This is a genomic window from Bradyrhizobium nitroreducens (genome assembly GCF_002776695.1).
GTDB classification, from domain to species: Bacteria; Pseudomonadota; Alphaproteobacteria; order Rhizobiales; family Xanthobacteraceae; genus Bradyrhizobium; species Bradyrhizobium nitroreducens.
This window is the reverse complement of the sequence record NZ_LFJC01000003.1, coordinates 3,123,188-3,180,858: the sequence shown is the minus strand read 5'-3', so window position 1 is coordinate 3,180,858 and position 57,671 is coordinate 3,123,188. Positions and strand designations below refer to the sequence as shown.

Below are 57,671 nucleotides of genomic sequence, written 5' to 3'. Positions count from 1 at the left end.
GGGATCGGCAGCCAAAGCCATGGCTATCTCGAGAGCACGTTGTGCTCCATGAGATAAATCGCCTGCTCGCGCTTCGAGGCGCGTTGCCAGACCGACCTGACCCGCCAATTCCGCAGCGCGCTGACGCGATACTTTCGAAGGATCGCGGCTCCGCCAAAACGTCCATGCCTCGCGACCGGCGACCGCCTGGAGCGCCAACAAGATATTCTCGACCACCGGAAGGTCGCGGAAGATATTGGTGAGCTGGAACGATCTCGAAAGTCCCAAATGGACGCGACGATGGGCGGGTACGTTCGTTATCGGACGGTTCCGGAATGTTATCTCGCCCTGTGTGGGAGGGCGCGTCCCGCTCAGGGCATTGAACAGCGTGGTCTTGCCTGCTCCGTTGGGCCCGATTACGGAATGAAGGGAGCCGTGATCTATCGACAAGTCGAGATCGGAAACCGCCTGAAACGAGCCGAACCGTACTCCCAAGCCTTTGGCCGTCAGTAGAGGATCAGCCATTGGGAGCCTCCTTCCGGTGGCGTCCCATCACGCTGCCCAACCCAAGAAGCCCATCGCGCAGGAACAGCACAACCACAATCAGAAGCAATGCAACAATCATGGACCAACGCGGCCACACCGGTGAGAGAAAGTCGGACATTGCGCCGAGGACCGTAGCCCCGACGAGCGCGCCCAGAGGGGATCCAACTCCTCCTATCAGGGAAGCGATCAGCAACCGTTCGCTTGTTTCGACGTCGACGGCGCTCAAAGGCACGAAGCTGAGCATGAGCGTGTTCATTGCGCCTGCCAGCGCTGCGATCCCGCCAGCGATGGTAACCGCCGCGAATTTGAAGCGGCGCACGTCGTACCCCAATGCTTCTGAGCGGTTATCGTTGTGGCGGATCGAATTAAGGACGCTACCGAATGGCGACGCTATTATTCTTTGCACGATGGCAAAGGCTGCGAAGCAAAGCAGCGCCAGAAACGCATAGAGCAGCCCGGGACTCGACAGCGCGAACTTTCCGAAAGCGATGGTCGTTCGCGGTACGTTTCCGAGGCCGTTCTCACCAGCGGTCAGCTTCGGAAAGGCCAGCGCGAGAAAAAAGCCCATCTGCGCGAATGCCAATGTCAACATCACGAAATAAACGCCTTGGCGCCGCACGATCAGCAGCCCGGCAGCAGCCGCTAGAAGGCATCCCGCGACAGATGCTGCCAAGGCGGCAACCGACGCATTCATGCCGAAGTCACGAATGAGAATGGCGGATACGTAGGCCCCCAAGCCGAAATAAAGCCCTTGACCGAATGAAAGCAGACCGACCGATCCAAGAAGCAAAGTGCAGCTCAAGGCGCCCGTTGCGACCACCAGGATTTCGCTCGCCAGTGTCAGCGACGGCAAAACCCAAGGCAACGCGACGAGAATTGCCCCGATTGCGACAGTCGTTCCATTCGGAAAGCGCGGGCTTGCATTGGTCATCACGACCGCCCCATGAGCCCGGTCGGGCGGAACGCCAGAATCATCGTCATGACGCCATAGATCATGAGATGAGCTCCTCCTGGCCAGATCATGCTCATGAGCGATTGGGTGATACCAATGAGCAGCGCAGCCAAAAGTGCTCCGCTGAAGCTTCCAAGCCCACCGAGGATCACGACGACGAAAGCGATCGCGAGGGCCTCACGACCCATGAGCGGCTCGACGCCGCGTAACGGCGCAGCCAGAGCGCCGGCGAGGCCTGCGAGCGCCCCTCCGAAGGCAAATGCGCCCATGAAGATCTTGCGGGAGTCGAATCCGAGCAGCCCGACCATTTCGGCATTTTCCGCTGCGGCGCGCAGCATGGCGCCGAGACGGGTGCGTTCGATTGCCAACCACATCACTACAGCCACCACCACGGCCACTGCCACGACGAACAGCCGATATGACGGATATACGAAACCTCCGAGGATCACGACGCCGTTGAACATCTCCGGCACCGGCACATTCTTTCCCAAGGTGCCGAAGATCATGGTCACCGTCTCCTGCGCCAGGATCGCGAGCGCGAAGGTAATCAGTATCTGCGCCTCATGAGGCAAATTGTACGTCCGCTGCAACAGCACTCGCTCGGAGACAAGTGCGAAAATCGCGGCCAGAAGCGGACTAATCAGCAGGGCCGGAAGAACGCTTCCGGTCCATTGAGCTATCGCGAATGCGGCGTAGGCGGAGACCATGTAAAACGCCCCGTGCGCGAAGTTCACAAATTGCATCAGGCCGAAAATCATGGTCAGACCGATCGACAGGATGAAGTAGATCATTCCAATGCCGACGCCGTTTAGCGCTCCGAAAATGAATACCTGAGTGGACATCGAGGCGGCTATAGCTTGCAGCCCGTCTTGTCGGGCGAGAGGAACGCCTTCTCGGCAGATAAGACCTCGACGTAGTCATCTTTGTCACGCATCTTGGCCTTCGGCTTGCCCAACAGGAGATAATAGTCCTTCAAGACTTGATGATCTTCCGCACGAACCTTCTCGAGTCCCGTCGGGCCTTCAAAGCTGAGCGTCTCGAAGGCCTTGATCACCGCCGGCACATCCGTGCTACCTGCCTTATTCAGAGCTTCTACCGTCGCCTGCGTACAGGCCCAGCCGGCGGTCAGAAGATAGCTGGGCGTCACTTTGAGCTTCTCCTTGATCACTCCCGAGAGCAGCCGATTGCCGGGGGTATCCACGCCATGCCAGTAGTTTGCACCGAAATAGACGCCCTCGCAGATATCCGGGCCCAGAGACTGGAATTGATCGAGGCCCGTAGACCAAACGACGACAATTTTCGTGTTGCGCTTCATCCCGAAGCTGACGGCCTGCCGCAGCACGTCGATCGTCTGGCTGCCGAAATTGCAGATGCAAAGCACGTCGGGCTGCGCTGCGATTGCAGCGGTGATGAAGCCGCTATACTCGCGATCGCTCAGAGAATGATAGCTGTTGCCAATGTGCTGGCCACCGAGCTCGCCCAATACATCCTTCAGGTTCTTCAAGAGACTGTCGCCGAAGACGTATTGACCTGTGATCGTGTACCACTTCTTCGCGTCGGGGAACTGCTTCATGAAGGGGCGCACGGTTGTGTTCACCGCGCTGTAGGTCGCGACCGGCCATCGAAAGGTATTTTTGTTGCAGAGCGAACCGGTCATCTCGTCGGCGCCGGCCTGATTGATGTAGACGCCACCGCTGTTTGCAACTTCCTTCGCGACCGCCAAAGCGATGGCGCTGTTGGTGCAATTCATGAAGAAACGAATGCCGCGATCACGGATGGCATCCTGCGTCAGCCGCACGGCCCGACCCGGGTCGCCCTGGTCGTCCATTTGCACGTACCGAAGAGGCTTGCCCGCAGCGGTCTTGTAGTAGTCGAAGGCGACCTTGCTACCGATATCGACCTGTTCGCCGATATTGGCGAATGTACCGGAAAGAGACACGAGACTACCGATTTCGATCGCATCTTGCTGCGCCCAAGCTCGCCGCAGCAACGCCGGCGCCGCAATTCCTACCGCGGCGGCAGCCAAGATCTCCCTACGATTGCGCATTGATCCCTCCAGTAGAATACGGTCGATGGAATAGCACGCTCGTCGCGCCGATTGAATTGCAATACGATACGAGCGCATCTATTTATATTAGAGCGCAGTGGGCTCTCGCATGCAACACAAAAGCTTCACCTAACGTCGCGGAATGCGCGCTCTCGCCGTTTTGCCGCAGGTGCACGCGATCTCGGCGGGGCGCTCAAGTAATGGACAACGAACGATGGATTGCAGAGCAGTCGCGCTCTGCAACAATTCTTGTGAAGGACTTGCCGGCAGCAAATAGAAACAGGAGAGGACGCGCGCCGAGCGCACGCCCTCTGACTCAAATGGAGCGCGGCGGAATGGTCTCCGCGATCCAACGCGCAATGCCGGCGAGACGGTCGTCCGTGTGCTGCTGGCCGATCACTTGGACGCCTACGGGAAGCCCTTTCACCGCGAGCATCGGTATCGTGATCGTAGGTGCTCCAAGCAGCGATGTAACGGCATTGTAGTTGGGAAGACCGGTGGTATGGACCACGCCCGAGTCCACCCCCTTGTTGTCGAGCCGCGGCGCCGGACCGATCGAAGACGGGGAGATGATTGCGTCGGCGATATGTGCAATCGAGGCATGCGCGGCTCTTGCGGTTTCCCGTCTCGAAATCACGAGCCGATAGTCATCCTGCGTCATTTGCCGCGCGATATCCAGGCGCGACGTGAGGCTATCGCTGAGACCTCCGCCGAATTGCTGCACGAGATTCTCGAGCGACCAACGCATTTCGTACGCACAGATGTCCCGTGTTATTTCCAGGCTCTCGCCGATTGCTCGTTCAAATGCCTCAACGAGAGAATGTTCGCTGCGACGAGTGATCTCCACACCGGCGCGACCGAGATCGGATAGCAGGTCCTCGAAGGCACCTCTCGTATCGTGGTCGAGTTCGGGCCACCCCTGCGCCTCCATGACGATAAGTCGGGTCGGTCGCTCAGCCGCGCGAAGTTCCGAGCCGCCGAAGAGGCCCGGATATCCCGGATCTCCGCCGGAGCGCTTCGCGATCTCGATCGAGACATGCCACATGTCCGCCAGACTTCCGGCATGGACCCCGAGATGGCTTTGACTGAAGCCCTGGCGCTCGCCCCGGTTCAGGGCGCCCATCGTCGGCTTAATGGCGTAATTCGCACAGAAGCTCGCGGGCCGGATGACGGAGCCGACAACTTGGGTCCCGATGGCAGCCGGCACCATACCCGCTCCGATCACCGCCGCGGAGCCGCTTGAGGATCCTCCCGGTGTGTGGATCGGGCTAAAGGGATTCGTCGTGGGCCCGGGATGAGACATACCCAGCTCGGTGGTTACCGTCTTTCCAAGAACGATCGCACCGGCCGCTCTGAGCGCTTGAATGCAAGCGGAGTCTTGCTTCGGAAAGTTATTCTCGTACAGCGGCGAGCCCATACGCGTGGGCATATCCCTGGTCATCAAGAGATCTTTGATGCCAACGGGCATGCCGTCGATCGAAGATAGCGGACGTCCCGATTGATACCTCTTGGTCGATGCATCCGCAGCGGACCTCGCTCCCGGGATGTTCATTTCCACCCAAGCACGTAAGACGGGCTCTCGGGCCTCGATCACCTCCAGACATTTCTCCAGATATTTTCGTGGGTTGCTCCGTCCCTCCTTGAATGCGGGCACCGCATCGTGGAAGGTGAGCGGCCGAAATTCGGCCGGATTATATTGCGCTGACAATGGACAACCCCTTCAGTTCGTTTCAGTCGTATTGCAATACGATACGATCGGATCGATCTATAATGTCTGTTCTGGCGCATGACGTCAACGTCCCGACGTTGCGTTGGAGTTCAAGAAATGAGCAGGGAGACTGGGATAATGGCCAAGCGTGCGACCGGACGGAAGCAGGCGACCCGATCAGATGATCGCGAGGACAAGCTCTACGTAAAATCGGTCGGCAAGGCCTTTCGGATATTGGAGGGGTTTGCGGACTCCGCAAACGGTTTGTCCTTATCCGAGCTGGCGGAAGCGGCCGATCTGGACAAGAGCGCAACTCAGCGGCTCGTCCACACCATGGTCAAATTGGGATATCTTGAGAGGACGAGTCTCGGTCACCGGCCAGGTCGACGCCTCCTGCAGAGATCGTTCGACTATCTGCGCGGACATCCGCTGATCACGCATTCCCTGCCGATCTTGGCCGAGCTCCGGCGCGACGCCCAGGAAAGGATCGATCTCAGCTTGTTTGACGATGTCGCGATGTTGTATCTCGTCCGCCTCCAAAGCAAGCGCGACAGCCTTTACGGATATCTCAGCGGAAGAAGCGTTCCGACCTTCTGCACGTCGGGAGGGCGCGCCGTGTTATCCCAGCTTCCCCTCGAGCAGGTAAAAGACATCCTCAATCGGTCCGACCTCGTCAAAGTGACGCCCAAGACGGCGATTGCCAAGGAGCAGATCCTTGCCCGCGTCCAAGAGGCGCGGGATGCGGGTTACGCAGTGGTGGTCGAGGAAATGATGGTCGGGGAAATCGCGTGCGGCGTCGCAATTCTCGATGATGCGGGAAAGCCCATCGGTGCGGTACACGTCGCTGGCTCCTTGGCCGAATGGTCCCCGTTCGACTTCGAGAAGCGGTTTGCCCCGCTAGCGGTGCAAGCGGCACGAGCTATTTCCGCCGTCTGAATTGTAATGCGATACTATCGCATCACAAATTTGACCAATCCTTCGATCCGTGGAAAGGTCCTCTCTCGCAAACCTATTGTGAGAGAGGAAACATGAAGCGTTCTGCGATCGTTACAGGCGCCGCCGGAGCAATTGGGCGCGCCACTGTCGCAAGACTAGCGGCGTCCGGCTTCGGCATCATGCTTGTCGACCGCGATGAAGAGGCTTTGAAGGAAGTCGTCGGTAGCATCGCAGGAATGTCGGTCTATTCGCACGTTGCGGACGTAACCAATCCCGAAGATGTAAGAAGCGCGACAGAACATGCCATCGCGTCCTTCGGGACGGTCGACACGCTCATCAACATCGCGGGTGGCGGCGGCCCCAAAAAGACTCTCAGTATCGAAGACATCGATTTGGATCTCTGGAATCACGTGATGGCTCTCAACGTGACCAGTACCTTCCTGTTCTCGCAAGCCGTGATGGCCGGCATGAGCAAGAAAGGCTTTGGGCGTATCGTCAACTTTTCTTCCATTTTGGCGTTCGGCGAGAAGGGACCACCCACAACGGTGCCTGGCCGCCTGGCTTATGCGACTGCCAAGGCGGCGCTGATCGGACTAACGGCCCAGCTCGCAAAGGATGTCGGCAAGAACGGCATTACGGTCAACTGCATCGTGCCTGGACTCATTCTCGGTCAGCCGGGGACCCGAGTGAGGGGCAGATTCGATGCGTTGCCGGATAGCGAGCAGGCGCGAATGCTGGAAGGCTATCCATCGGGTCGTGCCGGGACGTCCGAAGACGTAGCCACTGCCGTCGAATTCCTCGTGTCCGAGGGAGCCGGCTACATATCGGGCGTCGCCCTTCCCGTCGATGGAGCCTACCTCTGAATTCGCGGTGCCGCCAAAGAGAGATCGCCGACGCGAATGCGAGCGATGGTTCAAGGCGTTGCCTCGGCCCGAAAGGAAGAGGCGGCCTGACAAGTGCCAATTTCGGCCTGCCGATCAGCAGTATGGTCGGCAGGCGATTTTCACTTCCCTTTATGCCGCGACTTCGCGATCGAGCTTCGGCTTGAATGGAGCCCGCAAACCACGTTGTTCAAGTAGCGGAAGCGCCTGAGAGATGAAGCGGTGAAGTCCGTCGTCGAAGTCGACGAACGAGCAAAGCACTCCGTCCAGGCCCACATCGCACAAGCCCTCCATCTTCTCAGCGATTATGTCCGCGGTTCCCACCAGGATGTTGCCCCCGGCTCCGGCTGCGATTCGCTTTCGGAGCTCCTTCATCTTTTCCGGTGAAGCTATCTGCGACTGCGCACCCACTCCAGCGGACCAGGCATCGACGCTTTCGACATCCTCCATCTCCACCGCGTAATGGTGAAGATACTTCTCGGCCTCCTCCTTGGTGTCCCGCTGGACGACTGGACAATAGGTCCAGACTTGGACCTCACGTCCGAAGGAACGCGCCGTATTCTTATACATGTCGATCTGCCGCTTCCATTCCGAAGGATCATCGGATTGCAGGATTACGAAGCACAAATCGGCGTGTTGACAGGCGAACCTCATGCCCCGTGGCGACCCACCGGCGTTCATGATGGGCGGGTGCGGCTTCTGCACCGGCTTCGGCATCGACGCTCCACCGGACACGCGGTAGAATTTTCCCTCGTAGTCGAACTCCTCCTTCTCCGTCCACATCTTCTTGATGACGGTAAGCCATTCCTCGAGCTGTTCGTATCTCTCGTCATGTTCGCGCATCGGCGCGCCGAACATCTCCAATTCGTGCTTGTTCCAGCCACCTACGACGTTCAGGCCCAGGCGACCGTTCGAAATGATATCGATGGTCGCACATTGCTTAGCGCAAGTTATCGGGTGGATGGTCGGCGCATGCGAGGTCGGCATGACGGCCGAATAATTGGTGGCCTGCGCGATTCCCGCGGACCAGGTAAACGGGTCCAGAACAATGCCGCTCGTATGATCTGGTTTGCCCGGCATGTAGGCCTTCCATCGCGCATACGCCACGATCGCCTCGAAACCCGCGGCATCGGCCGTTTGGGCGGTTCGAACGGAGTTGGGCCAAGTCGGCTGATACAGTTCGGGAACCCTGGTTTGCGCACCACCCTTCCCGTTCGTTCCGAATATGCCGAGCTTGAGTTTGTTGCTGTTTCTGAGAGGATTTGTCATCTGCTTCGACTCCGCTGCCTGCATTTCCATTTCTTATTGCGGCTCTCGATAGGCCGGAACATTGTCCAGCCGGCCGCCGAACGCTTCAATGATCTCCCGCGTCTTGCTGATTTGCGCTGCAGAGAAGCGCATCAGCTTGTTGGCCTCGGCCGCGTGCGCAAGCCGGCCAAGTTTCGCATTTTGCTCCAGACCGAGCACGGTGAGCTGCAACGAACCATCGGAGCCACGACCGATCCACTCCTTGCGCTCCAGCGAGGCGATCCCATCCGTTGCCGCATCCAGATCCAGGAGGGAGATGCGTGCAAGCCCCTCGAGACTGAGCCCCGGACTGAGTTCGAGGTGGTACATCAAGCGGCTCTCGTTCATCGTGAAGCCGACCGAGTGGGCCTCTTCGCGAAATTCCGACGCCCTCTGCAGAAACGCTCTCCTAAACATGGTAAGGAACGTCGGATACGGATCGCCTCGCTGGTCGGCATTGGTTAGGGACGCATCCACATTGTCGATCGCCAAGCTGAACCTTCCTTGAGTGAACACAAGCGGCCGGCGCTCGTAGCGAGCAAAATAGCTTACCTCGCCGACCACGATGAGGTGATCGCCACCCTCGTATTCCACTCTGCGGACGCATTCGAACTGGGCCGTCACTCCGGCCAACAACGGCGCGCCAGTCGCTCCCGGCTTCCAGTCGACGTCTTTGAACTTGTCCGTCCCCGACTTGGCGAATTGGGAAGCCAACTGGGCCTGGTCGGACGCAAGGACGTTGATCGCGAACGACTTCGCCGCAGCAAAGATGGGCCAACTGGTCGACGTCTTCTTGACGGACCAGAGCACCAAGGGTGGATCGAGGGAGACGGAACTGAACGAGTTGGCCGTGATGCCCGCACGCCCCCCATCGGATTCGGCCGTGATGATCGTCACGCCGGTTGAAAAGTGGCCTAATGCGCGACGAAATGCGTCCGAGTTGCCCTGCGGCGCACCGCTCTCCAGAGCGCCAGGCCGATTTGAGTTTGTCACTCCGCCCTCCTTGAGGTTTCGATGAGCCAAGATCTCGCTCTCAGCTCATAAGTTTCGCCAGGCCCACGGATCGCTCAATCGCAAGGACCGCCAGAGCCGATAGAAGAATAAGGATGGTCGATACCGCGCAGATCGTCGGATCGGCGTAGAACTCCGTGTAGTTGAAGAGTTCGATCGGAAGCGTGGTCATGCCCGGGCCGACCACGAAGAACGACACGGCGAATTCATCAAAGGACATGATGAGGCTGAAGATCGCGGCCGCGAGAAGCCCCGGCCGCAGCAACGGGACGAGCACCTCACGCCAAACGAATACTCGGCGAGCTCCCAGCACGGCCGCCGCTTCCTCGAGGTGCGGGTCGATGCTGTGGAAGGTGCCGATCATCGCCCGTACGGCATATGGAAGCGTCACGATCGTATGCGCAACGATCAATCCGGGAACGGTACGAAGAAGGCCAAGTGAACCCAGGACCATCGTCAACGCGATAGCGAGGACGATAGAAGGGAAGATCAGCGGCGACAGCAACACCAACTCCAACAGCACTTTGCCGCGGAACGCGCGTCGCACGATCGCGTAGGCGGCCAGTCCCCCAGCTGCGAGTGAGATGAGAGTCGCGATTACGGAAACTGCGAGACTCAAAAAAAACGACCTGATGAATTCCGCGCGCGAGATCGCATTCGCAAACCACTTTAACGTAAAACCGTGGATCGGAAACGTGACGGTCGGGTCGGTGTTGAATGCGCTTGGAATGACGATGAGGATCGGCAGCAACAGAAAGACAACCACGATCCCTACGATCCAAAGATTGAGGATCCTCCAGACGGACGGAAGCGACCGAGCGGACTCTATCATCAACGCCTCCCCAATCGACGAATTAGGACGCTGTACCCCGCCACAAGAAGCAGCGTGAAGAATGTGAGAAGCATCGCCGAAGCCGCACCCGCCGGCCAATCGCCGGTTTCGAGGATCTGTTGCTGGATCGCCGTGGCCAGAACAGTCACGTTGCCTCTGCCCAACCAGAGCGGTGTGAGATACACGCCCGTCGTCAGGCAAAACACGATGATGCTGCCTGTGGCCATTCCCTGTGCGGAAAGCGGAAGAACGATCTGCAGAAAGGATCGGACGGGACGTGAACCCAGTGTCGCCGCTGCTTCGCTTAGCGACGGGTCTATCCGGCCGAGCGTGGACGTGAGCGACAAGATCATGAACGGAAGAAAAACATGGACCAGGCCGATCGCGACCGTCCAAAAGCTGCGCATCATCTGCACGGGCGCGGCAACCAGTCCAAGCCCGACCATCACTTTGTTGAGCAATCCTTCGTTCCCAAGCAGTATGGTCCAACCGAACATCCGGACCACAATGCTGACGATCAGCGGCGTCAGCACGGCCAGAAATACGAGATGCGCTATCCTCGAACGGCCGAGCACAAGGAACCATGCCACCGGATAGCCGAACAGCAGGCAAATCAAAGTCACCACTGTCGCAAGCGAGATTGTCCTTAACCCGGCCTGCAAAAGAAATCTGTTCTGGAAAAACTCGCGATAGTGCTCAAACGTGATGGCAGTCCAGCCGGGAAAATTATCGAGCACGGAGATGCCAAACATCAACACGGCAGAGAGCACCATGAGGCAGCCAATCACCGATGCCGGGGTCAGCAAGATCGAAAGAGGGGTGTCCCTGGTCGCTGTGGTCATCCGCCGCATGCTCAGTTAATGAAGGCGCCGCCGTCGACGTCGATGATCTCACCGGTCAGATAGTTGGGTTGTACCGTCGCGAGAAATTGCACGATCACCGCGATGTCGTCAGGAGTTCCGATGCGTCCCAACGGGATCCCGCGGGCGATCATCTCTTTCCCCTGCTCACCGATCATCTTGAGGGTCAGCGCGGTTTCGATGAGACCAGGACATACGGCGTTTACGGAGATGTCGGGCGCCAGCTCCTTAGCCAATCCACGCGTCAGGCCCAAAATCCCGGCCTTGGAGGCAGCGTACGCGAATTTACTCACAGCGGACGGCGTACCACCCGTGTGAGCGTTAACCGAAGAAATATTGATTATACGTCCAGCGGCGGCTCCGACCATGTGGGAGGCTATGGCCTTGCACCAATTGAATGTCCCTTTGAGATTTACCGCTATTACAAGGTCCCATTCCTGTTCGGTAATGTTGAGCAGCCCCTTTGGCTGAGACACGCCGGCGCTATTGACCAGGACATCGACTCGGCTCCAGGCATCCATGATCCGCTTTGCGTTCGAATGTACGCCATCGAAGGATCGAACGTCGTCCGTCAGGGGCATCAGTTCGCTCCGTTCGACTCCTAATGAAGCCGTCGCAGTCTTCAGGTCGGGTTCAGAGATATCGGTAATAGCGACACGAAATCCGCTGGCGATCAGCCGCGCGGCGCACGCGAAGCCTATTCCTTTTGCGCCTCCGGTCACTACGGCAACGGGCTTTTCGGACTCGGGCTTGACCATCTATTGCTCTCTTACGGCCTGGCCGCACGCGGTTGGAATGAAAAGGCAGCAGTGATATTCAAAGGACAACAATGTTGCGAGCGTCCCAGTTCACCCAGATGGGCTGGCCGACCCGAGGGCCTTCATCATCGCGGCTCGACCTGTTCGTGATCAGAACCGTGAGGGGCTTTTGCAAACCGACGTCGACGAAACAATGGGTCACGGAACCAGAATAGGACACGTGCACGATCTTTCCGGGAAGCGAGCTTCCTGCAGCACCGGGCACTTCATCGAGCGACAATTTTTCAGGCCTGACGAATATCGAGACGTGCGCCGCAGATATCGCGTCGGGAGGTAGCTCCAAGACCGCCTTCTCTGAAATCGCAATCCGCTTCTTCCCATCAAATTCGACGACCTTACCTTGCATAAGGTTCGACATTCCTATGAAGTCAGCCACGAAAGCGTCGCGGGGGCGCTCGTAGATCTCCTTCGGACTGTCGTCTTGCAGGATTCGCCCATCGCTCATGACGGCGATTCTGTCGGAAAGCGTGAGCGCTTCTTCTTGGTCGTGCGTCACCATCAGCGTAGTGATACCGATTTCCCGCTGAAGCATCTTCAGCTCGACTTGCATCTGCTCGCGTAGCTTACGGTCAAGTGCACCCAGAGGCTCGTCCAGCAGAAGTAGTTTGGGATCGGTTACCAGCGCCCGGGCCAACGCCACACGCTGCTTTTGGCCTCCCGACAACTTTTCGGTAGATCTCGGACCGAAATCGTCGAGCCGGACGAGCTTAAGCGCATCTCGGACCTTCGCCTCGATCGTGGTTCTGGAGACCTTTCGCGTCCGCAAGCCAAAGGCGATGTTCTCGGCGACCGTCATGTGCGGGAACAACGCGTAATTTTGGAAGACGACGCCAATATTGCGTTGCCAGACGGGAACGCCGGTGATGTCCTTGTCTCCCAGCGCGATCGTACCGGAGTCAGGCATTTCTAGACCGGCGATCATGCGGAGCAATGTCGTCTTCCCGCAACCGCTGGGACCGAGCAAGCTGATGAACTCCCCGGGCCTGATCGCAAGAGAGACGTCCTTGACGACCCTCGCGCCACCGAAACTCTTGGCAACCGAGTGGACGCTGAGCGCCGCAATCGCGATTTGTCCGAGCATCATCGTCTTACGACTTTAAGGTTCGTTCGATGAGTGCCTTCGTCGCCGCAAATTTTGTGGCGACCTGCCGTGCGTCCAACCTGATGAGCCTCTTGCCGGCGTCCCCAGCCGAGATCACCGCGGGATTGGTCTGAAGTTCGGATGGAATTGCCAAGGATCCGACCGCAGGTGAAATGAGCGCGTTCTTCAGCCAAGCCGTCTGGCACTCGTCCGACAACCAGACATTGAGATACCTTTGGACAAGCTCTGTAACCTTCGGCGAAAACCCCACGCAGGATTGCAGCTGATTGGACCAGAGGGTCGCTCCCTCCTTTGGAAAGGCGAACGCGACACGTTTTCCTTGAAGACGCGCCTGCTCGCACCAGGCACCCCAATGTGGCGCGAGCCACACTTCTCCGCGATGGACCATATCTTCTTCGGCAATGGGCGACGTCGACCACACTCCGATATTCTTGCGATGGGGCTCCCACGCCTTGACGCCATCCTCCACCGATGGCGACTTGCCCGTCGCGACGGCCGCCATGGCGTAAGCATCGAAGTACGTTTCCCACATCGCTACCCGCCCCTCGTACTTGGGATTCCAGAGATCCGTCCAAGACGTCGGCGGTTCGACCCGATCCGGGTTGTACATGATCCCGAACGGCGTCTGCTGGAACGTGACGCCGTCACCTCCGGGCAGCAGCAGATCCTTGGGAACACGCTTCGCGTTTGGCATGTATTCCGGGTTGATGGCTGCCCACATCTTGTCGATCGACCCTCGCGCCGAGAATAGATCATTGAACATTCCGCCGCTGATCACTGGATTGTTCCGTTGCGCGAGCATCTTCGGATAGGCGGCGGCGTTGGCGGATACTTCCAACTGAATGGCGACGCCGGGGTACTGGCTCTTGAAAATCGGAAGAGCAACGTTGTTGATCGTGTCCGCCACCGGTCCGCCCTGAATGAGGATCGTCAGCTGGCTCACATCTTCGGAAGAAGATTGCGCCAGTGCCTGTGCGAAGGTCGCGAGATCGCCTCCCGCTGCCCCCAGGGCAACAAGTCCCTTAAGGATTGTGCGCCTGTTGATCGACTCAGACTTGGTATTCAGCCCCGAGACCTTCATCAGATCCTCCCATTGTTGCGCGTCGGAGGAAGGCCTGTTCCTTCTCCGAGATCCCAGTACAGTCCCGCCATTCCTCGTAACCCTTCCCGGACCACCGAGATGGGCACATGCTCGTTGACGCCATGATTTGCCGCAGCCGGGTAGGAGTGCGGTATCCAGATTGTGCGCATGTTCAGCAAGTCGCTGAAAATGTCGTTGGGAAGCGATGCGCCGACGTTCGGAAGGACCACGACCGATTTCCCGATCGACCGCTCGAGCGATCCACGAACCCAGCCCACCCAGGGGTCGTCGGGATCGAGACGGGTTGCGTGGAATACCTCGTCATCCGTTTGCGAGACATCGATCATTCCCAAACCGGATCGGTCGAGATGCTCGCGGAGCGCGGGGAGTATCCTAGTTTCATCGACGCCGACAACGAACCTGAGCTGGCACACGGCGAAAGCGTAGGCCGGAACCGCGTTCATCGGCGCCCCGGGACGTCCGGCATCGAACGCCAACACTTCGAACGAGGTCCAACCGTAGACTTTCTCGGCGGCGCTTAAACCAGGCTCGCCCCAACCATGGTCGATCTTCGGGCCCAGCTCATCGTCTGAAACGACGCAGTCGCGGAGCGCCGCACGCACAGCATCCGGAATTTCCGGAGGAAGCCATTCATCGATTCGGATCTGACCGGTCGCGGAGGCGATGGAGCCGAGACCGTGGGCAAGCTGAAGTGCCGGATTGCTGAGCAGTCCACCCCAATTGCCGGAGTGGTAGGTGCCGCTTCTCGCGTCGATCGAAAGCTTGAAACTGATGGCGCCTCTCGCGCCGAGATATATGGTCGGCCGATCGGCCGAGATGCGCGGGCCGTCGGCGGCAATGAGGATATCGGAGCGTAGAAGGTCTCTGTTTTCGGCGCACATCTGGCGCAAGCCGGGCGACCCGACCTCTTCGCCGGTCTCGATCAGAAACACCGAATTGAAGCCAAGATACCCGCGGGTCTCAAGCACCGCCCGCATCGCGGCCATGTTCAGGTAATGCTGGCCCTTGTTGTCAGCGACACCTCGGCCGTACCAGCGCCCCTCCGCAGCAGTAAGCTTCCAAGGCATCAGATCCTGACGCCAACCGCCCAGCCCTTCCACTACATCGCCATGTCCATAACACATGATGGTGGGCAGCGACTCGTGCTCCTGCCTCCGCGCGACCAGGAAAGGGCCCTTTGCTTCCCGATGCTCGATGATATGGCAGGCGAATCCCAAGGCCTCCAGGTACGGGACGACGAGTTCGGCCAGATACGAGACAAGCCCGCTCCGCGAATCCGCCCGCTGACTCTCCGTCCGGCAAGCTATCGCGCGCGACAACTCCTCGAATAGCGTCCCGTCCTCCAACGCCGCCTCGGCGGCGGCGATGGCAGCTTCCCTGCTCGGCTGCTCTCGCTCCGCTCCGCCGATCGTGCGGTTTGTTAGGGTCATCCTCATGAGTTATCGCGAACCCATCGGGCCACTTCGCCGTGCGATGCGAACCAAACGTCACCAAGCGATCTGGCATACCGAACGATCTCCTCGAGTATCCAGATGCGCGATCGATACGTGATAATGTGAGGATGCATAGTCAGATTGAAGATGCCGCCTTCGTTGTAGGCCGCATCTAGCTCACGCTTGAAGATGTCGAAGACACCGGCCGGCGGAGTGTATGGGCGCAAGCCTTGAAAGCGGTTCATCATGAAATAGACTGCGTCATCCCGCACCCACTCGAAGGGCACCTCTACGATACCCGACGGCTCGCCGTTGATCAGCAGCTCGTAGCAATCGTCGTCGGCGCCGAGCGAGGAGTCGTATTCGAGACCGGTCTCCTGCAGCAGGCGCAGAGTGTTCTCGCTAAAATCGGCGGACGGGCTGCGTAGGCCGTAGGGACGCTGTCCCGTGATGGATTCGATGGTGTCGATGGAACGCAGCATCAGATCTCGCTCATCGTTGATGGCGAGGACAGAGTTGAGCTCGTGAATCCAGCCGTGAATTCCGATCTCGTGACCACCATCCACGATCCGCTTCTGCTCGTCCGGGTACAGCATGGCCGTGACGGCAGGCACGTAAAAGCTTGCAGGCGTCTCGTATTTTTCCAGGAGCGACAATATTCTAGGCACTCCCACGCGGTTGCCGTACTGCCCCCAAGCCAGCCTACCGATCGATTTGCCGCCTTCGCGTAGTTCGCTCGTGTCATGATCGGAATCGAACGAAAGAGCGATGGCGCACTTCGCGCCGCCCTTCCAGTGCTTCGGCTTGAGAGACCGCCCTGCTCGAACCCTGGAAACGAGTCCGCGCCAATGCTTCTCAGGCCATTGCCACGGTTCCAATCCGCCGGCGGTCTCGCTCATATTGGCATTCCCGTTCTTTGAGGATGCCCGACGCTAGGGTTTACCGAGAAGCGAATCCAATCCGAAATCCTTTTGTCAGCGGTAAGCGAAACTTTTGGCGCACCGGGTTCACCACAAACAATGCCTTGCCGGGCGCAGCGCAAACGCTAGGAGCGGCCGCATCAGACGGCAGTTAATCGAGCGCTGCCGCTATTCGATCTCGGTCGCGGTACGCCGCGACTTCGAGCCGGACTGACGGTGTCCAATGTCTTTCCGAAAAAGCAGATCAGACGTCGCGCGCCTTCATCGACAGCCACATGTCGCGCAATCCGATTTCAGCTGGTGCGCGTGTCGATCTGCCATCCTAAGAGACAGCCACCAGGCGCATCACGACCGCGGCGGCTAGTACACGCCATCTCGCGCCTGCGGATCGCGAATGCCCGGTCAAGTGTCGGGCACTTACGCCCGCCCACCATCCACCGAAATGACTTGCCCGGTAATCCAGCTCGCCTGAGCACTAGCGAGAAATAGAGTCGCGCTGGCAATATCCTCGGGTGTGCCCAAACGTCCGGTATTGATTTGCGCCAGGACCTGAGATCGGCGCTCTGGTGTCCATCCTTCCCATTGGTTTCGAGCATCCGGACTGGAAAGGATAAAGCCAGGGGCAACCGAATTGACGGTTACGCCGCCACCGGCCAATCCGACCGACAGCTGCTTCATCAGTCCGATGACGGCATGCTTGGACGATGTGTACCCGTGAAGACCGGTCAGGCTCGGTCGAAGGCCGGCTCCCGAGGAAATAACGATGATCCGGCCCCACTTGGCTTTCGTCATGACCGGAGCTGCGGCCTGCGATAGCCAAAGCGCGCTTTTGACATTCGCACCCATGATGCGATCCCAATTCTCATCGGTGATCCCTTCCAGGGACAGACCGGCAAGACCGGCAATCCCCCCCGCTGCGAGAGCCAGGACGTCCAGACGCCCCTCCTCCGCGACCACGGAGCGCACCAGCTCCGCTGACGCTTCACGTTTGGACAGATCCACCACGTGAGCGGCCATTTTTAGATCGCGGCCCACCTCGATGATCCCAGGATCCCGGTCGACCAGATGCACTCGCGCCCCTGAATCGCGAAAAGCGGCTCCGATCGCCTGTCCGATCCCCTGCGCGCCGCCGGTGACGATGACGACCTTTCCGTCGAATCTGATGTCCATTTTTTGCCCAGTTCACACTTCGTCGTGGACGACTAACGCCGCAAGCGCCTCATCGATGGCGAGCGCGACACGATTAACGGCTCTCCGCCCAGCGACGCTTGCGAAGAGAAATTGGTCGGATCCTGCTGTCGCGGTTGCGACGGAACGAAGCGGATCGAGCACGGGGTAAGGGTTCTGGCGCAGGGCCGGATCGGGGTCGAAGCGGCTTCCCCGAGTGTAGTCGATCGGCACCAAGGCACGGGTAACAGCAATAAGGGCTCGGTTGACGCTCTTGGCATCTCGGCCGGAAGCGCTCTTCACCGCTTCCTGAAAGTGCTCTACTGCGTCGCTCAACATTCCGACGCGTTTGACAATCGACCCGATGTCCATGCGACCGTCGAGCGCTACTGCAAGTGACGTCAATTCCCGCTGCAAAGCATCCACCTGCCTCCGAATATCGAGCGGCAAAATCTCGTCCGTCAGGAGCCGCCCGATGGCATGTACGTAGATGGAGGTATCCCTTACGAGGAGCGCTGGATCGATCTTGTCGAGGGTATCGTCGGGAGTGTGCCACCACCAGCCGAAGCCGGCCCCCTTGCGAGCACCGCCGCCACCGATGGCAGGCCCCATGACGCTATCGCCCTGCCCGGCCGGCTGCTCGCCCATCGCCATGAAGATCGAAGGAATGCCAATGCCCCAGAAGGATTGATCCCCGGCGCGGCTCATTCGGTGACCTTCGATCTCCTGGCCGCCTTGCGCGCTCACTGCTTCTGCCGCGAGAGCGTACAGCTCGTTCGACGAAAGCGCGTCAGAGAGGACCGTATTGCCCTGGGCTCCGATGGAATCGATATTCACGTGCGCAACGCATCGAGCCGAGAGTTGCTCGAACTTGACGTCCGCATACCACGATGACCCCGAATAGCGTCCGTGCGAATGACCCGACCAGAAGCAGAGCCTCAGATGACGACGGAGATCCTGACGATGTAACGAGAAGATTCGCGCCGCCTCGAGCATGGCAGCGTTAGCACTCCCGTTGTCCATTACGCCGTAGTACCACGTGTCATGATGACCAGAGAACAGGACGAAGCTGTCGTCCAACGGACGGCCAGCTTCGAGATTCGCTTCCAACATCGGCGTCTTTCGCCAGCCGGTATCCACTTCGGCCGTCAAAACCGCCGTGATGTATTCCCCATTCAACAATCGCCCCTTGAGGGCTTCGCCGTCGCTATTTCGTATGCTCAGCACGACAGTCTTCGGCAATAGCTCGAGCTGGTCCGGAGTTGGATTTCCCCAGACCGGGGAAATGCACATCTCGTAGAGATGCTTTGAAGGAGAAATATGGATCTGCCCTATGGCACCGGCCTGGGATGAGCGCAGGCTTGCCGCTGGATTTGCGATTCCGTCTAACAGAACGATCTTCCCTCGCGCATCAGCTCTCGCGAAGTCATCGGGCCCTCCAAGGCCCGCGTAGACGATCTCGCCGCATACGCCTTCTAGTCCGGAGGAGCGAGAGAACGAGTGGGTGATGCACGCTGGCGCCCAATCTCCGACGGTGATCCGTGCCTGCCCGGGCAGGCTGATATAGGCGTCATGCAGAACAAGATCTGTGCTGATGCCGTAGCTTTCCAGTTGGTTGCGAAGATACCCGAAGCTCTCAAGCTCCTCTCGGCTTCCAGACAACTTCACGCGACGAGAAAACTCCTCGAGATGCCGCATCATCGACGAGGCCTGGACGGAAGTGCAAAATTGTTCGAGGATCGGGGCAGCTTTGCGCTCGCTTCCTGCTGTCATCTTCCGTCAGGCCTTGCTCGGTGGGAAATGAATGGATGACTGTGGTGGCGCTACCAAGAATAGTCTCTCGTTTGCGGATGCAACCGAACTCCCTCCCGCTCCAGAATATCGAAGACGGGATGGAGTCTCAGGACCTCTTGCGGAGACCAGACTGGAAGCCGAAACAGCACGCCGTTGAGACCCCAATTGGATTTCGCCTCGATAAGCTGCTCTGCAACCTCGGTTGCCGTTCCGACGAAGTAGGGAAATTTGAAGGGTGTCTTCTTTTCGTTTCTGAGCCGGCCGATTTGACCCGACCATTTCTGGGCCGCCTCGTTCGCCCCGATGCTCGCCATCAGGCTATCGAACATTTCCTTGGCTTCGCCAGGCTCGTCGCGAATCAGAAGGTCCGCAACGACCAGGACTTCGGGTGATTGAGCGATCTTGGCTTCGGCGGCATGATGAGCCAAATCCTCCTTGATCGGCGGCAGATCCGACAATTGGGTCGGAGAGGCAAACATGTAGTCGCAGTGCTCCGCCGTAAAACGTCTTCCACGCTCCGACGCAGCGGCGCAGACGAATACCGGGCGCTCCGCCGGATACGGCCCCTTCATCTTGCCGTGGCACTTGTAGTGCGTCCCTGAAAATTCGGTGCGCTTCAACGAGTCCCACAGCGATTCGATGATCCGGACCGCCTCATCGGAAGCGTCATAGAGAGTGGCGCTATCCGGAAGCGTCTCGAAGCCGAAGAGGCTCGCTTCGTAGTCACGATAACCGTTGACGATGTTCCAACCCCAACGGCCATCGCTCAACCAATCCATGTTAGCCCCGAAGCGCGCGATGTGCGTGGGGTGGAAGAACGTGGAATGCAGCGTGGATATGATGCCGAGATGCTCGGTCACCATGATCAGGGGAGCTGCCAGGGTTAAAGCGTGGAGCCCGGGGTCCTGAAATCCGAAGCGGGTCCCCTCTTCCGAACTCGGTGCGTATCCGTCCCCGAGAAGCACCAGATCCAGAGCCACGTGCTCGCAAGCACGGGCGAGATCCAACTGGATGCCGAGGTCGAGCGGATCAGGATTCAGGGCCGCGATCTTCTCTGACGGCAACAATGTGCGCGTTCCCGGCCAAAATATGCCAAAGCGCATCGTGCCGCCGAAGGCTTTAGGCTTCCGCCTACCTAGAGAAACACCACGGGCGGCCGTCTTGAGCATGAAAACTCCGATGGAACTGGATCGGCGGGTCTTGTTCTGTTATATCATCATTTATGTTTATGACCAGCTTGTCATACAAAAAACTTGTAATGTAATTTTGTTGCGTGCTGATCGCGAGCGAGATAAGCGCTGTGCATGGCGAAGGAGCACGCGACGATGACCGGGACGTATGTCGACGATCTTTCTGTGGCTGGTCAGGCGATCAGCCTGCGCAGCTTGGTGGCCGATCGTCTCCGTCAAGCAATCGTCACCGGACGCTTCCCGCCGGGTAGTCAGTTGCGCGAGCGCGAGCTCTGTGAATTGACGGGGGTCAGTCGACCATCGCTACGCGAAGCGTTTAGGATACTGGAAGCGGAAGGTCTTATTGCCACTGCGCCTCACCGCGGACCGGTCGTCACCGCAATGACCGTCGATGAAGTGGGGCACCTTTATGCGCTTAGGCGGCTGCTCGAGACTTTCGCGGCCCGTGAGTTCGCTCGACGACGTCGGCCAGAGGATATCGTTGCATTGAAGCGCGCGGTGAAGCGGCTCGACGAAATCGAGGCGACCGGCTCGCCCTTTGAACTGCTTGAGGCCGGCACGACATACTACAGCGCGATCGCGGCCGGCAGCGGCAACCCGTATCTCGCTCAAGCCCTCGGTACGCTCCACAACCGGATCAAGCTTATACGCTTCATCTCGCTGCAGAAGGAGGGCCGTGCGCAGGGCATAGAGTCACTTCGTATCTTGGGCGACGCGATCGTCGCCGGCGACGAGGAAGGCGCGGAGCGGATCGTTAGCGAACACCTCGACAGAATAGCTGTCCTGGCCAGGGCAATCGTCGAGTCGGGCTACGCTTTGCCGAGCGAGCCGGCTGTCACCATCTAGAGTTAGATCCGCTTTCGGTCTCACCGCTACAGCGCAAACTCCGACAAGGTCGCACATTCCGGCATGTCCCGGATTTCTTCCGCGACAGCCAGTCGAATCAACTCCCGCACGGCCCTATTCGGGGAAGCCTCCCGGTGGGAGAGCAGATACGCATTCCGAGTCAGGGTCGGGCCCGTGATCTTCCGGACCCGCAATGTTCCCTGCTGGCATTCGCGACGAACATTCGCGTACGGCATCACTGTGGCAACGTGCCCCTCCTCGACAAGCGTCTTAACAAGATCCGTTGAGGGGAGCACGTTCTGGATATCCAACGTGATGCCCGCCGTTTCAGCGGCTGCGACGAGCTTGCGGTAGAGCAGCTTCGTTAGCATGGGGTCGGCGATGGCCAATGGAAGCGCTGCAAGCTCGCGGAATTCGATCGGCGGTCCAATGAGGGCTTCGCCAGCGATCGGCTTTTGAACGAGGTATAGCCATTCGTGGAGCAGTTCTTCTCGTACGATTTTCGGATCGAGCGGCCCCTCGCACGCGATAGCAATATCCACCCGCTTCTCCGAAACCCAGTCGGCTAATATCGGAGTTGGCGCCTCGAGAAACTCAAAGCGGACCTGCTTCAATTTCACGTTGGCTTTCCGCGCAAGCGAGATCGCCATCATGGCCGCCATGCTAGGTGCAAGACCGAGTCTGATTTCGCCTTTTTCGAGCGTCCTGCAATCACCGACCGCTCGCACGGCTTGATCGACATTTCCCAGGATGACCTGCGCGCGCTCGAGCAGGATCGTACCCTCAGGCGTCAGCTCGACGCCACGGGAATGCCGCACCAGCAACGGCACCCGCAGCTCTTCCTCCAGATTCCGGATTTGCAGTCCGAGAGCGGGCTGCGTAATTCTCAAGGCTTCGGCCGCGCGAGTGAAGCTCCCGTGCTCGACAATCTTGCAGAACGAGCGAAGCTGACGAAATTCCATCACGACCTCCAGCTTGATAGGCATTCCGCGTCGCAAGAAAGATGCCAACCTGCGCCTGGTTGTTTCAAATCGCAGACCGAGCAGGCTCACGGCGATATAGACATCGTCCTGCAGCGAGCTGCTTAGCGAGTACTTCGCGACATTCACACGAAAAACGTAGCTCTTATGTATCTTTCCGACGATCGGGGGCAGCGAACATCGTTGCGTCAAATCGGACTTCACCGCCATTCGCAGGAATGGTGATGCTCAGAGCTCTACTCGACATCCCTATCCGTATGATCCTGACCTTTGTCTTGTGGTTTTTGCTGCTCATCGAGAGTGAAGGCGCCACCTCCATCCGCAAATATAGCGAACGAGTTTTTGGATATCGGTTTCCGCAGGAAACTGCCCAGCCAATCAGCAATCCATCGAAATGACGTGCGTTCACCGCGACTAAAATTGGGCAACTGAGTGCACTCCAACGTTCTCTCTGTGCCTGCAAAACCAGAACTCGCCGGCTCTCGCTCAGCGACGCATTGACGCGGGATCCACGCTGCCGATGTCCCACCAGATGCCGGCCATCAGGCCGAGCCCGTCGCGAAACATCGACGCCAAACCGTGCTCGTCCGGACCATGCTGATTGCAGCCGCCATAGGAGAAGGGGAGCCACAAGACTGGCGTGCCGAGTTCCTGTCGAAACAGCTCGGAAGGACCCGAGGCACCGATATTAGGAACGACGTTTGGAGGCCTGCGTGCCGTCTCTGCCATCGATTTCACGACAAGCCGTACCCAGGGATCCTCAGACGACGTCCTCGATGCCGGAAACGCGTCGCGTTCCTGGACCGCCAGGACCTGCACGTCGACGAACCCCTCCTTGTCGAGGTGCTTTCGAAGCCCACTCACAAGCCCATCGGCCGCTACGTCGACCGTATGTCGCACCTGGATCCGGGCACGCGCACTGCCAGATACAGCGTTTACCGGAGCATCAGGCTGTCCGGACACGCTCGCGAGTACGACTGCGCTGGTCCACATGAAGATACGTTCGGCGCGGGAGAGGCCGGGTTCGCCCCACTGGGGATCAGGCGATGGTCCATTCGGCAGCTCATCGACCACGATCGCGGCACATGCGTTTCGCACATCTGCGGGGATCACGGCCGGCGTCCATCCCTCCACCAGAATTCGGCCGTCTCGCGAAATGATGCTCGCGATTGCATGTGACAAGATGACCGCAGGATCTTTGAGAAGCCCACCCCAATGGCCCGAATGAAACCCGCCCTCACGGAGATTCACGACTAGATCCATCGCAACGCCTCCTCGAGTCCCGAGGGTCACCTCCGGTATCGAGATCGACTGGCGTAGACCATCGAGAGCTATGAAGACATCCGCTGCGCAAGCCTCCCGGTGACGCTGGAGTATGCCGCGTAAGCCCGGAGAACCGGCCTCTTCGCCCGTCTCGACGAAGATCTTCGCATTGAAGCCCAATCGTCCACGAACCGATAGCACTGCTCGCAAGGCCTCGATGGCAAGCAGATGTTGGCCCTTGTTGTCGACCACCCCCCGACCGTAGATCCTGTCGCCTTCGACCTTGACGGTCCATGGATCCAAGTCGGTCCTCCACCTCTCCGGCATAGCTCGTACGACATCTCCGTGCCCATAGATCAGCACGGTCGGCAGCGACGCGTCCTCGATACGGGTCCCGAGCATCACAGGCCCATGCTGCCGTTCCGGGTTATCGAGAATCGAGATCGAAAATCCAAGCGACTCGACCAATGGCCCAAGCACTTCGCGACAATAACGCACCAAATCCTCCTTGTGCTCCGGAGGATGGCTTTCGGTCGGTACCGCTACGAGGCTTTCGAGCCGGCGAAGAAAGTGGCCGGCGTCGTAGCTTGCTTCCGCCGCACTGATCGCTGCGTCACGAGAAGAATTCATCCCAAAGCCTCAGTTTACCATTTTGAAGATAGAGCCGGCGCCGATCGAGGATCGCCCATCGGACGCAAGACTTCCGAACGACGACAGAGTTCATCGGCAAGCTCTTCCCCCTGATCGCGACGACCCATTTCGATGTCGTTGATCAACCCCACAAGGGCCCGGAAAAGTGGCACCCCGAGATCGTGCCGCCGCGCAATTCGTTCGATCGGCTGGAACTGCGCGGATACCTCGGTTGGCCGCTTTCGAACCGCGAGATCCCGCCAGATTCCACTATGGGTCTTACCGGTCCCGCGGTTGAATGCGGCCAACGCATCGAGACTTGCGTTCATCGCCATATCGTCGCGCGCTACGAAGGCCGCGGGCTCGAAAGTATCGAATCCAAGCGGAGAAGCACCTTCCGCCAGTGCGACATCCAGCACTTCTTGCGCGAGCCTTGTCAGGAGGACGCGCCGCTTTGGACTACCAATGAAATCGGCGATCGGAGCATGGGTCAGCGCGGACGCTGTGAGCATTGCGCCATAAGCTGCCTTACCCCAGAGATAGCCCATGATGTTCGGGCTTATCACCGCGTTATCTTCAAATAGCCTAAGACACCGATTGAGATGTTCGAGCCGCGGAGTGATCGTGCCATCGAGTTCTCCGACAGCGACGGTGCCGCGAAGTCCATAGGTGATCCGCCCCGGCTCCAGGTAATCTCCGGCGAAATTGACGAAGCCACCGATCGTACGGTCGCGGCCGACGATATCGGCGATGACCGGCTCGTTCAGGCCATTCTGCAGTGAAACGACGTAGCCGTCCGATGCGAGATGCGGGAGCAACGTCAGACAGGCATCTTTCGTATGCTGCGATTTGACGGCAAGCAGGATGGCGCCGAACTTTCCGTTCAGTCCTTCCGGCTTCGTCGCGGAAATGCCGATCGAGAAGCCTCCCATCGGGCCGTCTATCGTAAGCCCCTTCGAGACGATCTGCTCCACGTGCTCGTCGGCCACGTCAACAAGGATCACATCTTGTCCAGCGCGTGCGAGGTGGGCCCCCACAATGCCTCCGATTGCGCCCGCTCCCCAGATGCAAACCCGATCAATCATCTGCGGCCGCCGTTACGCAAGCTCATCGTGAGCGGTCTCTTTCGACGCTGCGACGGTTGCGGCAGCGATCAGGCCGGTTGCGATCAACAAGTATGATGGCGAGATCGGCGATCCTGTTGTCTGGATCAGCCAAGTTGCCACATAGGGCGAGAATCCACCGAATATCGTCACCACCAATGCGAAGGCGAGAGAGTTCAAGAACGAACGGGATTTGGTGGGAAAGATTTCCGTGATGGCGGCAGGCCCCACGCCGGTATGAATGGCCATGACGGCTCCAAGGACGCATTGCACGGCAACGATCCAATACAACCCGGGCGCTGATGAGATGAATGAAAAGATGAAGTATCCCATACCCGAGAAAAACAGATTCACGGCGATGAGCAACGGCTTGCGTCCGACGCTGTCAGAAAGAAAGCCCCAAATGGGCGTAAAGACGATTGCGCAAATGAGCCCCGTCGTGTGCGACCAAAGCGCCTGGCTCTCGCTCAAACCTCCTTGCTTGGCGGTAAACGTCGCCATGTAGCTCAAGATCAGATACTGACATGTCGTCCAACAAATTCCGAACCCGACGGCACGCAGGACCATGATGGCCCCCGTCCGAAAAGACATCGGCTCGGCTTTCGACTTTTTCGACTCCAGAAAGGCAGGCGTGTCCTCGAGGTCGCGCCTCATCCAAATGCCGATGGGGAGCAGAACGCCGCCTATGATGAATGGGACACGCCACCCCCATTCGACCATCTGATCCGGGGTCAAGATGCTATTCAACACGGCGGAGACCGCCGAGCCTATCAACAAACCGACGATGGTGGATGCCTGCTGAAAGCTTCCGTAGAAACCACGCAGATGACGCGGCGCCCACTCGATGATGAACGCCAAAGAACCACCGAGCTCCCCCCCTGTGGAGATGCCTTGCAGCAAGCGAGCGGATACGAGCAGGACAGGCGCCCAGACGCCAATAGTATTGAAGCTCGGGATAAGGGCCGTGCCGACCGTTCCGATTGCCATGACGTAGATCGTCGTCATGAGCGCCGTTTTGCGGCCGAACCGGTCGCCAATCCAGCCGATCAATAAGGCGCCAGCGGGTCGGGCCACGAAGCCAGCACCGAAAGTCGCGAAAGTCGATAGCAACGCAGCGGTGGGATCCTGCGATGGAAAGAAGTTTCGCGCGATGTAGGTGACGACGAAGGCGAAGACGCCCCAGTCATACCACTCGAAGATGTTGCCAACCGTAGCTGCAGCAATGAACTTTCTGAAGGCTGGTCGTGGCTCAGCCCGATCGATCGTCGCGCCGACTAGATGCATCTCGGTGGCACTCGTCTGATCGACCATGGTGTCCCCTGTTTCTTTGAACTCGGACCGTCTGCGGAGAAGCCGCAGTTCGTTACCAAGAATAGTCCCTTGCCTTTGGATTCTTGCGAACGCCGGCGCGCTCCAGGATGTCCATGACTGGCGCCAGGCGAAGCACTTCTTCGGCGGAGCAAATTAAAGGCCGGAACAAGACGCCGTTCAGCCCCCATTGTTCATGAGCGGCGATGATCTGATCCGCCACCTCGCGTGACGTTCCGACAAAGGCGGGGAATTTGAACGGTTTTTTTTGCTCGTTGCGCAGTCGTCCAATCTGTCCCGACCACTTCCGACCGGCCTCATTGGTTTCCATGCTGCCCATCAGATCGTCGAAAACCCGCCTGGCTTCACCTTGCTGCTCTCGAATGTGAAGGTCGATCACGACGAGTGTCTCAGGCGCCGGCCGACCGGCTTCGTGCGCATAGCGACTGACGTCCTGCTTGATGGCCGGCAGGTCGGATAACTCGGTTGGAGATGCGAACAAATAGTCGCAGTGAGTGGCGGTGAATCGACGCCCTCGATCGGAGGCCGCTGCGCAGACGAAAACGGGACGCTCCGACGGATACGGTCCCTTCATCTTGCCGTGGCTTCTGTAATGGCGACCGTCGAATTCGGTCCGGCGCGTGCCGTCCCAGAGAGACTCGATAACCGCGATCGCTTCTGCGGCCGCGTCATAGAGCGCAGCGCTGTCTGGCAGCGATTCGAAACCGAACAGACTTGCTTCGTAGTCTCGATAACCGTTGACGATGTTCCAACCCCAGCGACCGTTGCTCAACCAATCCAAATTGGCGGCGAACCTCGCGATGTGAGCCGGATGGAAAAACGTCGTGTGAAGTGTGGAGATGACGCCCAGATGGCGCGTGGCCATAATGATCGGCGCCGCGAGAATGAGGGCGTGCAACCCCGGATCCTGAAAACCGATGCGCGTGCCTTCTTCGGAGCTCGGCGCGTATCCATCGCCTAGCAGCACGAGATCGAGTGAAACCTGCTCGCAGGCTCGTGCCAACGAAAGGTGGTTCTCGATGTCAAGAGGATCCGGGTTGAGCTCCGCGATGCGCTCGGAAGGAAGCTTTGTTCTTGTCCCAGGCCAGAAAATGCCAAAGCGCATGCTGCCGTCCCAGAGCTTTGGCTTGCGAGAGCTTCCTGTCCTGGGAAATTCAATCTCTTGCATCGTTCCTCTCGCTGCCCCCGAGGTCCAAGTCCGGCCTCAGGCACTATACTTCCGTACTCTAACATGATTGACAACATGCTCGTCAAATCGTCTTACAACATTACATCGCTGTTTCTTTGTGCAGACACATGGAAAATATAGGCGAAACCGCATGATACGGGTCAGAAAGCCCCCCGCGGGACTGCACGCACGAGAGAGCACGTCGATAGATGGTATTAGATAACCTCCTCATCCCTCCAGCCTGCGGCGCGTCCCTTCGGATCAAGACGGCGCATCTGCGATCGCCTGCTGCGGGCATGCCCTCCTCGGCTTCATCACATCGGTAATCGCTGTTGATTGTCGCGGCTCTAGGCCAGGCGTCCTCCGTCGATCGGTAGGGCGACCCCGGTGGTGAACGAGGCTTCGTCGCTAAGGAGATAGAGAACGGCTCCGACGACTTCCGACGGAAGGCCAAAACGCTGCATCGGATGCATGGACTTTTGCAGATCTTCTCGTGCCGATTGAGCGGTTGCATCTCCGGCGTCCGCGATAGACAGACGAACCATCGGAGACTCGATCGTTCCGGGACAGACGCAGTTAACGCGGATGTTTTCGGTCGCGTGATTGAGCGCTAGGCTCTTAGTTAAAAGCGTTACGGCACCCTTCGTGGCCGAATAAACCGACAATACGGGTGAACCGCGAAGACCGGCCGCCGAAGAAAACAGCACGACCGAGCCGCGGCCGAGCTCGCGCATTTGCGGAATCAAGTACTTCGCGGCGAGCCAACTCCCCTTGACGTTCACGTCGAAGAGCAGGTCGAACTCGTCTTCCTCTACTTCGATGGCCTTTTTTGATGGACCGGCGATACCGGCCGCCGCGACCAGTGATTCAACAGGGCCAAACCGCTCGCGCGCAGCTTCTGCTGCCCGCTTCACGTCCGCCGCGTATCTTACGTCACCCACGACTGTTTCTGAGCCCGGGCAGATTGCGGCTGTTTCCGCCAATCCGTTTGGATCGCGATCGAACAAGACCAATTTTGCTCCTTCATTGGCCAGCGACGCGGCGCAAGCGCGCCCCAGTGCGCCGGCGGCACCTGTAACGACAGTGACTCGTCCCTCGAACCGCCGTTGCGTTCCTGCGTTCATGCCTGCTCCTTTCGAGGACCGTTGTCGTAGCAAGCGGTTTAATGCCGCTCGGCGCCGAGATAGAACTCTTGGAGTTCCTCCATCGCGATGCCACTTCCGACTTCTCGTTCGTAAGCGATGCGTCCGCCTCGGATGACATAGATGTAGTCGGCGATGTCGAGCGCCATGCCGACGTTCTGCTCGACAAGAAGCAACGTGAGGCCCAAAGATCGCAGATTCAGAATCGCCTCCGCGATTTCCTCCACTACGCGAGGTGCGAGAGCCGCAGATGGCTCGTCGAGCAAGAGCACGCTAGGACGCGCCATGAGCGACCGCCCAATCGAAAGCATCTGCCGCTCGCCTCCGGAGAGGAGGCCGGCATCGACGCGGCGGCGCTCCTTCAAGCGCCTGAATCGGCCATAGATCCCCTCGAGGTCTTCAGCGATCATTTTCCGGTCCCTCCTCCGGTGGAAGGCGCCCATAAGGAGATTCTCTTCGACGCTCATTGCGCTGAAGACTTCCTTTCCTTGCGGCACGAGCGACAGGCCATGCGCGACCCGCTCCTCCGCCGGAACGGCGTTTATCGCATTCCCGTTCAACTCGACCTGGCCTTGCTGCACGGCAACCAACCCGACGATCGACTTCAGGGTCGTCGATTTGCCGGTGCCGTTTCCTCCAAGCAGCGCAACCAACCCACCCGACGGAACGTTCATGCTGACGCCATTCAGAATGCGTGTGCGACCGTAACCCGCGACAACGTTCTCAAGCTTGAGCACGGCGCTTCCATCCCGAGCCGATGTAGGCTTCTATGACGAGAGGATCGTTCACGACCTGCTCCGGCGTCCCCTCTGCGATCTTCCGGCCGGCGTCCAGAACCACCACTTGGTCGCACAGCTCGCGCACCACGCGCATCACGTGTTCGACCAGAAGGATCGAGATGCCGAACTCGTCCCTCAGTCTTCGAACGAGCAGTATCAAACGGTCGACATTCGGCGGGGAGAGCCCCGCAGCCGGCTCGTCGAGAACGAGCATGCTAGGTTCGCTCATCAATCCTCGCGCGATCTCCACCATGCGCTGCTGGCCGATAGAAAGCGCCGTGACCGACCGCGACGCGAATTCCTCAAGCTCGAACCACGAGAGCAGTTCGCGGGCTCGCGTTCTGGCTGCCGCCTCTTCGGAGCGCGCGCTCTGACTATTCAAGGCGGACCCGATAACCCCGGCGCTCATCCGGATATGGCCGGCAAGGACCAGATTATCTTCAACGGTCAAAGAACCGAACAATCGCAACATCTGGAAAGATCGCGCCATGCCGAGCCGCGCCCGCCTGTAGGATGGCAGCCGCGTTACGACTTCTCCGGCGAAGACGATCTCTCCTTCATCCGGCACCGTCTCGCCCGTCAGCAGATTGACCATGGTCGACTTTCCGGAACCGTTCGGCCCGATCAGACCCAAGATCTGTCCCTCTCCGACGGCGAGCGTTGCGCCACTTACCGCAGTCACGCCACCGAACCGCTTGACCAGACACCGTGCCTCCAGCAATGCCGTGTTCATCTTGAGGCGCTCCGACGTAACCGACCGATCACGCCCTCGGGCACCAAAGTCATGCCGATCACCAGGATCGTTCCGTAGATCAGCATCTTGTATTCGGCGTATCTTCCTAGAAATTCCGGGACGATTGCGAGCACGACGGCTCCGATGATCGGGCCGATGAACGTTCCGCGTCCGCCAAGCATCATCATCGCCACGACCGTCGCCGAGATCCAGATCGTGAAATCGTCCGGCGTCACTCCTCGCAAAGAATGCGCCGTCAGCACCCCCGCTATGCCGGCCAACGCAGCATAAGCGACGAATGCCGTGAGCTTGCCGCGCGTCGTGTTGAGCCCGATCGCGCTCGCCAGCGTCTCGTCGTCGCGTATCGCGACCCATTCTTTTCCCAGCCGAGAGTTGACTAGACGCCAGGCTGCGAGGACGCAGACGGTCGTCACGCCAAGCGTCAACCAGTAGTACGATCTAAGACTTCCCAGTTCGAAGAGTGTCGTACCGAAAACCGCCAATTTGCCCGCGCTCTCAACGTGCAATCCGACCTGCCCCCCGGTGAAGGAGGTCCATTGCGATATGGCCAGGTACATAATCGTCTGAAAGGCGATCGTGACGATCGCAAGAAAATGTCCCGTCAGACGAAGAGCGGGAATTCCGAGCAGAAGGCCGAACGAGCCGGCGACTAAGGCCCCGGCGGGCAGGTGCCACCAAATTGACGTGCCGAGATCACGGCTCATGATGGCCGCCGTATATGCGCCGATGCCGTAAAACGCGCCCGTCGCGAACGAGAATTGGCCGCAATAGCCGGTGACGAGATCGAGCCCGAGCGTCAGAATGACATAGAACAGGATCGTCATCAGCACGCTGAGTTCGTATCCCCCCAGGCCCAGCGGAGCGATCGCCAGGCCCGCGATCACAGGCAACGCGCAAATGGACATCTTCATGATCGGCCGACCGATTTGCCGAACAATCCATTCGGGAGGAATAATAGCACCCCGATGACGATGACGAAGCCGACGATGTCCCGCGTCGAATTCGAGACATAAGCGGACGTAAGCGACTCGATCACGCCGAGAAGCAGGCCCGCGACCGCAGCTCCGATGACATTTCCCATTCCCCCGAGGATAACGACCGTAAACGCCTTCAGAGCGATCATGTTGCCGACGATCGGGTAGACCAGAAACACGGAAGACATCAGCATCCCGGCGATTCCCGCCAGCGCTGCTCCGGTCGCGAACGTGACCATTGCGACGCGATCGACCCGGACGCCGCAGAGTCTGGCTACGGTCGAATGTTGGGCCATGGCCCGAAGGCTGCGGCCGGTCCAAGTGTACCGGAGGACGGCGTAGAGAGCGCCGATCAGGGCCACCATCGTCAACGGAATCAGCATGCGTTGATGAGGAAGAAAGACGGGCCCGAACTCCGTTGGAAGCTCCGAGAGAAGGGGCATCTTCGAAGCGTCGAGGTTGAGGCGCTGCGGCTGCGGTCCCATGACGATCAACGCGGCATTCTGCAGCGCGACCGCCAAGCCGAACGACGATACGATGGAGCTGGTCGCATCGCGGTCTTTCATGGGCCGATGAAGGATCGCCTCGGCGGCGAGGCCGACGCACGCCGCCACGGCGAGAACGAAGACGATGGCCGGCAAGAGCGGCAGGTTCATCGCGGTGACGGCAAATATCCCGGCATAGCCCCCAATCATGTAGAACTCGCCGTGAGCGAAGTTCACCACGCCCAAAATACCAAAGATCAACGTCAAGCCCACAGCGACGAGCACGTAGGTACTGCCTGTCACGGCGCCGTTGACGAGATACTGCAGGAAAAGGTCCATCGGATTCGCCGGCTCAAACTTCAAGCCGTCGTTTGCCGTCCTTGATCACGGCTATGAAATCGGGAAAGTCGACGCTACCCTTTTCGTTGAAAGCGGCGGTGGTTCCGGCCGGGCCCTGAGCGAGCGCGAAATCCTTCATTCCGCCTCTGATCATCTTCTGGATCTCCTGCCCGTCCGGCCTTCCGACGCGCCGCATTGCTTCCAGGCCGATCGACGTGGAGTCGAATCCGATCGAGGAGAACGTGTTGGCATCCTGATTGAACCGCGCGCGAAAGCGGTCGGCGAAGGCGCGTCCGACCGGATTTGGAGTCGAAGGCTCGAAAACGGTGGCGACGGCGAAACCTTCGGAAGCGGGACCTGCGAGCTTGATAAAATCGTCCGACAACATCGATCCAGAACCGACGAATTGAGCCCGAAGGCCGATCTCGGCTGCCTGACGAACGATGTTGGCACCATCCCCGGCCCAACCTCCGATATAGACCGCCTCGGGGCGCAGGGTGCGGACTTTGGTCAGCATCGAAGAAAAATCCTGCTCACCTGCGTTAAAGCTGTCTCGCGAAACGATTACCCCGCCGACCGCTGTGACCACGCGAGTGACTTGGTCGGCGAGCGTCACGCCATAGTTGGTATTGTCGTGAATGATCGCGACCTTGGTCTTCTTGAACTTCTCGACGATGGCCTTGGCCGTATCTTCACCCTGCTTGTTGCTGTCGGGCCAAGAGCGGAAGAACCAGGGATCGCCCGGAGTGTTCTGATCCGTGCCGGCAGCCGCAGTCGAGCCGCCAGACAGCATCGGGACTTTGTATTCGGCCGCCACCTTGACGGCTGCGACCACGACGGCGGAGGCGTATGTGCCGACGATGAACGGGACCTTGTCGCGCTCGATCAATCTACGTACTGCCGTCACGCCTTTCGTCGAGTTGCTTTCGTCGTCCTCGATGACGAGCTCGATCTTCCTGTCCAGCAGCCCGCCTTTCGCGTTGATTTCCTCGACCGCGAACTGAAGACCCAAAAGTACCTGCCGACCTTCGATGCTGGCCGCGCCGGACATCGGCAGCATCCCGCCCACTTTGATGGGGGCGTTCGATTGGGCGCGTGCGATGTACGGCGTCGCCAACGAAACGCCGGCAGCTGTCAGAAAACTTCTGCGAGAAAGTCTCGTCATAGACAGTCCTTTCATATCCGATGTTGTGCCAATAGCTCGGCTCCGGGTGCCCATGCTCATCAACCGTTCGTGCTCTCGTATTCCTTGACCCAGTGTTGGGCGACCTCGGTCCCTGTGGCGAACCAGACGTTCGGGAACGTACGGATGAACGCGATCAACTCCCTTATGAGGGCCACGCGACTCGGCCGACCGCTCACCTGCGGGTGGAAAATAATGTCGTAGAGCCCTCCCCAACGGTAGATCTCTCGGAATTCGTCCTTGAAGACCGAGAGCATGTGCTCGTTGGTGAAGATCGGCCTCGGAGACTTGATCGAGAATAGCGCGAATGGCGCATCATCCAGACTCCAGTGCCAAGGGAGCTCCACCGGGCCCTTCGAACCATCGGGCAGCCGATGACGATAGGGATTGACGTCGTCCATCAGCGAGGAGTCGTAAAGAAAGTCGTGCTTCTGAAGCAGCCTGAAGAGTCCTTCTGATACTTCCCCGGCCGGCGATCGATACCCTTTCGGTACGACATCGACCCGCCGCTTCAATGCTTCGAGACCCCGCTCCATTTCCTCGATCTCGGCCTGCGGATCGTTGGCGATCCATCGATGCGAGTACGAATGATGTCCTATCTCGTGCCCATCCTTGACGATCATCTCCACCCGGCCGGGGTGGTTGTCGACTACCCAGCCAGGCACGAAGAACGTCGCCTTCAGGTCCTCGTCGCGCAGCGTATCCAGGATCTTCGGAACACCCACCTTCGCGCCGTAACGGCCCTGGCTCAGCACGCCAGGGCGGCCGGCGTTGTCCGGGTCGCGCCCGGTCCATAGAGTCTCAGCGTCAAAATCGAAGGTCAGCATGACGGCGCACTGCGCGCCATTTGGCCAACGAACGCTCATGTCGTGCATCTGCGACCTCTTTCGTTCGTCAAATCTTGCCGTGCCGCGCCGCCAGGATTCCTCCGTCGACCGGCAGCACCGTGCCCGTGATGAAGGCGGCGTCTTCGGAGGCAAGAAACGCGACGGGGCCTGCGATATCCTCAGGTTGCCCTACTCGCTCCAAGGGCGTTCCTTCGATCATGAGCCTCTGGTAGAGAGCGTTCTGCTGGCGTCCCGTGGTCATCGGAGTCGCGATAACGCCCGGTGCGATCGCATTCACCAGTATGCCCTCCGGACCGAGTTCGCCGGCCAGTTGCCTGGTGAATTGAGCGACGCCCGCCTTGGCGACGGCGTACGCCGTGGTGCCGGGGTAACCGGTCAGGCCGAAGATCGACGATATGTTGATGATGCGCCCGCCGGGGCGAGTGAGGCGAGGAAGGACCGACCTCGTTATTCTGAGAAGGGATGCCAAATTGGTCTGAAGAAATCGGTCGATCAGTTCGTCGTCGGTATCCTGCAGCCGCTTAGAACCTCCGATGCCTGCGTTGTTCACCAGGATGTCTATCTTCCCGAGCGCCTCCATCGCGGTGGCGACGATCCGAGCCCCCGCGTCGGCATCAGTCACGCTCTTGATCAACGCGGTTTGCCCCAAGCGACGTGCAGTCGCCTCCACGTCAGGATTGAGGTCCACCAGAAGGACCCTCGCGCCTTCGGAGACGAACCTGTCGGCGATGCTTTCGCCGATACCGCGTGCCGCTCCGGTCACGATCGCGGTCTTTCCGGCAAACCGCTCGTTGGAGAAGCCGACTTTTTCTTTCATCTCGGTCACCGTTGGTCCTAAGCCACGTCAGCTTTAGACGTATTGCTATACGATACGAATGCATCGTAATTGTCTTGCATCGGATGGCTCGCGGTCAAGCGCAATTTTCGCTCACTACAGGCTGTTCTGAAATCAAACTGCACTTTTCGGTACCACGACTTACGCGACCGTTCGCGTTACCAGCATTCTCGCGATGCGTAGAATGCGTTCTGCTCGCCACGATCAACGCCGAGGCCTGATCGTCAGCTGCACAAGGAGTCGGCGTGGTAGCGAAGCGACGGCTCGGCGGCGCACTGAACGACATCAGTCCAGCCACAGGAATCTGAGATAATCGCAGGTGACGTACCGGCATCTCGGTACGCCAACGAAGGCTGCAAGGCTGCGTGCGGCGTTCGATTTCGATTATCGCAGAATGGCCGGAGCGAGATCCGCCGCCCCTATGATCGCTCGTTCGACTCGTGGGGCTTGCGCAATCCCCGGCCTTCCAGGATCGGAAAGACATCGCGGGCAAATCGCTCGATCCCGTCGTGAAAATCGACCCATGTACAGAGAACGCCGTCGAGGCCGGCTTGATTGAAGACCTGAAGTTGGTCCGCGATGTCGTCGGCGGTGCCGAGCAGGATGTTTCCGCCGGCACCCGCCGCAAAGCGGATGCGGAAGTCGCTCATCTGCTCGGGCGAGACGATCTTGGTTTCGGCGGCAAGCCCCTTAGACCACGCGTCGACACTTTCCTTATCTTCGAGTTCGACGGCATAGTACCGCAGATATGCCTCAGCTTCTTTGCGTGTGTCGCGCTGGACCACCGGGCAATAGGTCCAAACCTGGATTTCCCGCCCAAATTCATCCTTGGCCATTTGCTTATACTCGTCGATTTGCTTGCGGCAAATTTCGGGGTCGTTCGAACGCAAGATCACGAAAGCCATATCGGCGTGCTCGCAAGCAAAACGCATTCCGCGCGGCGAGCCCCCCGCGTTCATGATCGGCGGACGCGGGCGCTGCAGAGGTTTAGGCATCGAGGCACCTCGGACGACCTTGTAGAATTCGCCCGTGAAGTCGAACTCCTCTTCCTCGTTCCACATTCGTTGAATGACTTCGAGCCATTCTCCGAGGTGATCGTATCGGGCATCGTGCTCCTTCAGTGGAGCTCCGAACATTTCGAGTTCCGGGCGATTCCATCCGCCGACGACATTCAACCCGAACCGTCCGCCTGATATGATATCGATGGTGGCGCACTGCTTGGCGCACGTGATCGGATGGACAGTCGGAGCATGTGAAGTCGCGAATATCGCCGAGTAGCTCGTCGCCTGGGCGACGCCCGCGGCCCAAGTGAAGGGATCGAGGACGATGCCGCTCGCATGGTTGGGACGTCCGGGGATGTAACCCTTCCATCTCGCATACGCGACAATCGCCTCGAAACCAGCGCGATCAGCCATTGTTGCGGTGTCGACCGAGTTTTTCCACGTCGGCTTATATTGCTCGGGAGCAAGGGTCTGCGCGCCACCCTTACCGTTCGTTCCAAAGATCCCAAGCTTGAGCTTATTGGAGTTGAAAAGCGGATTGTTCGACATGGCGCCCCCTAAACAAACACTCGACTGTATTACAATACGATACGATCGAATTGAATACTATTTTTGATAATGGCGTCTTGTCAACGGCAAAGGTGGACGCGTTCACGCGCCCTTTTGGCTTGACGTCGATTACGACCTCCCTCCCCTGGCCACGCGACGGAAAGCCCCTGTCGCTCAGGCCGAGGGCACGCCAAATCTTGATGCATCGGAAGCGCGACGACTACTGAGCCTTTTCGCGCCGCAACTTGGCCCCTAAGGCCGGCTTGAGGGACGCGTCAGCGCCCGGTCGTTACCTATGCGGGGCCTTCAACCCGCCTGAATCATAGTATCGCGGCTGGCGCGTGCGGCAGGAGCTTGCTTTCAGCGGTGTCGTGATTGATCCACATAGTCGCTCTTTCAGCGCGCAAGAGCGCGTCCACTTTCTCCATGGAAGCAACAGACGCACTCTTGTCGGCGTTGAAGGCCGGAACCCGGCGAAGACGAAAGTTTTCCCGATTGTGAGCGACATCGCCACTGAGCAAGACCGAGCCGGTTTCGGGCAACCTTATCAATAATGAGCAGTGACCAAGCGTGTGCCCTGGCGTGAAGATCAAGCGAACAGCTCCATCTCCGAAAACGTCGTGATCCCCTTCGACCAGCTCGACCTCGTTCTGCCTCATGGTCTCGTAGAGTTCAGGTGAATATCCGAACTCTTCGGGGTTTGGTCCGAACATCGCTTCGTATTCGGCCTTTTGTGCGATCCACTTCGCCTTGCGAAACAGGCGACAATTGCCGACGTGGTCGTAGTGCGCGTGAGAGATTGCGATGGTCCCTATTTGGCCAGGCGCGACGCCCAACTCGGCCAGTTGCGCTTCCAAAGTCCTTCTCACCGTCCCCCGGATGCCGTGTGCAATAATACGCCCAATCGGCTCCGAAACTAGATCGTCCTGCGTTCCCGTATCCCACAAGAACCATCCCTCGCGATGTCGGACGAGATAGGCGTTACAGCTCAACGTCATCGGCACGCCCACGTTCAGGCCCGGCGAGTAGATCGAACCGTCATCAACATGCGCTTCACCGCCGTCGAGAATGAATATCTTTTCTATCGATGCATAATTGCTCATCGTACAATGGTGTCCGTAACTAAATAAGTTTGACGCGCAATTCGCCGAGGCCTTCGACTGAAGATACGACCTCGTCTCCCGCTTTGAGCCACTGACGCTCCTCTCGAGGAGCCTTCTCTCCGAGAATCACGCCCTGCGGCGTCCCTGTGAACATTATGTCGCCGGCCTTTATGCTCATGACGCTCGATGCATAGGCGATCAGCTTGCGGCAGTCGAAGATCATGTCCCGCGTGTTCCAGTCCTGGCGAATTGTGCCGTTAACCCATGTCTGGAGCTTCAGGGCGTTAGGATCCGGTACCATACCGCGAGGCACAAGCCACGGCCCGACCGGACCGAAGCCATCCGAAGTCTTGCCGGCCAGAAATTGTGAAGTCGCGGTCTGCAGCTCGCGCGCGCTGACATCATTTCCGATAGTGTAACCGGCAACAACATCAAGTGCATCGTCTTCCGACACGTCCCGGCAATTTCGTCCGAATACGATGACCAGCTCGGTCTCATAATCGAACTGCCGGGCTACTCGCGTGGGCAGATGCACAACTCCACCGTGGCTATTGAGAGCGTTATTGAATTTGTTGAAAAGCGGCGGTGCCTTGGGGACCGGTGTATTGGTTTCGATGGCGTGTTCCCGGTAGTTGAAACCGACACAGATGATCTTTTCGGGACGGGTCACCAGAGGCGCGAACGAGATGTCCGAGATCGGCGTGACAACGAAGGCTGATCCCCGACTTTTTATCGCCTCAAGCACAGCACGCACTTCGGGAGCTCGCCCGTTTTGCAGGAGATCGTCGATATCGCGCGGGGCCGATAGACCTATAGCCGCCGCGAGGGTGGTCAAGTTTACGACACCGCCCTCGACCTCTGCGCCAAGGGCGTATCCGTCGTCGACACGCAGATTGGCAAGGCGCGCGTCAAGATCGGAGACCTGAATGTTCAGTTCGTTGCGAGAGTTCATCTTTGCTTATCTTCCAGAGCACCGTCGGAGTTCACGCCGTGCGAACCCGATCCGTAAGCTTACATCACCAAAAAAAGAAAGGGCCCGCCGCCGCCGTTTGGCGGCGGCGGGTGCCACGGCCAAGGGGGCCACGGCAGTCTCAGGAGGATGTCCCAACAGGGACCACGGAGTGCGCAGAACCATGCTGCGGCACAATTCAGAAAAGCGCGTTTGGCCGTCGGCAAGAAAAGCCTCCCACCGCCTCTACTCGTAAAACAAACCCTTGCATCGATGGAAATCGCGAGGCGGCATCACGATGCGAGGCTCCCAGTGCATTTCACTCCACATCGGATTTGGGCTCGCGATAGAACAATCCAGTCACAATCAGTCCCACGATAAGCCAACCGACGGTGTACCAAAGGCCCGCGAAGATGTTTCCTTGCGCGACGGCGATGGCGAACGCGAATGTCGGTAGCAGACCGCCGATCCAGCCACTGGAAAAATGATACGGAAAAGACATCGCTGTATAGCGGATGCGCGCAGGGAACATCTCCGCCATCGCCACGCCCACGGGGGCGTAACCCAATGCCATCGCAAGAAGCAGCACCAGCAGCAGTGCAATGATCTTCATTTGATCGGTCGCGGTCGGGTTCCCGGGTGCACCAAAACCCGCTTGCTTGATTCCTTCCTTGATCTCGCGCGTGAAGGTCGCCTGATCGAATGCTCCAGACGAATTTGCGATTAGCACCCGATCGCCGATCCGCACCTCGGTCGTGCCGTCACCGGGTTGATCGACACTCGTGTAATTGACGGACGATGCGGCCAGAACTTGGCGCGCGATATCGCACGGCGACGTGAACTTGCGATTTCCGAGTGGGTTGAACATGAAAGAGCAACCCGATGCGTCGGTTCGAACCGAAACAGCGGTCTCTGCCTGAGCCTTGGCGAGGGCAGGATTGGCCACTGCGGCGATCTGATGAAAGATCGGAAACGTCGCCGCTAGGCCGAGAGCAAACCCTGCAAGCATCACGGGCTTCCGACCCACGCGATCGGACAGCCATCCTGAGAACCAGATCATAGGTATCGACAAAAGCGCCGCGATCGTGGTGACCAGATTGGCGACGGGCATCGAGACATTCAATGTCCGCGTCAGAAAGAAGAGGGGATAGAGAACCGCATTGTAGTATACGACAGACATACCGCCCCCGATGCCGATCAAGGCGACGCAAAGTAGTCGGATATTTTTCCAGCTTCCAAACGTTTCGCGGATCGGCCCACTGGATAGCCGTTTTTCTTCAGCCATCTTCTGGAAGACCGGCGATTCGTGCATCTGCAGACGCACTCGAATCGATAGACCCAGGAGGACGATCGAAATAAGAAACGGAATTCGCCAGGCCCAGGCGTCGAATGCAGCCGTCGACGCAAATGCCTGCACTGTTTGTATGGAGATCAGAGCCAACAGGAAGCCGAGGGTGCCCGTCATCTGAATGAATGAGGTGCTCAAACCTCTCTTGTTTCTCTCGACGTGCTCGGTCACGTAGATGACCGCCCCACCGTACTCGCCCCCAAGCGCCAAGCCTTGCAAGATACGCAGGGCGACCAGCATGATCGGCGCAAGGATTCCCACGGTCTCGTAAATCGGAAGAAGACCTACGGCGAAGGTGGCCAACCCCATGATAACGATGGTTATCATGAAGGTACGCTTGCGGCCGATTAGGTCGCCTAATCGTCCGAATACGATCGCACCAAACGGCCGGACCACGAAGCCGACGCCGAAAGTCAGCAATGCAAAGATGAAACTTATAGACGGATCAAGACCGCTGAAGAATTTGGCCGCGAGCACTCCCGCCATCGCCGCATAGAGCGTGAATTCGTACCACTCAAAAACGGTGCCCATCGCGGCGGCCGTGATCGTGCGGACTTGCAAGCCTGTCGAACCGGCGGAATCCGAGGACGGAAGTGTGCTCCCGGTGATCTGCGATGCGATCGGCTCGTTCGGTAGACTGACTCTGTATGTCGGCATGTTTCGCTCCCCTTATTCAAAATTGACAGCAATCCGGGTCCGCGCGTTACAGACGATGGCTCTGCGCGCAGCTTCCTGACGGACGTTGGTTACTTCTTGGCTCTCGCCCCCTTCTGTAGTCGGACTGCGGACAATTCGCCGAAACGAGAAGCACCTGCCTTCTCGTTCGGCGTCATTCCCGCCATGAAGCCACATGAGAAAGCTGGATGCGTCTCCGGACGGCTTCGTCGACATCCTCCGAGGTCACGCGGCATGCGATGCGATCGCGGTTTACCGAACGATCCCGTTAAAGGACGGGCAGCTGAGCGATGGCCGCCAAGGAACGTCGATGGACGAAGCGATCGTCTCGCCTCCCAATTGCGACCCAAAATCACCGCGCGATCTCCTAAAGTTTATCTCTCATAGCAGAACTGGTATTCTTTGGAAGAATTATTTTCTTATAGCAGAATTCGTATTCTATAGAAGATTTTTGCATGGCACTTCCGTCTTCTGCAACTCGCTATGTCTGGGCCGGATGTGACATTAGAGGTGCTGCCGCTTAAGATTAAAGCGATGAGCAGCGACGGCTGAAGAGTGATTCGGAATGGCTAGGACGGCGGTAAAGAAGATTGGCAGACAGGATCCGGTAAGCCAGGCATTTGGCGACCGGGTCCGGCTACTGCGTGAGCAGGCCGACCTCACTCTCGATCAAGTCTCGAAGCTTTCGGGCGTAAGCAGAGCAATGCTTTCGAAGGTCGAGCGAGGCGAAAAAAGCCCGACCATCGGTGTCGCGAAGCGCATCGCTCATGCACTGGATACTTCGTTCTCTACACTGGTCGGTGACGAAGGAGCCTCGCGCCGTGCGTTCGCGCTAGTGCGGAAGAATCAAAGACAGGTCTTTCGTGATGCCGAAACAGGCTTCGAGCGCTATCTGCTTTCGCCGGTCATGGCCGGGATGCCGGTCGAAGTCGTCCTTCACCACCTGCCGCCTAAGGTGTCGACCGGCAAGCTGCCACCCTACCCTGCCGGAGTGACCAAGCACGTGCTCGCCTCGCAAGGCCGCATCGTGGTCGGTATCGACAATGTAGAGACCGTTCTCGAGGAGGGAGACTCGCTCTATTTCGAGGCCGATGTAGAGCATTGGTTCGAGAACAAAAGCTCCCGGTCTGTCGAATACTACCTCGTCATTTCCGCCGCACAGCTATTCCCCCGCCGCAACGACACGGCCTCCTGACTTTTCGGCGATCGCTTCTCAATCGCTCCGCTCGTTCGCGGCGGCTGGACGCCCGTCGTCGATCCCACGGCACGCGCCCCAGGACAGCGTGTGAACTTGCGGACAGATCAAATCTTCTATAGAAGATAATTTCTTCCATCGATTAATGCGAAGCCGACGGCGAGCCGCACGGCGCTGAGCATGCTTGCGCGAAAAGGGGAACGTTATGACGATCGAATTCCCGTTGGTGATCAACGGCAGGTGGCGCGAGGGCGCCGCAAGACAGGGCCAGGATGTGCTCAATCCGGCGACGGGCGAGAGCATCGGCAAGGTCGCGCATGCCAATTCGACGGATCTCGACGAAGCACTCGATGCCGCCGCTCGCGGCCTCGTCGAGTGGCAAGGGGTTTCACCTTGGCAACGCGGAGCCATACTGAAGAGTGCTGCGGACCACTTGATATCTGACATCGATTCCATCGCGCGGATCATCACCACCGAGCAAGGCAAGCCGCTCGCCGAGGCCAAAGCCGAGGTCACGCGCTCTGCGGAATTCCTGGAATGGGGCGGCGAGCAGGCCCGGCGCATCGCCGGTCGTACCCTTCGCGGTCGGGTCGCCGCCAACCGGATCGAGATAGAAACGCATCCGATCGGCGTCGTAGCCGCCTTCACGCCGTGGAACTTTCCGATGGCTCTGGCGGCCAAAAAATTCGCCGGCGCGCTCGGCGCGGGATGCTCTATCATCTGCAAGCCGTCCGAGGAAACTCCCGGGTCCGTTCTGGCCCTGGCCAAGGCATTGCTGTCTGCCGGCGTACCGCCCGCCGCGATTTCGATAGTCTTCGGCAGACCTGAAGAAATCTCGAACTACCTCATCCCTGCGGCCGCGGTCGCCAAGATAACATTCACTGGGTCCATTCCTGTCGGCAAGCAACTAGCAGCCGCGGCCGGGAGGGTCATGAAGCCCGTCACGATGGAATTGGGCGGCCACGCCCCGACTATCGTTTGCGGTGACGTCGATCCCGAGAGAGCCGCGGACATTCTAGCAAGAGCGAAATTCGCCAATTCGGGACAGATATGCCTGTCTCCGACACGCTTTTTCGTGGAGGAGAGCGTCTTCGAACGCTTTACGGCCCGCATGACCGAGCACGCCAAAGCTTGGCGAGTGGGCGACGGAATGGATCCCAAGACACAGATGGGCCCTCTTGCGAACGAGCGGCGCGTCCAAGCGATCTCGCATCTCGTGGAGGACGCCCGCCAACGTGGAGCGAAGATAGCTGCCGGAGGAAATCGCATCGGCAACAGAGGATTCTTCTACGCGCCAACGGTTATGACGGACGTTCCCGAGAACGCCGAAATTCTCCATTCGGAACCTTTTGGCCCAATTGTACCGGTCCTGCCCTTCAAAGATGAGAATGAGATGCTCAAACAAGCCAACGGACTGGAGTTTGGTCTTTCGGCATATCTTTTCTCGAACGACGCCGCACGGCAGCGTCGCTTGACCGATGCACTTCACTTCGGAACGGTGGGCGTGAACGAGTTCGTGACGCACCTGCCCGAGGTCCCTCTGGGAGGTTGGAAAGAAAGTGGATTCGGTACCGAAGGAGGTATCGAGATCTTGTCTCCTTATCAAAAGACAAAGTTCGTCAGCGTCTGGTGAACGACATTGCCTCGACGGGCTTGGCGGCACGTACCGCCGAGCCCGCAATCGGTGAGCGGGGCCGCATTGATGGCCTTTCGACGAGCGTCAGGGCCCGTCGCCGCCACTCGGCGACCATGGCTTACTCGGCATGACGACGGTACTTCCCCCGTCGACGAAAAGCACCTGACCGGTGATGAACCGCGCTTCGTCCGATGCGAGGAATGCGGCAGCTTCTCCGACATCCCAGCCTTCCCCTTGCCAAAGCATGGGCACCGAGTCATCGCGAGACCTCATCATGTCCTCGATGCCGGCGTGATTCCTTTTGTGAGCGGACTGCACCATCGGCGTCGATAGCAAGCCCGGCGCAATCGCATTGCAACGAACGCCTTTGGCGGCGTACTGAGCCGCCACGCTCATCGTCAGCGCATTCACTCCGCCTTTCGATGCAGCATACGCGATCCAAGGCACGGTAAATCTCACCGCCGCGAAAGACGAGATGTTGACGATCGCGCCCTTCCGCTGTCGCTCCATCACCGGCAGCGCCCATTTGCATGTCAAATACATGCTCTTCAAATTCACCGAGATGATCCGATCGAAGTCATCCTCGGAGCACTCCACCGGCCCTCCCATTTTCGCGATGCCGATGTTGTTATGAAGCACGTCGATCCGCCCGTTAAACGCCAACGACCTTTCGATCGTGCCCTTCACTTCCTCGGATCGAGTTGCGTCGCAAGCAAAAGCGAATGCGGCTCCGCCCTCGCTGCGGATGAGTTCGGCCGTCGCAGTGGCGGCCGCGAAGTCCACGTCTACGCAGGTGACGACAGCGCCATGTCGGGCATAGACCAGGGCGGTAGCCTCCCCGACGCCATAGACCCTATCGCTCACTTCTCGCAAGCTCCAGCCTTGTCCAGCCTCGTTGGCAGTCCCGGCTCCGAATAGCAGAATATGGCGTCCATCGAGACGAGATCTGCTCCTCGGTGCCGCGAGCGACGGAATATCCATGTTTACGGTCAGACTGTTCGTCCTCCGTCGATCGGGAATTCCACGCCGGTAATGAACTCCGCCTCATCGGAGGCCAGGTAGACAGCAGCAGCCGCGACGTCCGAGGGACGACACAGCCGGCCGAGTGGAATGCTCGCGATAAACTTCTGCCGGTTCTCAGGGGTGTCCGGCATTCCAAGCAAAGGCGCAAGCAAAGGTGTTTCCGCGGCTACCGGGCACAAAGCATTCACGCGAATCTTCCAGGGAGCGAGCTCGACGGCCAGGGAACGGGACATCAAGTTCACCGCACCTTTCGAAGCGTTGTACCAGGTCAATCCTGGTCGTGGACGGATGCCGGCGGTCGAACCTACGTTCAGGATCACGCCGCCTCCGGCGTCCCGCATTTTCGGCACGACGCCCTGCACGAAATGGTAAATCGACTTCACGTTGACGTTGAAAACGCGGTCGAAGGACGCTTCATCCGTCTCCAGCAATGGTTGATTGCGATGCGTGGTTCCGGCATTGTTGATCAGGATCCGGGGCACACCCAATCTTTTTTCCGTCTCTGCGACGACCTCAGAAACGTCCTCGGCTCGGGCGACGTCTGCCGTCACAGCAATTGCCCTCTCACCGATCTCCGTCGCAACTCTCGTCGCCGCGTCACCGCGAAGATCAGCGACAACGACCAGCGCACCTTCCGCTGCAAATCGCTTCGCAATCGCCTCGCCGAAGCCGCTTCCGCCACCCGTGACGATTGCGATCTTGTCCTTTAGTCTCATCTGGATTCTCCTACTTGATCGCCGCTCTACTCCGGCGAAAGAACTCGCGGAAACACTTTCATACCCGGTGAACCGGAGCCGATCAGGCTTGCGTTACTTCGCCGCGCTCGATGATGAAGGTAGTCTCAATCAGCGATTTCAGGAGATTGGGACTCGATTCCGTGACAAGGATAGCAACGTCCGGAAGAGCGGAACGTAAGCGCTTGAGCGCATCGACGTATCGAAGCGCCAAAGCCGGAGCCAGCCCCTGGAGCGGTTCGTCCAGAATGATCGCGCGCGTTCCGACCATGAGCGCTCGACCGAGTGCCACCATCTTTCCTTGGCCACCAGACAGCCCGGCAGCTTTGCGACCGGCCAGGTCGCGGAGCTCCGGAAGTAGTTCAAGAGCCGCTTCTAGCCGTCGCTGGCACTCGCGACCTGAAAGACCGAGAACCTGTGCCGGTAACAGCATGTTGTCGCGCACCGTAAAGCTACCGAACAAATTGCGCTCCTCCGGAGCGTAGCCGACGCCCAGCGCGCACCTGCGGTGAGCCGGCACGGCGCCGCAATCTCTGCCGTCGATGGAGACTTTTCCTTCGCGCAAGGGGGCAAGACCCATCAGCGCCCGCAACGTGGTCGTCTTTCCTGCACCATTCCGACCGATGAGCGCGACCCGCCCGCCGGGCGGTACCGTAAGCGAAACGTGACGTAAGACCCGCGCTCCGCCGATTTCGGCACATATGCCCTCAAGCTGCAGCATGACCAGCCTCTGTTTCAATCCCGATCACGTCGCGGAGCACGTTGGGATCAGTCAACACAGCGCCGGGCGGCCCGAGCGCCGCGATCTTTCCCTGACTCCAGACAGCGACCCGATCGGCAAAGCGGGAAACGACATCCATGTCATGTTCGACGAACACCGCCGTGACACCCGCGGTCCGCAGAACGCGGACCAGCGTCTCGACGATGCTTATCTTCTCAGACGCCGCGACACCGCTAGTCGGCTCGTCCATCAAGATGAGCCGGGGTTTCAGCGCAACCGCCATGGCGATGTCTGTGAGCTTCCTCGCCCCCTCGTTCAGCGTGTCGGCCCGCCGCTCCGCGATGTCCGAAAGATCGAATTGCGCCAGAATATCGTCAGCCTCTGCGCGCCAAGCGGATCGCATCAACGGTCGGATCGGTGACCAAAGGCCCTCGCGGGCGGCAATCGCAAGCGCAACGTTCTCCGCCACGGTGTGCTCCAGGAAGAGCTGTGGCAGTTGAAAGGACCGCGCAATACCGAGGCGAACGAGACGGCGTGGCGCTAGGCCGACAAGCGGTTGCCCATCATAGTGAATTTCGCCCGCTTGCGGCGTGAGATAGCCGGTCACCATGTTGATGAACGTCGTTTTTCCAGCACCATTCGGGCCGATGATGGCGAGAAACTCGCCATTCCGAACGTCCAGGTCGATGCCGTCGGCAGCTTTGACGCCGCCAAAGGCAAGCTTCAAGCCTTTCGCAGAGAGCAGAATCATGCTTGGCGCCCCCGTACAACGAGAGCCCGACCGATTCCCCAAAGTCCGCCGGGAGCAAAGAGTATGACGACCAGAAGCACCGTCCCGAGAATCATCTGCCAGGCGTCCGCCACGAGGGCCGCCGCATAGGTCCGCGTCAATTCGTAGGCAAGCGCGCCGAGAAACGGTCCGAAGACACTCCCTGCTCCGCCAAGAATGGCGATGAAAACCAATTCTCCCGACGCCGTCCAATAAGCCAACGCCGGCGTAACGTGGCGCGTCGACAATGCGATCAGGGCACCGCCGCAACCTGCCATAAACGCCGAAAGGACATAGGCAGACAAAAGTATGCGCCGCGCAGGAATACCCATGAACTCCAGACGGGCCTCGCGTGTCTTCAACGCCGATAGTGCACTCCCCATTGGAGACAGGAGGTAGAGCCGCACGAAGGCGCCGAAGCCGACCGCGAGCACCAAAGCGAGGATCAGAAGCGCCCACGACTGCTGATCCGGAGAAAGTACGACTCCCGCGAAGCTGGTGACGGGCACACGGATTCCGTCTCCGCCGCGCGTCACCTCGTAGAACTTGTCGAGCATCGAGTAGAAGACCATGCTGAGTGCCAAGTTCAGCATTCCGAAGAAGATCGCGCGGTAACGAGAGACGAAGAGCCCGACCAACAGTCCGATTGATGCGGCTACGACTGCGGCCAGCGGAAGAAGAAGGAGCACCTCCGGAATGCGGGCTGCCATAAACGCCACGACATAAGCGGCGAGCGAAAGATACAGCGCGTGGCCGAAGCTCACCTGCCCCGCACGCAGCAGCAGCAGAATACCAAGGACAGCCAGGCCTTTCGCAATCGCGATCGTCATCACAAACCGTAGCCATGGCACAGCCCAAGACAGCGCCAGGACGAACGCGGCCGCGAGGAGCGTAAGAACGAGATCAGCGTAGCGGCTCATATGCGTCGGGTCTCCGGGACGGCGAACAAGCCCTGCGGACGAACCAACAGCACCGACACCATGATGAAGTAAGGCACGACCACTTCGAATTCAGGGGCGAAATAGACGGCAAGCGAGCGGCCGAGCCCGATCATGAGCGCGGTAAGAGCCGCGCCCTCGATCTGTCCAAGTCCTGCGGTCGCGACCACCGCGAATGATAGGACGATGGTCGAGGCACCGATGCCGGGCACGAGCGATGTGGTAGGCGACGCGAGCGCCCCACCCAAAGCAGCGAGCGCGGCCCCTGCCGTGAAGGTCAGAAGCATCACCTTCCCGGCATTGATGCCCATCGCCCGCGCGGCTTCCCGATCGACCGTTACGGCAACGATCATTCGACCCGCGAGCGTGCGACGCAGGAACCAAGCGAGGCCGATCAGCGTCACGAGAGCCACGCCGGGCAATAGAAAGAGTTGATAGGATGTGAAAGGTATCGCATCTCTGCCAAAGGGGACGTCGATCGTGCCCAGCAATTTGACTGGTGCGTCGGAGACGACGGGCTGCACCCCCCAGACAAGCTTTTGAAGATCTTCGAGGATCATGAAGAGCGCGAAGGTGACGAGAAGTTGAAGGACCTCCTCTTGTCCCGACACGCTCCGTAGCAAGCGTTCTATGGGAGGACCAAGTATCGCGCCGACGATCGCGGACGAAACCACGAGCGACGGGATCGAGAGCCAAGGCGGCATACCCCGAGCGATCAGAAATAGGCTCAGGGACGCCGCAGCATAGCCCCCGATCGCATAAAGGCTTCCATGCGCGACGTTGAGCACGTGCATGACCCCGAAGACGAGATTCAGTCCGACCGCGACCATAAAGACCGCCGCCGCGTAGGATAGTCCGTCCAGCATCGCCAGACCTAGCAACATCCCGTTGTCGCCGAGCCAACCCATGATCGAGTCAGCCCCTCGATGTCACAGGCTGCGGGACCCGAGAAAGAATGTCCGGCTCGAGCGTTTTCAGCCATTCGAAGCTCGACTTTCCGACCGGCGTCGTGACCATCTCGCCCGGAAAAACGACCATGTCGGCCAGGATCGGGAACGAGTATTTTGGATCGGCGACTGTCGTTCCGACCAACATGTTCGCGAGCCCCTGACCATCCTCGCGTATCTTCACCGGGCTTGTCAGCGAGGGAAACTGAAGGCCCTTGAATGCCGCAGCAAGTTCGGCATCCGTCGGCCAGACTCCGCCCTTGGTCACCAGCGCCTTTTCGTAAGCTGCCTTCATCGCGAACACGGCCTGGGCCATGTGAAAGCACGGATAGATCGGGTAGACGCCGGTTCGCTTCCGGAAGTTCTCCGTGAACGCAGCCAAGCGTTTCGCATCTTCGGGCGAGGGATGTAGAAACCAGTGATCGCCTCGGGCGCCGATAATGTGGCCCGGCGGCAGGCTTTTGCCGACGCGCTCGAGCGACGATTCCCCCAGGGGCAGTACGAAGAGGGATCGCTCGAGAAGCTTTCGATCGGCCGCTTGGCGGATGAAAGTGTCGAGATCACCACCCCATGAGGCGTTGAACACCACATCCGGCTTGGTCGCGAGTAGACGGGTCACTTCGCTCGAATAATCCGTCGCGCCAAAACGCGGAAACATCTCGGCCACCACGCGAACGCCCGGCTTCAGCCTCTCGACGATCGTTTTGAACATCGTCCAGCTGTCCCGGCCCCACACGTAGTCTTGATTGACTACTGCGACGGTCGAGAAATTCGGCTTGTACTTGAGAAGATAGAGAACGGGGGCCAAGACCTCGGGGGTACTGTTGCCGATGGTTCGAAACACGTAATCGTAGTGCGCTTCTTCGAAAATGCGTTGAGTGCTGCAATCCCAAAGAAGCGTGGGGCGCTTCATCTCCTCCGCAATCGGCGCGCAGGCAAGACAGTCGGCGGACGAGATCGCCGCGAACATTAGATCGACTTTTTCGCTTTGCACGAGACGTCGATACTCGGCGACGAAGTGATCGACGCCAGGCCCCTCGTCGAAAAAGATCGGGCGGAGTTTTACACCGGCGATGCCTCCCGCCGCGTTCAGCTCTTCGATAAGCAGTTCCGCAGCTTGCCTCGCCGGCACGCCAAACACGCTCGCTGGCCCGGACAGATATGTTGCTATGCCGACCTTGATCTCGTCCGGCTTCCCAGCTTGCGCCTGCACACGGCGCCCAGACAACGCCAGCGCCCCAACTCCAAGCGCGGCGAGCGCGGCTCGCCGCGTCAAGATGTCAGATCTCATTTCATCCTTGGTCGACATTTTATTTCCTCCCTTTCGTCAGCTTCCGCGGACGTCTTAAGCGTCCTTGATCAGATCCCATCCCAAACGGCCGAGATATGTATTCTAAAAGAGAATCTTTCTTCTAAAGAAGACTTAGCAGGAATGGATGGCCGATGGAAGCTTAAATTGGTCGGCCGGGATGCGGTGAAGTCGCGTGTCTTCGCCGCGGGTCAATGCATCAGACCTTTGATGAAGGCGCGCTTCGCACCCCCGTCATCCGAGCCGGATCGACGATCCGGTCGTACTCGTCGCCTGACAGGAAACCCAAGGAGATCGCCGCCTGTCGAGGCGTGACGCCATCCGCCAACGCTCGCGCGGTGATTTCGGCGACCTTGTCGTATCCCAAGACAGGGTTCAGACTCGTCGCCAGGAGGAGCGCATTGGACACATTGGCTGCGAGACGCTCTCGATCGACCGTCAATCCGCGCACTAGGCGGATAGCCAGCATGCGCGAGCTATCGGACAAGACGCGAATCGATTGCAGCAAATTATAGATGAGCACAGGTTTAGCGACGTTCAGCTCGAAATTGCCCGACGCGCCTGCCGCGGTGATTGTGGCGTGATTGCCCATCGCTTGGAAGGCCGTCTGCACGACCACCTCGCCGATCGTGGGGTTCCGTTTTCCTGGCATGATCGACGACGTCAAGCCATCGTGCGGCACGATCAGCTCTCCAAGACCGCAGCGGGGGCCAGACCCCAGAAACCTAATGTCGTTTGCGATCTTGACCAGAGTGACGGCAAGCGTGTTCAACGTACCGGAAACTTCGACCAAGGTGTCGTGCGCGCCCATACCTTCAAACTTGCTCGGATTGGGAGCAAACGTCAGCCCGCACAACGAGTTCAGTTCATCGCAAAACACGACATCGAAATCGGCCGGTGCATTTAGACCGGACCCGACCGCCGTGCCGCCCTGCGACAGCCTATGCAGACGCGGTCTGGCATCCTCAATTCGCGCCAGGCAGTTGTCCACTTGACGCCAGAATGCCTCGAAGGCCTGGCCCATCGTCATCGGCACGGCATCCATGAGATGGGTACGACCTATCTTCACGACATCCGAAAACATCTCGGCCTTCGACGCAAGTTCATCGCGCAATGCCCGGACGGCCGGGAGCAGGCGATCGCGTATCTCCAAGGCGACGGCGATATGCATGACAGTGGGGAAGCTGTCGTTGGACGATTGCGAGCAATTGACGTGATCGTTGGGATGAACCGGTTTCTTCCCCCCAAGCGGTCGCCCGAGCATCTCATTGGCTCGATTGGCGATGACCTCATTGACGTTCATATTGGTCTGCGTCCCGGAACCCGTTTGCCAGACCGTCAGAGGAAAATGATCATCGAACCTCCCCTCCCGGATCTCCAGCGCAGCCAGTTCGATCGTCTTTGCCAATTCTTCATCGAGGGCCCCGAGCCGACTATTCGCGCGGGCCGCCGCGATCTTTTGGAGTGCGAAGGCGTGGAAAAGGCAGGCCGGAAAGCGCTCTTCTCCGACATCGAATACCGCGAGTGCCCGCTGGGTCTGGGCGCCCCAATAGCGGTTGGACGGGACCTCGACCGCACCGAATGCGTCCTGCTCGAGCCTTAACTGGTTCACCTCAGTCACCTCCAATGAGTTCATTTCCACCATTGCTTCGGACTAGGGGCGCCGGACCGCTTCTCGCTTGCACCGGCGCCCTTCCAAGCGGTCTCGTCGAATTCACCGGCCAATTTGGCGACCACCACGGTCGCCACTGTGTTGCCGATGACGTTGCAGGTCGACAGCGCGATGGAAAGAAAGCGATAGACGCCGAAGATTAGCGCGAGACCGTCCACGGGGAGAATTCCGGATGCCGTCACGGTCGCGGCGAAGACGACGAAGGAGCCGCCAGAGACCGTGGCTGCGCCCTTCGACGTCAGCAGCATGATTGCAAGAATGCCGATCTCCTGTTCCCACGAGAGCGGCACGCCATAGGCGTTGGCGAGAAAGATCACGCCCATCGACATAAAAAGCGAAGTGCCGTCGAGGTTGAAGGCATATCCGGTCGGCAGCACCAGCCCGACGGTCTGTTTCGAAGCGCCATAGGCGGGCAGTTTTTCCAAGAGGCGCGGCAGCACGCTTTCGGAGGAAGCGGTACCGAGCATGATGATGATCTCTTCCCGGATATAGCGCAGCAGATGGAAGATATTGATGCGGAACAGGGCGCAGACGGCGCCGAGCACGACCACGATGAACAGGATCACCAGCGCGTAGAACGTCAGCACGAAGTAAGCGAGCGAAATCAGCACGGCCGTCCCGTTCGAGCCGACCGCATAGGCGACGGCACCGAACGTGCCGATCGGTGCCAACGCCATGATGATGTGAATGAACTCGAAGAACGCGGTAGACATCGTGTTCAATCCGCTCTCGATTGGTGCGCGCTTCGCCGGCGAAAGCGCCATCAGACCGAAGCCGAAGATCAGGGCGATGACGAGCACCTGAAGCAATTCGCCGCGCGCGAAGGCGCCGATGAAATTGTCCGGAAAGACGTTGATCAGAAACTGGTCGAACGTGGTGTGCGAGGCGGCCGCTGCCTTGGTCGCGGCTTCCGCGCCCTTGGTGGCGGCAGCCGGAGCTGCAATATGATCGAGATTCCTGCCGACACCGACGAGGTTGCCGAACAGCAGGCCAAGCGCCAGCGCAATCGTCGAGACGACCTCGAAATAGACCATGGCGATGAGCCCGACCTTGCCGACCCGCTTGATGTCGCCGGCCGCAACGATACCGACGGCGACCGTCAGGAATACCAGCGGTGCGACCGCTGTCTTGATCAGCCGCAGGAAGATATCGCCGAGGATCTTCAGCGACGCGCCGAACTCGGGCCAAACGAGGCCCACGACAATTCCCAGAACCATGCTGACCGCAACTTGCAGGCCGAGGTTCTTCCATAGGGCTTTCCGCGCCGGCTTGGCGGACTGTTGGAGCGCAACGTCGTCGCGCGGTGTTGTCGCTATCGTGGCCATTATTTCCTCCGAGGATCGTCAATCGTTGTTGACTGCGCTCTCCGGCGCATTTGGGGAGATCGCGTGCCGTGCACCTGCGCGGGTCACCGGGCTCCGGCGGCTGAAATCTGGAGAACGCGATCGACCATCGGACCGCAGAGGCCGAGATAGTTGGCGGGATCACAGTGACGCCGGATCATGTCCTCGCCTCCAAGGGCTTCGGTGATCTCGGGCACGCCGGCGAGAATGTCGGCAAGCTGGCCGCCGCCTTCGATCACCCTGCGGCAGGCGTCGTACACGACATCGTGGGCCCTCTGCCGGCCGAGCTTCGGCGCCGCCGCCATCATCACCGCCTCCGCCACGATCAGACCGCGGGTGAGATCGAGGTTTTGCAGCATCCGATGCTCGTGCACGACGAGCCCGGCCAGCATGAATTTGGCGTTGGCCAGTGACGCGGCGGTCAGCAGGAAGCTTTCCGGCAGCGACACCCATTCAAGATGCCATGGGCCGGTGGCGCGTTCGAAATCGTGGATCATGCCGTCGAGCATCGCGGCGACGTGCTGGCGCACGGACTTTGCCGCGGCGAGCATCAGCTCGCTGGAGATCGGATTGCGCTTCTGCGGCATTGTCGACGATGCACCACGCCCATGCACAAACGGTTCTGAGACCTCGCCGAATTCCGACGCCGACATCAGCATCACGTCGGTCGCGATCTTGCCCAAGGTACCGGTGATCAGACCGAGCAACGTCACCGACTCGGCGATGCCGTCGCGAGCGACATGCCAGGTGATCGACGGCTGATGCAGTCCGAGTTCTTCGCAGAACAGCTTTTGCATCTCGAGGCCGCCGTCGCCGACGGAAGCGAGCGTGCCTGCGGCGCCTGAGAATTCGCCGACGAGGATGCGCGGAAGCGCCTGATCGACGCGCTCGATATGACGGTCGATCGAGGATAGCCAGACCGCGGCCTTGTAACCGAACGTTACCGGGAGTGCCTGCTGCAAATGGGTACGCCCGGCCATCGGCGTGTTGCGATACTTGTGCGCCATCACAGCCAGGATGTCGCGGACCTCTCGCAGGTCGCGCGCCACGACCTGCAATGCCGCGCGGATCTGTAGGACGTTGGCGGTATCCATGATGTCTTGGGTCGTCGCGCCCCAATGCACGAAGCGACCGGCTTCGCCCGCAGCTTCCGCCAGCTGATGCACGAGCGGGAGGATCGGATAGCCGACGATCTCGGTCTCGCGGCGCAGCTTTTCGAAGTCGATCTGGATGGAACGCGCTGCGGCTGCAATCGCCTCGGCTGCAGCTTTGGGTACCACCCCGATGCGCGCCTGAGCACGGGCCAGTGCGACTTCAGCCTCGATATAGCGACCCACTAATCCGTCATCGGCGAAGATTGCACGCATTTCGGATGTTCCGAACATGTCGCGAAATAGGCCCGAGTCAAACACCGTACTTCCCATCCCACTCCCCTACTCAATTATGTTCGTACATATTAATATGTCCGAACATAATTCGGGGTCAATCCCTTGACGCCGGCCATCCAGGCTTCCATGAGGACTCTTTAAGGAGGATTTCGGTGGTAACCCGTTACGCCTACGTGGCTCGCGCTCTAATGCAGGCGATCGCCGACGGGCGCCATCCCGTCGGTTCGTTGCTGCCCAACGAGTTCGAGCTCGCCGAGCAGTTCACCGTCAGCCGATCAACGATCCGGGCGGCGATGCGGGAGTTGCAGGCATCGGGGATCGTGAGCCGAAAGAGAAACGCCGGCACTAGGGTCGAAGCGGTTGCGCCCTTGCAGAGCGGCGGCGGCTTTTCGCAATCGCTCGGTTCTATCGAAGCGGTCCAGCAATTCGGCGTCGAGACCGAACGCCACGTTCAGCGGGTCGCCGAGGTCGTGACCGATGAACAGCTCGCTCGCGCTCTGGGCTGCCAGCCCGGGCGTCGCTGGTTGCGGATTTCAAGCTTGCGCATGATTCCGGGAGATGCAACGAAGACGCCCATCTGCTGGACCGATGTCTATGTCGACGGTACTTTCGCCGGCGAGGTCCGGACGCGAATGGACAGCCATCGCGATATCTTCGGAACACTGGTAGAAAAGATATCAGGACGCCGCTTTGTCGAGATCCGTCAGGACATCAGCGCGGTCGGCGTATCGGCGGATCTTGCTTCACCCTTGAAGGCATTGCCGGGCGCCTACGCTCTTTCGATTCGACGCCAGTATCTTTTCAGTTCGAACGAGATGGCAGAAGTCTCGCTCAGCATACATCCGGCGGATCGCTACAGCTATTCTATGCGACTCACGCGGCAGCAAGTGGAAATCACCTAGGCATTCTCGATCAGGAATCCAACCGTCGGGGCCCGAGCATCGGAGGCCATCGGATCTGGATTTTCAGCTTCAGGACGCATTTCGCAAGCCGCTGACGAAACTGTTTATCTTCCCGGACAGCGCAGACGACTGGTGCGTTAGATCGCGCGAAATGTCGAAGACCGAGCGTGCTGCTGCCCCGGTTTCCCTGGCTCCCTCCGTCACATCGACGATACTCCTCGTGACGGCCTCAGTCCGGCCTGCTGCTTCCATGATATTGCGCCCGATCTCGCTCGTTGCCGCGGTCTGCTCTTCCACCGCAGCACTAATCGAGACCGCGACCTCGTTCACTTCGTTGATCACGTCGCGCAATTCATGAAGCGCGCCAGCCGTATCCGACGCCGCGCTCTGCATCGTCAAGATCTGATCCGAAATCCGTTGCGTGGCCTGAGCGGTCTGGGTCGCTAGTCCTTTCACTTCCGACGCGACGATCGCAAATCCCCTCCCCGCCTCGCCAGCACGCGCGGCCTCGATAGTGGCGTTCAAGGCCAACAGGTTCGTCTGACTGGCGATCGTCGCGATCAGTTTGACGACTTCGCCGATCTCGAGTCCGGCCGCCTCCAGCGTCTGCACCGTGGCGCCCGAACGTTCCGACGCGAGGACCGCGCGTCCCACGACGGTTTGCGCAAGATTGGCCTGGCGCGAGATCTCCTGGATGGAAGTTCTCAGTTCCTCCGAGGCGGATGCGACGATCGTTACGTTCGTCGAAGCCTCGCTCATATCGGAAGCGACAGTCGTCGTTCTGGCTTCCGTAACTTCGGCTATCGCCGTCATCTTCTCCGACGAGCCTCCCATCTGCAGAATTCCGGCGGCCACAGCGTCGACGACGGCCTTAACGTCAGCCTCGAAAGCACCCGCCAGTCGCATTAGTTCTTGCCGCCTTTCATCGGCGAAGGCCGCTCTCTCGGTTTCCTTGGATTCGTGAAGAGACCTGTTCTCGATGGCGTTCCTTCGAAACACTTCGACGGCTGAGGCCATTTCTCCGATCTCGTCGCGGCGATCGGTTTCGACCAATTCGACGTCAGTCTCGCCAGCCGCGATGGTCCGCATGGTCTTCGAAAGCGACGACAGTGCGTTACCGATATTACGGCTGATCAGGTAGGTGAGGACAAGACTGACCGCGAGCAAACTGGCAACCGTTATCGCCAGCGTCTTTCCAGTCTCCCAGAAGGCCGCCTTGATATCGTCGATGTAGTCACCCGTCCCTATGAAGATATCCCAGGGCGCGAACGCCTTGACGTAAGTCAGCTTGCTTACGACACCGTCGACGCCAGGCTTTGGCCACATGTACTCCACGATGGCCTCACCCTTGTCGCGCACCCCATCGCGCATCAAACGAACGGGTCGCACGCCGTTCTCATCCACCACGTCCAGGATATTTTTGCCCACGAGCGCCGGATTTCCTCCGTTCGCCACGGAAACTCCCTCCATCGAGGACGCGAACGTATAGACCTGCCCGTCGCGATACATCATCGTATGAAGGCGTTTTCGCAGATCCTCGATGGCTTGTTCCTTGGACAACTTGCCGCCCGCCACATCCCGATCGAGAGACCTCGCCAAACCGATGCCCATATCTGTAGCAGCCTTGATCTCCGCGATGCGGTCGCTTCGCATCCTCAAGTAAGAAAGTTGGAGCGCGATACCGATCGAAACGCCAAGCGACAAGATCATCACCGAGATGAGGCAAAGCAGCTTCGCACGAATGGACAACCTATCGAGAAGCATGCATCCCCCGGCAATTCGTGATTTGAAGATCATCACTGCGATAAAATTAGTAGAGCGATTCTCCTAAAGAAGAATAAATATATAGCCGGTTAGCCGTTTTCGGGCGACCTTCCAATATATCCGGCAAAGTGCCCGATTGATCGCCTGCAAGGTGTTCGGCAACTTCTTCAAAACCCGGTCTTCCTGCCGAGGTCGTGTACATGCGGTGCTGCACCGCCCGATCGAATGTAAGAGCAAACGTCTCGAAATGGGCTGGCGTAGGCGCCGACGGAGCAGCAGGCACGGTCCCGAACGACCGCGGACCAGCCGTCGGCATAGATCTCCGAAGCGGCGGGCGATCCTTCTCTCCGACGAGAGCATGCGCCGTCCTCGTCTTCGTTCAATACTACCGGCACAAACGTCATTCTGGAATCGATCACGCTGCCGCTTCGACTCGCCCCTTCGCCTTGGTGGCCTTCATGTCCTTTGCAGGCGGCATACCG

General features: G+C 59.2%; 51 protein-coding genes (1 of these 51 cut by a window edge). 6 read left to right on the top strand and 45 right to left on the bottom strand.

All coding sequences use genetic code 11. The features are described from left to right. The 5 genes from TSA1_RS15610 to TSA1_RS15590 form a co-directional block, all read right to left on the bottom strand. On the bottom strand, positions 1 to 504 hold the 5' portion of the coding sequence (locus TSA1_RS15610; RefSeq protein WP_100177141.1) for an ABC transporter ATP-binding protein. 249 nt of this gene lie to the left of the window's left edge; the window shows 504 of its 753 coding nt (coding positions 1–504); it begins with the start codon at positions 502 to 504; its stop codon lies beyond the left edge, outside the window. Further along, a complete protein-coding gene (locus TSA1_RS15605) occupies positions 497 to 1,456 on the bottom strand; it encodes a branched-chain amino acid ABC transporter permease (RefSeq protein ID WP_145984310.1) in 960 nt (319 codons plus the stop codon). The genes TSA1_RS15610 and TSA1_RS15605 overlap by 8 nt, the downstream gene beginning before the upstream one ends. Further along, positions 1,456 to 2,319: a branched-chain amino acid ABC transporter permease gene (locus tag TSA1_RS15600; protein WP_100177139.1), complete on the bottom strand. Its 864-nt coding sequence runs from the start codon at positions 2,317 to 2,319 to the stop codon at positions 1,456 to 1,458. Before TSA1_RS15600 ends, TSA1_RS15605 begins: the two co-directional genes overlap by 1 nt. An 8-nt stretch (positions 2,320 to 2,327) precedes the next feature. Further along, positions 2,328 to 3,524 carry an ABC transporter substrate-binding protein gene (locus TSA1_RS15595; protein WP_100177138.1) on the bottom strand — a complete coding sequence of 399 codons (1,197 nt, stop codon included), beginning with the start codon at positions 3,522 to 3,524 and terminating at the stop codon, positions 2,328 to 2,330. Positions 3,525 to 3,840: 316 nt separating this feature from the next. Then, on the bottom strand, positions 3,841 to 5,232 hold the full coding sequence (locus TSA1_RS15590) for an amidase (RefSeq protein WP_100177137.1): 1,392 nt from the start codon (positions 5,230 to 5,232) through the stop codon (positions 3,841 to 3,843). 138 nt (positions 5,233 to 5,370) lie between these two features. On the opposite strand from TSA1_RS15590, the gene TSA1_RS15585 reads away from it, so the two are divergent. Continuing rightward, positions 5,371 to 6,168, top strand: coding sequence for an IclR family transcriptional regulator (locus TSA1_RS15585; RefSeq protein ID WP_100181143.1), 798 nt, complete (start codon positions 5,371 to 5,373; stop codon positions 6,166 to 6,168). A gap of 92 nt (positions 6,169 to 6,260) precedes the next feature. After that, the gene (locus TSA1_RS15580) at positions 6,261 to 7,031 is read left to right on the top strand and encodes an SDR family NAD(P)-dependent oxidoreductase (RefSeq protein WP_161497231.1); all 771 of its coding nucleotides are present in this window, start codon (positions 6,261 to 6,263) and stop codon (positions 7,029 to 7,031) included. A gap of 150 nt (positions 7,032 to 7,181) precedes the next feature. Here the strand turns inward: TSA1_RS15580 and TSA1_RS15575 are convergent, their stop codons facing one another. From TSA1_RS15575 to TSA1_RS15525, 12 genes are all read right to left on the bottom strand, one after another. Next, positions 7,182 to 8,342: an LLM class flavin-dependent oxidoreductase gene (locus TSA1_RS15575; RefSeq protein WP_245448280.1), complete on the bottom strand. Its 1,161-nt coding sequence runs from the start codon at positions 8,340 to 8,342 to the stop codon at positions 7,182 to 7,184. A 9-nt stretch (positions 8,343 to 8,351) separates the two neighbouring features. Then, positions 8,352 to 9,329, bottom strand: coding sequence for a flavin reductase family protein (locus tag TSA1_RS15570; RefSeq protein WP_161497230.1), 978 nt, complete (start codon positions 9,327 to 9,329; stop codon positions 8,352 to 8,354). 40 nt (positions 9,330 to 9,369) lie between these two features. Then, positions 9,370 to 10,113, bottom strand: a complete 744-nt coding sequence (locus TSA1_RS39320) for an ABC transporter permease (RefSeq protein ID WP_161497229.1) — start codon at positions 10,111 to 10,113, stop codon at positions 9,370 to 9,372. A gap of 65 nt (positions 10,114 to 10,178) precedes the next feature. Continuing rightward, positions 10,179 to 11,021, bottom strand: coding sequence for an ABC transporter permease (locus TSA1_RS39315; protein WP_161497228.1), 843 nt, complete (start codon positions 11,019 to 11,021; stop codon positions 10,179 to 10,181). An 11-nt stretch (positions 11,022 to 11,032) separates the two neighbouring features. Further along, positions 11,033 to 11,797 (bottom strand): SDR family NAD(P)-dependent oxidoreductase, encoded by a 765-nt coding sequence (locus TSA1_RS15560; RefSeq protein WP_100177132.1) that lies wholly within the window; start codon positions 11,795 to 11,797, stop codon positions 11,033 to 11,035. Positions 11,798 to 11,855: 58 nt separating this feature from the next. Then, positions 11,856 to 12,941 (bottom strand): ABC transporter ATP-binding protein, encoded by a 1,086-nt coding sequence (locus TSA1_RS15555; protein ID WP_245448278.1) that lies wholly within the window; start codon positions 12,939 to 12,941, stop codon positions 11,856 to 11,858. Between the two features lie 4 nt (positions 12,942 to 12,945). Continuing rightward, positions 12,946 to 14,040, bottom strand: a complete 1,095-nt coding sequence (locus tag TSA1_RS15550) for an ABC transporter substrate-binding protein (RefSeq protein WP_100177131.1) — start codon at positions 14,038 to 14,040, stop codon at positions 12,946 to 12,948. Further along, positions 14,040 to 15,497, bottom strand: a complete 1,458-nt coding sequence (locus TSA1_RS15545) for a M20 family metallopeptidase (protein WP_245448276.1) — start codon at positions 15,495 to 15,497, stop codon at positions 14,040 to 14,042. Before TSA1_RS15545 ends, TSA1_RS15550 begins: the two co-directional genes overlap by 1 nt. Then, positions 15,494 to 16,393 carry a polysaccharide deacetylase family protein gene (locus TSA1_RS15540; protein ID WP_100177130.1) on the bottom strand — a complete coding sequence of 300 codons (900 nt, stop codon included), beginning with the start codon at positions 16,391 to 16,393 and terminating at the stop codon, positions 15,494 to 15,496. The genes TSA1_RS15545 and TSA1_RS15540 overlap by 4 nt, the downstream gene beginning before the upstream one ends. 438 nt (positions 16,394 to 16,831) lie before the next feature. Beyond that, the gene (locus tag TSA1_RS15535) at positions 16,832 to 17,584 is read right to left on the bottom strand and encodes an SDR family NAD(P)-dependent oxidoreductase (RefSeq protein ID WP_100177129.1); all 753 of its coding nucleotides are present in this window, start codon (positions 17,582 to 17,584) and stop codon (positions 16,832 to 16,834) included. A 12-nt stretch (positions 17,585 to 17,596) separates the two neighbouring features. Next, positions 17,597 to 19,354 carry a M28 family peptidase gene (locus TSA1_RS15530; protein ID WP_100177128.1) on the bottom strand — a complete coding sequence of 586 codons (1,758 nt, stop codon included), beginning with the start codon at positions 19,352 to 19,354 and terminating at the stop codon, positions 17,597 to 17,599. Between the two features lie 50 nt (positions 19,355 to 19,404). After that, positions 19,405 to 20,544, bottom strand: a complete 1,140-nt coding sequence (locus tag TSA1_RS15525; protein ID WP_100177127.1) for an LLM class flavin-dependent oxidoreductase — start codon at positions 20,542 to 20,544, stop codon at positions 19,405 to 19,407. A gap of 135 nt (positions 20,545 to 20,679) precedes the next feature. On the opposite strand from TSA1_RS15525, the gene TSA1_RS15520 reads away from it, so the two are divergent. Next, positions 20,680 to 21,411 (top strand): GntR family transcriptional regulator, encoded by a 732-nt coding sequence (locus TSA1_RS15520; RefSeq protein WP_100177126.1) that lies wholly within the window; start codon positions 20,680 to 20,682, stop codon positions 21,409 to 21,411. Positions 21,412 to 21,437: 26 nt separating this feature from the next. Here the strand turns inward: TSA1_RS15520 and TSA1_RS15515 are convergent, their stop codons facing one another. The 17 genes from TSA1_RS15515 to TSA1_RS15430 form a co-directional block, all read right to left on the bottom strand. Next, entirely contained in the window at positions 21,438 to 22,601 is a 1,164-nt protein-coding gene (locus TSA1_RS15515; protein ID WP_100177125.1) for a LysR family transcriptional regulator, read from the bottom strand. 276 nt (positions 22,602 to 22,877) lie between these two features. Next, positions 22,878 to 24,284 (bottom strand): M20/M25/M40 family metallo-hydrolase, encoded by a 1,407-nt coding sequence (locus TSA1_RS15505; protein ID WP_100177123.1) that lies wholly within the window; start codon positions 24,282 to 24,284, stop codon positions 22,878 to 22,880. Between the two features lie 14 nt (positions 24,285 to 24,298). Further along, positions 24,299 to 25,369: a ketopantoate reductase family protein gene (locus TSA1_RS15500; protein ID WP_100177122.1), complete on the bottom strand. Its 1,071-nt coding sequence runs from the start codon at positions 25,367 to 25,369 to the stop codon at positions 24,299 to 24,301. A gap of 12 nt (positions 25,370 to 25,381) precedes the next feature. Then, positions 25,382 to 26,698, bottom strand: a complete 1,317-nt coding sequence (locus TSA1_RS15495; RefSeq protein WP_100177121.1) for an MFS transporter — start codon at positions 26,696 to 26,698, stop codon at positions 25,382 to 25,384. A gap of 52 nt (positions 26,699 to 26,750) precedes the next feature. Beyond that, on the bottom strand, positions 26,751 to 27,884 hold the full coding sequence (locus TSA1_RS15490; RefSeq protein ID WP_100177120.1) for an LLM class flavin-dependent oxidoreductase: 1,134 nt from the start codon (positions 27,882 to 27,884) through the stop codon (positions 26,751 to 26,753). 347 nt (positions 27,885 to 28,231) lie between these two features. Continuing rightward, complete coding sequence (locus TSA1_RS15485) at positions 28,232 to 29,008, bottom strand: SDR family NAD(P)-dependent oxidoreductase (protein WP_100177119.1); 777 nt, start codon at positions 29,006 to 29,008, stop codon at positions 28,232 to 28,234. 38 nt (positions 29,009 to 29,046) lie between these two features. After that, positions 29,047 to 29,763, bottom strand: a complete 717-nt coding sequence (locus TSA1_RS15480; protein ID WP_100177118.1) for an ABC transporter ATP-binding protein — start codon at positions 29,761 to 29,763, stop codon at positions 29,047 to 29,049. Beyond that, a complete protein-coding gene (locus TSA1_RS15475) occupies positions 29,750 to 30,538 on the bottom strand; it encodes an ABC transporter ATP-binding protein (RefSeq protein WP_100177117.1) in 789 nt (262 codons plus the stop codon). The genes TSA1_RS15480 and TSA1_RS15475 overlap by 14 nt, the downstream gene beginning before the upstream one ends. Continuing rightward, positions 30,535 to 31,470: a branched-chain amino acid ABC transporter permease gene (locus tag TSA1_RS15470; protein WP_210421894.1), complete on the bottom strand. Its 936-nt coding sequence runs from the start codon at positions 31,468 to 31,470 to the stop codon at positions 30,535 to 30,537. The genes TSA1_RS15475 and TSA1_RS15470 overlap by 4 nt, the downstream gene beginning before the upstream one ends. Next, positions 31,467 to 32,357, bottom strand: a complete 891-nt coding sequence (locus tag TSA1_RS15465) for a branched-chain amino acid ABC transporter permease (protein ID WP_100181139.1) — start codon at positions 32,355 to 32,357, stop codon at positions 31,467 to 31,469. The genes TSA1_RS15470 and TSA1_RS15465 overlap by 4 nt, the downstream gene beginning before the upstream one ends. A gap of 13 nt (positions 32,358 to 32,370) precedes the next feature. Further along, entirely contained in the window at positions 32,371 to 33,522 is a 1,152-nt protein-coding gene (locus TSA1_RS15460) for an ABC transporter substrate-binding protein (RefSeq protein WP_161497227.1), read from the bottom strand. A 59-nt stretch (positions 33,523 to 33,581) separates the two neighbouring features. Further along, positions 33,582 to 34,415, bottom strand: a complete 834-nt coding sequence (locus TSA1_RS15455; RefSeq protein ID WP_100177115.1) for a polysaccharide deacetylase family protein — start codon at positions 34,413 to 34,415, stop codon at positions 33,582 to 33,584. Positions 34,416 to 34,434: 19 nt separating this feature from the next. Beyond that, entirely contained in the window at positions 34,435 to 35,205 is a 771-nt protein-coding gene (locus TSA1_RS15450) for an SDR family NAD(P)-dependent oxidoreductase (protein WP_100177114.1), read from the bottom strand. A gap of 437 nt (positions 35,206 to 35,642) precedes the next feature. Then, the gene (locus tag TSA1_RS15445) at positions 35,643 to 36,773 is read right to left on the bottom strand and encodes an LLM class flavin-dependent oxidoreductase (protein ID WP_100177113.1); all 1,131 of its coding nucleotides are present in this window, start codon (positions 36,771 to 36,773) and stop codon (positions 35,643 to 35,645) included. A gap of 320 nt (positions 36,774 to 37,093) precedes the next feature. Beyond that, positions 37,094 to 37,876, bottom strand: a complete 783-nt coding sequence (locus TSA1_RS15440; RefSeq protein WP_100177112.1) for an N-acyl homoserine lactonase family protein — start codon at positions 37,874 to 37,876, stop codon at positions 37,094 to 37,096. Between the two features lie 19 nt (positions 37,877 to 37,895). After that, the gene (locus TSA1_RS15435) at positions 37,896 to 38,828 is read right to left on the bottom strand and encodes a fumarylacetoacetate hydrolase family protein (RefSeq protein ID WP_100177111.1); all 933 of its coding nucleotides are present in this window, start codon (positions 38,826 to 38,828) and stop codon (positions 37,896 to 37,898) included. Between the two features lie 316 nt (positions 38,829 to 39,144). Beyond that, a complete protein-coding gene (locus TSA1_RS15430) occupies positions 39,145 to 40,830 on the bottom strand; it encodes an MFS transporter (RefSeq protein WP_100177110.1) in 1,686 nt (561 codons plus the stop codon). Positions 40,831 to 41,413: 583 nt separating this feature from the next. Between TSA1_RS15430 and TSA1_RS15425 the strand changes: the two genes are divergently transcribed. Both TSA1_RS15425 and TSA1_RS15420 read left to right on the top strand, forming a co-directional pair. Then, positions 41,414 to 42,043, top strand: coding sequence for a helix-turn-helix domain-containing protein (locus TSA1_RS15425; RefSeq protein WP_100177109.1), 630 nt, complete (start codon positions 41,414 to 41,416; stop codon positions 42,041 to 42,043). A gap of 205 nt (positions 42,044 to 42,248) precedes the next feature. Beyond that, complete coding sequence (locus tag TSA1_RS15420; protein WP_100177108.1) at positions 42,249 to 43,676, top strand: NAD-dependent succinate-semialdehyde dehydrogenase; 1,428 nt, start codon at positions 42,249 to 42,251, stop codon at positions 43,674 to 43,676. A gap of 87 nt (positions 43,677 to 43,763) precedes the next feature. On the opposite strand, the gene TSA1_RS15415 is transcribed toward TSA1_RS15420, so the two are convergent. From TSA1_RS15415 to TSA1_RS15370, 10 genes are all read right to left on the bottom strand, one after another. After that, entirely contained in the window at positions 43,764 to 44,660 is an 897-nt protein-coding gene (locus tag TSA1_RS15415) for an SDR family NAD(P)-dependent oxidoreductase (RefSeq protein WP_100177107.1), read from the bottom strand. Positions 44,661 to 44,668: 8 nt separating this feature from the next. After that, positions 44,669 to 45,418: an SDR family oxidoreductase gene (locus TSA1_RS15410; protein ID WP_100177106.1), complete on the bottom strand. Its 750-nt coding sequence runs from the start codon at positions 45,416 to 45,418 to the stop codon at positions 44,669 to 44,671. A gap of 82 nt (positions 45,419 to 45,500) precedes the next feature. Continuing rightward, on the bottom strand, positions 45,501 to 46,157 hold the full coding sequence (locus TSA1_RS15405) for an ABC transporter ATP-binding protein (protein WP_100177105.1): 657 nt from the start codon (positions 46,155 to 46,157) through the stop codon (positions 45,501 to 45,503). Then, positions 46,144 to 46,908, bottom strand: coding sequence for an ABC transporter ATP-binding protein (locus TSA1_RS15400; protein ID WP_100177104.1), 765 nt, complete (start codon positions 46,906 to 46,908; stop codon positions 46,144 to 46,146). The genes TSA1_RS15405 and TSA1_RS15400 overlap by 14 nt, the downstream gene beginning before the upstream one ends. Then, the gene (locus TSA1_RS15395; RefSeq protein ID WP_100177103.1) at positions 46,905 to 47,846 is read right to left on the bottom strand and encodes a branched-chain amino acid ABC transporter permease; all 942 of its coding nucleotides are present in this window, start codon (positions 47,844 to 47,846) and stop codon (positions 46,905 to 46,907) included. Before TSA1_RS15395 ends, TSA1_RS15400 begins: the two co-directional genes overlap by 4 nt. Beyond that, entirely contained in the window at positions 47,843 to 48,772 is a 930-nt protein-coding gene (locus tag TSA1_RS15390; RefSeq protein WP_100177102.1) for a branched-chain amino acid ABC transporter permease, read from the bottom strand. Before TSA1_RS15390 ends, TSA1_RS15395 begins: the two co-directional genes overlap by 4 nt. Positions 48,773 to 48,779: 7 nt before the next feature. Beyond that, on the bottom strand, positions 48,780 to 50,120 hold the full coding sequence (locus TSA1_RS15385; protein WP_210421893.1) for an ABC transporter substrate-binding protein: 1,341 nt from the start codon (positions 50,118 to 50,120) through the stop codon (positions 48,780 to 48,782). Between the two features lie 199 nt (positions 50,121 to 50,319). Further along, positions 50,320 to 51,756 carry a class II fumarate hydratase gene (locus tag TSA1_RS15380; RefSeq protein WP_100177100.1) on the bottom strand — a complete coding sequence of 479 codons (1,437 nt, stop codon included), beginning with the start codon at positions 51,754 to 51,756 and terminating at the stop codon, positions 50,320 to 50,322. Then, positions 51,753 to 53,117, bottom strand: a complete 1,365-nt coding sequence (locus tag TSA1_RS15375; protein ID WP_100177099.1) for a cation:dicarboxylate symporter family transporter — start codon at positions 53,115 to 53,117, stop codon at positions 51,753 to 51,755. The genes TSA1_RS15380 and TSA1_RS15375 overlap by 4 nt, the downstream gene beginning before the upstream one ends. An 83-nt stretch (positions 53,118 to 53,200) precedes the next feature. Then, the gene (locus TSA1_RS15370; RefSeq protein ID WP_100177098.1) at positions 53,201 to 54,559 is read right to left on the bottom strand and encodes a class-II fumarase/aspartase family protein; all 1,359 of its coding nucleotides are present in this window, start codon (positions 54,557 to 54,559) and stop codon (positions 53,201 to 53,203) included. A gap of 116 nt (positions 54,560 to 54,675) precedes the next feature. Here TSA1_RS15370 and TSA1_RS15365 point away from each other — a divergent pair, with 116 nt between their 5' ends. Beyond that, complete coding sequence (locus TSA1_RS15365; protein WP_100177097.1) at positions 54,676 to 55,425, top strand: GntR family transcriptional regulator; 750 nt, start codon at positions 54,676 to 54,678, stop codon at positions 55,423 to 55,425. A 69-nt stretch (positions 55,426 to 55,494) separates the two neighbouring features. Here the strand turns inward: TSA1_RS15365 and TSA1_RS15360 are convergent, their stop codons facing one another. Next, positions 55,495 to 57,189 (bottom strand): methyl-accepting chemotaxis protein, encoded by a 1,695-nt coding sequence (locus TSA1_RS15360; RefSeq protein ID WP_161497226.1) that lies wholly within the window; start codon positions 57,187 to 57,189, stop codon positions 55,495 to 55,497. Positions 57,190 to 57,671: the final 482 nt, after the last annotated feature.

Excerpts from the sequence above, each read along its gene's own strand:
- TSA1_RS15470 (WP_210421894.1), bottom strand. The coding sequence starts at position 31,470 with ATGAAGATGTCCATTTGCGCGTTGCCTGTGATCGCGGGCCTGGCGATC.
- TSA1_RS15490 (WP_100177120.1), bottom strand. The coding sequence starts at position 27,884 with ATGCAAGAGATTGAATTTCCCAGGACAGGAAGCTCTCGCAAGCCAAAG.
- TSA1_RS15505 (WP_100177123.1), bottom strand. The coding sequence starts at position 24,284 with ATGAATTCTTCTCGTGACGCAGCGATCAGTGCGGCGGAAGCAAGCTAC.
- TSA1_RS15385 (WP_210421893.1), bottom strand. The coding sequence starts at position 50,120 with ATGTCGACCAAGGATGAAATGAGATCTGACATCTTGACGCGGCGAGCC.
- TSA1_RS15555 (WP_245448278.1), bottom strand. The coding sequence starts at position 12,941 with ATGATGCTCGGACAAATCGCGATTGCGGCGCTCAGCGTCCACTCGGTT.
- TSA1_RS15545 (WP_245448276.1), bottom strand. The coding sequence starts at position 15,497 with ATGAGGATGACCCTAACAAACCGCACGATCGGCGGAGCGGAGCGAGAG.
- TSA1_RS15515 (WP_100177125.1), bottom strand. The coding sequence starts at position 22,601 with ATGGCGGTGAAGTCCGATTTGACGCAACGATGTTCGCTGCCCCCGATC.
- TSA1_RS15540 (WP_100177130.1), bottom strand. The coding sequence starts at position 16,393 with ATGAGCGAGACCGCCGGCGGATTGGAACCGTGGCAATGGCCTGAGAAG.
- TSA1_RS15495 (WP_100177121.1), bottom strand. The coding sequence starts at position 26,698 with ATGGTCGATCAGACGAGTGCCACCGAGATGCATCTAGTCGGCGCGACG.
- TSA1_RS15485 (WP_100177119.1), bottom strand. The coding sequence starts at position 29,008 with ATGAACGCAGGAACGCAACGGCGGTTCGAGGGACGAGTCACTGTCGTT.
- TSA1_RS15425 (WP_100177109.1), top strand. The coding sequence starts at position 41,414 with ATGGCTAGGACGGCGGTAAAGAAGATTGGCAGACAGGATCCGGTAAGC.
- TSA1_RS15600 (WP_100177139.1), bottom strand. The coding sequence starts at position 2,319 with ATGTCCACTCAGGTATTCATTTTCGGAGCGCTAAACGGCGTCGGCATT.
- TSA1_RS15525 (WP_100177127.1), bottom strand. The coding sequence starts at position 20,544 with ATGCTCAAGACGGCCGCCCGTGGTGTTTCTCTAGGTAGGCGGAAGCCT.
- TSA1_RS15410 (WP_100177106.1), bottom strand. The coding sequence starts at position 45,418 with ATGAGACTAAAGGACAAGATCGCAATCGTCACGGGTGGCGGAAGCGGC.
- TSA1_RS15390 (WP_100177102.1), bottom strand. The coding sequence starts at position 48,772 with ATGGGTTGGCTCGGCGACAACGGGATGTTGCTAGGTCTGGCGATGCTG.
- TSA1_RS15500 (WP_100177122.1), bottom strand. The coding sequence starts at position 25,369 with ATGATTGATCGGGTTTGCATCTGGGGAGCGGGCGCAATCGGAGGCATT.
- TSA1_RS15405 (WP_100177105.1), bottom strand. The coding sequence starts at position 46,157 with ATGCTGCAGCTTGAGGGCATATGTGCCGAAATCGGCGGAGCGCGGGTC.
- TSA1_RS15420 (WP_100177108.1), top strand. The coding sequence starts at position 42,249 with ATGACGATCGAATTCCCGTTGGTGATCAACGGCAGGTGGCGCGAGGGC.
- TSA1_RS15415 (WP_100177107.1), bottom strand. The coding sequence starts at position 44,660 with ATGGATATTCCGTCGCTCGCGGCACCGAGGAGCAGATCTCGTCTCGAT.
- TSA1_RS15400 (WP_100177104.1), bottom strand. The coding sequence starts at position 46,908 with ATGATTCTGCTCTCTGCGAAAGGCTTGAAGCTTGCCTTTGGCGGCGTC.
- TSA1_RS15375 (WP_100177099.1), bottom strand. The coding sequence starts at position 53,117 with ATGGCCACGATAGCGACAACACCGCGCGACGACGTTGCGCTCCAACAG.
- TSA1_RS15460 (WP_161497227.1), bottom strand. The coding sequence starts at position 33,522 with ATGACGAGACTTTCTCGCAGAAGTTTTCTGACAGCTGCCGGCGTTTCG.
- TSA1_RS15560 (WP_100177132.1), bottom strand. The coding sequence starts at position 11,797 with ATGGTCAAGCCCGAGTCCGAAAAGCCCGTTGCCGTAGTGACCGGAGGC.
- TSA1_RS15475 (WP_100177117.1), bottom strand. The coding sequence starts at position 30,538 with ATGAACACGGCATTGCTGGAGGCACGGTGTCTGGTCAAGCGGTTCGGT.
- TSA1_RS15580 (WP_161497231.1), top strand. The coding sequence starts at position 6,261 with ATGAAGCGTTCTGCGATCGTTACAGGCGCCGCCGGAGCAATTGGGCGC.
- TSA1_RS15380 (WP_100177100.1), bottom strand. The coding sequence starts at position 51,756 with ATGAACTCATTGGAGGTGACTGAGGTGAACCAGTTAAGGCTCGAGCAG.
- TSA1_RS15550 (WP_100177131.1), bottom strand. The coding sequence starts at position 14,040 with ATGAAGGTCTCGGGGCTGAATACCAAGTCTGAGTCGATCAACAGGCGC.
- TSA1_RS15605 (WP_145984310.1), bottom strand. The coding sequence starts at position 1,456 with ATGACCAATGCAAGCCCGCGCTTTCCGAATGGAACGACTGTCGCAATC.
- TSA1_RS15595 (WP_100177138.1), bottom strand. The coding sequence starts at position 3,524 with ATGCGCAATCGTAGGGAGATCTTGGCTGCCGCCGCGGTAGGAATTGCG.
- TSA1_RS15370 (WP_100177098.1), bottom strand. The coding sequence starts at position 54,559 with ATGGGAAGTACGGTGTTTGACTCGGGCCTATTTCGCGACATGTTCGGA.
- TSA1_RS15395 (WP_100177103.1), bottom strand. The coding sequence starts at position 47,846 with ATGAGCCGCTACGCTGATCTCGTTCTTACGCTCCTCGCGGCCGCGTTC.
- TSA1_RS15435 (WP_100177111.1), bottom strand. The coding sequence starts at position 38,828 with ATGAACTCTCGCAACGAACTGAACATTCAGGTCTCCGATCTTGACGCG.
- TSA1_RS15575 (WP_245448280.1), bottom strand. The coding sequence starts at position 8,342 with ATGCAGGCAGCGGAGTCGAAGCAGATGACAAATCCTCTCAGAAACAGC.
- TSA1_RS15445 (WP_100177113.1), bottom strand. The coding sequence starts at position 36,773 with ATGTCGAACAATCCGCTTTTCAACTCCAATAAGCTCAAGCTTGGGATC.
- TSA1_RS15360 (WP_161497226.1), bottom strand. The coding sequence starts at position 57,189 with ATGCTTCTCGATAGGTTGTCCATTCGTGCGAAGCTGCTTTGCCTCATC.
- TSA1_RS15455 (WP_100177115.1), bottom strand. The coding sequence starts at position 34,415 with ATGCACGACATGAGCGTTCGTTGGCCAAATGGCGCGCAGTGCGCCGTC.
- TSA1_RS15450 (WP_100177114.1), bottom strand. The coding sequence starts at position 35,205 with ATGAAAGAAAAAGTCGGCTTCTCCAACGAGCGGTTTGCCGGAAAGACC.
- TSA1_RS15520 (WP_100177126.1), top strand. The coding sequence starts at position 20,680 with ATGGCGAAGGAGCACGCGACGATGACCGGGACGTATGTCGACGATCTT.
- TSA1_RS15585 (WP_100181143.1), top strand. The coding sequence starts at position 5,371 with ATGGCCAAGCGTGCGACCGGACGGAAGCAGGCGACCCGATCAGATGAT.
- TSA1_RS15530 (WP_100177128.1), bottom strand. The coding sequence starts at position 19,354 with ATGACAGCAGGAAGCGAGCGCAAAGCTGCCCCGATCCTCGAACAATTT.
- TSA1_RS39315 (WP_161497228.1), bottom strand. The coding sequence starts at position 11,021 with ATGACCACAGCGACCAGGGACACCCCTCTTTCGATCTTGCTGACCCCG.
- TSA1_RS15465 (WP_100181139.1), bottom strand. The coding sequence starts at position 32,357 with ATGGACCTTTTCCTGCAGTATCTCGTCAACGGCGCCGTGACAGGCAGT.
- TSA1_RS15440 (WP_100177112.1), bottom strand. The coding sequence starts at position 37,876 with ATGAGCAATTATGCATCGATAGAAAAGATATTCATTCTCGACGGCGGT.
- TSA1_RS15430 (WP_100177110.1), bottom strand. The coding sequence starts at position 40,830 with ATGCCGACATACAGAGTCAGTCTACCGAACGAGCCGATCGCATCGCAG.
- TSA1_RS15535 (WP_100177129.1), bottom strand. The coding sequence starts at position 17,584 with ATGGACATCAGATTCGACGGAAAGGTCGTCATCGTCACCGGCGGCGCG.